Origin of the sequence: Calothrix sp. NIES-3974 (assembly GCF_002368395.1) — a bacterium.
Classification (GTDB): Bacteria; Cyanobacteriota; Cyanobacteriia; order Cyanobacteriales; family Nostocaceae; genus NIES-3974.
Genome location: NZ_AP018254.1, coordinates 5,940,159 through 5,985,875, shown reverse-complemented (window position 1 = coordinate 5,985,875; position 45,717 = coordinate 5,940,159). Strand labels below are relative to the sequence as shown.

General features: G+C 43.3%; 28 protein-coding genes, 2 tRNA genes and 3 rRNA genes (1 of these 33 cut by a window edge). 21 read left to right on the top strand and 12 right to left on the bottom strand.

From position 1 onward, the window contains the following. The first annotated feature begins 163 nt into the window (after positions 1–163). The 6 genes from CDC37_RS23805 (at position 164) to ilvD (ending at position 7,447) form a co-directional block, all read left to right on the top strand. A 16S ribosomal RNA gene (locus tag CDC37_RS23805) occupies positions 164–1,650 on the top strand. Between the two features lie 146 nt (positions 1,651–1,796). Continuing rightward, positions 1,797–1,870 (top strand) — tRNA-Ile (locus CDC37_RS23800). Positions 1,871–1,960: 90 nt separating this feature from the next. Next, positions 1,961–2,033: transfer RNA gene (locus tag CDC37_RS23795), tRNA-Ala, on the top strand. A gap of 230 nt (positions 2,034–2,263) precedes the next feature. Next, positions 2,264–5,152 (top strand): 23S ribosomal RNA (locus CDC37_RS23790). 63 nt (positions 5,153–5,215) lie between these two features. Next, positions 5,216–5,333 (top strand): 5S ribosomal RNA (rrf, locus tag CDC37_RS23785). Together the 16S, 23S and 5S rRNA genes with 2 tRNA genes alongside form the textbook arrangement of a ribosomal RNA operon. Positions 5,334–5,761: 428 nt before the next feature. Further along, positions 5,762–7,447 (top strand): dihydroxy-acid dehydratase, encoded by a 1,686-nt coding sequence (ilvD, locus tag CDC37_RS23780; RefSeq protein ID WP_096625743.1) that lies wholly within the window; start codon positions 5,762–5,764, stop codon positions 7,445–7,447. Here ilvD and CDC37_RS23775 read toward each other — a convergent pair. From CDC37_RS23775 to CDC37_RS23765, 3 genes are all read right to left on the bottom strand, one after another. Beyond that, a complete protein-coding gene (locus CDC37_RS23775; RefSeq protein ID WP_096625741.1) occupies positions 7,444–8,994 on the bottom strand; it encodes a hypothetical protein in 1,551 nt (516 codons plus the stop codon). The genes ilvD and CDC37_RS23775 overlap by 4 nt on opposite strands. 340 nt (positions 8,995–9,334) lie before the next feature. Further along, the gene (locus tag CDC37_RS23770) at positions 9,335–10,135 is read right to left on the bottom strand and encodes a TIGR03943 family putative permease subunit (RefSeq protein WP_096625739.1); all 801 of its coding nucleotides are present in this window, start codon (positions 10,133–10,135) and stop codon (positions 9,335–9,337) included. 58 nt (positions 10,136–10,193) lie between these two features. Further along, positions 10,194–11,252 (bottom strand): permease, encoded by a 1,059-nt coding sequence (locus CDC37_RS23765; RefSeq protein ID WP_096625737.1) that lies wholly within the window; start codon positions 11,250–11,252, stop codon positions 10,194–10,196. Between the two features lie 919 nt (positions 11,253–12,171). Here CDC37_RS23765 and glmS point away from each other — a divergent pair. Further along, positions 12,172–14,061 carry a glutamine--fructose-6-phosphate transaminase (isomerizing) gene (glmS, locus tag CDC37_RS23760; protein ID WP_096626613.1) on the top strand — a complete coding sequence of 630 codons (1,890 nt, stop codon included), beginning with the start codon at positions 12,172–12,174 and terminating at the stop codon, positions 14,059–14,061. A 715-nt stretch (positions 14,062–14,776) separates the two neighbouring features. Here the strand turns inward: glmS and CDC37_RS23755 are convergent. The 3 genes from CDC37_RS23755 to CDC37_RS23745 all read right to left on the bottom strand — a co-directional run bounded on the left by CDC37_RS23755 (position 14,777) and on the right by CDC37_RS23745 (position 19,662). Continuing rightward, positions 14,777–16,576, bottom strand: a complete 1,800-nt coding sequence (locus tag CDC37_RS23755; protein ID WP_096626611.1) for a ribonuclease J — start codon at positions 16,574–16,576, stop codon at positions 14,777–14,779. 399 nt (positions 16,577–16,975) lie between these two features. Continuing rightward, entirely contained in the window at positions 16,976–17,878 is a 903-nt protein-coding gene (gene dapA / locus CDC37_RS23750) for a 4-hydroxy-tetrahydrodipicolinate synthase (RefSeq protein WP_096625735.1), read from the bottom strand. 740 nt (positions 17,879–18,618) lie between these two features. Then, positions 18,619–19,662, bottom strand: a complete 1,044-nt coding sequence (locus tag CDC37_RS23745; RefSeq protein WP_096625733.1) for an aspartate-semialdehyde dehydrogenase — start codon at positions 19,660–19,662, stop codon at positions 18,619–18,621. 1,257 nt (positions 19,663–20,919) lie between these two features. On the opposite strand from CDC37_RS23745, the gene tig reads away from it, so the two are divergent. The 4 genes from tig (at position 20,920) to CDC37_RS23725 (ending at position 25,752) form a co-directional block, all read left to right on the top strand. Next, the gene (gene tig, locus CDC37_RS23740; RefSeq protein ID WP_096625731.1) at positions 20,920–22,317 is read left to right on the top strand and encodes a trigger factor; all 1,398 of its coding nucleotides are present in this window, start codon (positions 20,920–20,922) and stop codon (positions 22,315–22,317) included. 284 nt (positions 22,318–22,601) lie between these two features. Next, positions 22,602–23,297, top strand: coding sequence for an ATP-dependent Clp endopeptidase proteolytic subunit ClpP (gene clpP, locus CDC37_RS23735; RefSeq protein ID WP_096625729.1), 696 nt, complete (start codon positions 22,602–22,604; stop codon positions 23,295–23,297). 9 nt (positions 23,298–23,306) lie between these two features. Then, positions 23,307–24,647, top strand: coding sequence for an ATP-dependent protease ATP-binding subunit ClpX (clpX, locus tag CDC37_RS23730; protein WP_096625727.1), 1,341 nt, complete (start codon positions 23,307–23,309; stop codon positions 24,645–24,647). 256 nt (positions 24,648–24,903) lie between these two features. Then, positions 24,904–25,752: an alpha/beta fold hydrolase gene (locus tag CDC37_RS23725; protein WP_096625725.1), complete on the top strand. Its 849-nt coding sequence runs from the start codon at positions 24,904–24,906 to the stop codon at positions 25,750–25,752. A 362-nt stretch (positions 25,753–26,114) separates the two neighbouring features. On the opposite strand, the gene CDC37_RS23720 is transcribed toward CDC37_RS23725, so the two are convergent. Next, positions 26,115–27,101, bottom strand: coding sequence for a GntR family transcriptional regulator (locus CDC37_RS23720; RefSeq protein ID WP_096625723.1), 987 nt, complete (start codon positions 27,099–27,101; stop codon positions 26,115–26,117). Positions 27,102–27,308: 207 nt separating this feature from the next. Here CDC37_RS23720 and CDC37_RS23715 point away from each other — a divergent pair, with 207 nt between their 5' ends. Both CDC37_RS23715 and CDC37_RS23710 read left to right on the top strand, forming a co-directional pair. Then, entirely contained in the window at positions 27,309–28,055 is a 747-nt protein-coding gene (locus CDC37_RS23715; RefSeq protein ID WP_096625721.1) for a dienelactone hydrolase family protein, read from the top strand. 51 nt (positions 28,056–28,106) lie between these two features. After that, positions 28,107–29,003, top strand: coding sequence for a S1 RNA-binding domain-containing protein (locus CDC37_RS23710; protein ID WP_096625719.1), 897 nt, complete (start codon positions 28,107–28,109; stop codon positions 29,001–29,003). Between the two features lie 683 nt (positions 29,004–29,686). Here the strand turns inward: CDC37_RS23710 and CDC37_RS23705 are convergent. Then, positions 29,687–30,478, bottom strand: coding sequence for an alpha/beta fold hydrolase (locus CDC37_RS23705; protein WP_172892821.1), 792 nt, complete (start codon positions 30,476–30,478; stop codon positions 29,687–29,689). A 384-nt stretch (positions 30,479–30,862) separates the two neighbouring features. On the opposite strand from CDC37_RS23705, the gene metG reads away from it, so the two are divergent. The 3 genes from metG to lptC all read left to right on the top strand — a co-directional run bounded on the left by metG (position 30,863) and on the right by lptC (position 34,726). Then, complete coding sequence (metG, locus tag CDC37_RS23700; RefSeq protein WP_096625717.1) at positions 30,863–32,464, top strand: methionine--tRNA ligase; 1,602 nt, start codon at positions 30,863–30,865, stop codon at positions 32,462–32,464. Between the two features lie 158 nt (positions 32,465–32,622). Beyond that, complete coding sequence (locus CDC37_RS23695; RefSeq protein ID WP_096626607.1) at positions 32,623–33,252, top strand: LabA-like NYN domain-containing protein; 630 nt, start codon at positions 32,623–32,625, stop codon at positions 33,250–33,252. Between the two features lie 142 nt (positions 33,253–33,394). Beyond that, positions 33,395–34,726 (top strand): LPS export ABC transporter periplasmic protein LptC, encoded by a 1,332-nt coding sequence (lptC, locus tag CDC37_RS23690; RefSeq protein WP_231943161.1) that lies wholly within the window; start codon positions 33,395–33,397, stop codon positions 34,724–34,726. 340 nt (positions 34,727–35,066) lie between these two features. Here the strand turns inward: lptC and CDC37_RS23685 are convergent, their stop codons facing one another. Further along, positions 35,067–36,389: a D-alanyl-D-alanine carboxypeptidase gene (locus CDC37_RS23685; RefSeq protein ID WP_096625715.1), complete on the bottom strand. Its 1,323-nt coding sequence runs from the start codon at positions 36,387–36,389 to the stop codon at positions 35,067–35,069. A gap of 453 nt (positions 36,390–36,842) precedes the next feature. On the opposite strand from CDC37_RS23685, the gene plsX reads away from it, so the two are divergent. Then, positions 36,843–37,868 carry a phosphate acyltransferase PlsX gene (gene plsX / locus CDC37_RS23675; protein WP_096625711.1) on the top strand — a complete coding sequence of 342 codons (1,026 nt, stop codon included), beginning with the start codon at positions 36,843–36,845 and terminating at the stop codon, positions 37,866–37,868. On the opposite strand, the gene CDC37_RS23670 is transcribed toward plsX, so the two are convergent. Next, positions 37,808–38,206: a hypothetical protein gene (locus CDC37_RS23670; protein ID WP_096625709.1), complete on the bottom strand. Its 399-nt coding sequence runs from the start codon at positions 38,204–38,206 to the stop codon at positions 37,808–37,810. The genes plsX and CDC37_RS23670 overlap by 61 nt on opposite strands. A gap of 218 nt (positions 38,207–38,424) precedes the next feature. Between CDC37_RS23670 and CDC37_RS23665 the strand changes: the two genes are divergently transcribed. Together CDC37_RS23665 and fabD are read left to right on the top strand one after the other, a co-directional pair. Beyond that, positions 38,425–39,396, top strand: a complete 972-nt coding sequence (locus tag CDC37_RS23665; RefSeq protein WP_096625707.1) for a beta-ketoacyl-ACP synthase III — start codon at positions 38,425–38,427, stop codon at positions 39,394–39,396. A gap of 436 nt (positions 39,397–39,832) precedes the next feature. Then, complete coding sequence (fabD, locus tag CDC37_RS23660; RefSeq protein WP_096625705.1) at positions 39,833–40,729, top strand: ACP S-malonyltransferase; 897 nt, start codon at positions 39,833–39,835, stop codon at positions 40,727–40,729. Positions 40,730–41,826: 1,097 nt separating this feature from the next. Here the strand turns inward: fabD and CDC37_RS24805 are convergent. Further along, positions 41,827–42,003: a hypothetical protein gene (locus tag CDC37_RS24805; protein WP_172892820.1), complete on the bottom strand. Its 177-nt coding sequence runs from the start codon at positions 42,001–42,003 to the stop codon at positions 41,827–41,829. Between the two features lie 22 nt (positions 42,004–42,025). Then, positions 42,026–42,325, bottom strand: coding sequence for a hypothetical protein (locus CDC37_RS23655; RefSeq protein WP_096626603.1), 300 nt, complete (start codon positions 42,323–42,325; stop codon positions 42,026–42,028). A 263-nt stretch (positions 42,326–42,588) separates the two neighbouring features. Here CDC37_RS23655 and CDC37_RS23650 point away from each other — a divergent pair, with 263 nt between their 5' ends. Together CDC37_RS23650 and CDC37_RS23645 are read left to right on the top strand one after the other, a co-directional pair. Next, complete coding sequence (locus CDC37_RS23650; RefSeq protein ID WP_096625703.1) at positions 42,589–44,922, top strand: histidine kinase dimerization/phospho-acceptor domain-containing protein; 2,334 nt, start codon at positions 42,589–42,591, stop codon at positions 44,920–44,922. A gap of 235 nt (positions 44,923–45,157) precedes the next feature. Further along, positions 45,158–45,717: the beginning of a hybrid sensor histidine kinase/response regulator gene (locus tag CDC37_RS23645; protein ID WP_442861102.1), read on the top strand. It continues 805 nt past the right edge of the window; the window shows 560 of its 1,365 coding nt (coding positions 1–560); it begins with the start codon at positions 45,158–45,160; its stop codon lies off the right edge, out of view.

The window sequence follows — 45,717 nt, the reverse complement described above, 5'->3', positions numbered from 1 at the left end:
AAGCTTCAGGAAACATCGAACCTAGAAAAAAGAAATAGTTTGAAAGCGAATTAAACCGAAGCCCAACGTTGAGAGAAAATAAAGACGAGGCTGAGGTCTAAAAAAATCAGCCAAAATCAATATAGCAAAAAGAGCTAAAGAAAGCTTGAAATTTTGTGGAGACAAAACGGAGAGTTTGATCCTGGCTCAGGATGAACGCTGGCGGTATGCTTAACACATGCAAGTCGAACGGTCTCTTCGGAGATAGTGGCGGACGGGTGAGTAACGCGTGAGAATCTGGCTCTAGGTCTGGGACAACAGATGGAAACGTCTGCTAATACCGGATGTGCCGAGAGGTGAAAGGCTAGCTGCCTAGAGATGAGCTCGCGTCAGATTAGCTAGTAGGTGGGGTAAAGGCCTACCTAGGCGACGATCTGTAGCTGGTCTGAGAGGACGATCAGCCACACTGGGACTGAGACACGGCCCAGACTCCTACGGGAGGCAGCAGTGGGGAATTTTCCGCAATGGGCGAAAGCCTGACGGAGCAATACCGCGTGAGGGAGGAAGGCTCTTGGGTTGTAAACCTCTTTTCTCAAGGAATAAGAATGAAGGTACTTGAGGAATAAGCATCGGCTAACTCCGTGCCAGCAGCCGCGGTAATACGGAGGATGCAAGCGTTATCCGGAATGATTGGGCGTAAAGCGTCCGTAGGTGGTTTTGTGTGTCTGCTGTTAAAGCGTGCGGCTTAACCGCATAAGGGCGGTGGAAACTACAAGACTAGAGTACGTTCGGGGCAGGGGGAATTCCCAGTGTAGCGGTGAAATGCGTAGAGATTGGGAAGAACACCGGTGGCGAAAGCGCCCTGCTAGGCCGTAACTGACACTGAGGGACGAAAGCTAGGGGAGCGAATGGGATTAGATACCCCAGTAGTCCTAGCCGTAAACGATGGATACTAGGCGTTGGTAGTATCGACCCTACCAGTGCCGTAGCTAACGCGTTAAGTATCCCGCCTGGGGAGTACGCAGGCAACTGTGAAACTCAAAGGAATTGACGGGGGCCCGCACAAGCGGTGGAGTATGTGGTTTAATTCGATGCAACGCGAAGAACCTTACCAGGGTTTGACATGTCGCGAATCTGGTGGAAACACTGGAGTGCCTTCGGGAGCGCGAACACAGGTGGTGCATGGCTGTCGTCAGCTCGTGTCGTGAGATGTTGGGTTAAGTCCCGCAACGAGCGCAACCCTCGTCCTTAGTTGCCAGCCTTAAGTGGGGAACTCTAGGGAGACTGCCGGTGACAAACCGGAGGAAGGTGGGGATGACGTCAAGTCATCATGCCCCTTACATCCTGGGCTACACACGTACTACAATGCTGCGAACAATGGGCAGCAAGCAGGCGACTGCAAGCAAATCTCAGAAATCGTGGCTCAGTTCAGATTGTAGGCTGCAACTCGCCTACATGAAGGAGGAATCGCTAGTAATCACAGGTCAGCATACTGTGGTGAATTCGTTCCCGGGCCTTGTACACACCGCCCGTCACACCATGGAAGCTGGTCACGCCCGAAGTAGTTATCCTAACCATTCGTGGGGGGAAATTCCGAAGGCAGGGCTGGTGACTGGGGTGAAGTCGTAACAAGGTAGCCGTACCGGAAGGTGTGGCTGGATCACCTCCTTTTAGGGAGACCTACCTACTTGTAGATTGGATGGAAAAGCCAACAAACCAATCACAAGCTGGTCAATCCCAGGTCGAGCGTGGGGAATGAGGGAAAATTCAGCTTTCAAACTATAATTAGGTTCGTAACAGAGAGAATTCAGGCGTAGGGGCTATTAGCTCAGGTGGTTAGAGCGCACCCCTGATAAGGGTGAGGTCCCTGGTTCGAGTCCAGGATGGCCCACCTGATGATAATTGGTAATTCGTGATTCATAATTGGTAATTATCTTCTTGCTAATTGCCAATTGGGAATTAGAAATTACAAATTATTCAGGGGGGTTTAGCTCAGTTGGTAGAGCGCCTGCTTTGCAAGCAGGATGTCAGCGGTTCGAGTCCGCTAACCTCCACATTGATTTAATTGAGTATTTTGAGATTCTCAGTTAAATGGGTAAATAAGAGAGAGAAACTTAGCACTGATACAGTGGTGGGAAACCAAGATAAAGTATCAAATGCTGAGTGAAAGCTCAGTAAAAGAACCTTGAAAATTGGATAGAGAAGAAAGCAGTAGTAGTAGAACACAGAGAATCATTGCACAAACTTTGCGATTGTGAAGGGAGAGCAAAGAGTCGAGTGAGAAGGTCAAGCGAGAAAGGGCTGATGGTGGATACCTAGGCACGCAGCGGCGAAGAAGGACGTGGTTACCAACGAAAAGCTCCGGGGAGTTGGAAGCAAACAGAGAGCCGGAGATATCCGAATGGGGGAACCCAGAATACTACCTGTTGAATATATAGACAGGAAAGAGCGAACCTGGCGAATTGAAACATCTTAGTAGCCAGAGGAAAAGAAAACAAAAGTGATTCCCCAAGTAGTGGTGAGCGAACGGGGAGAAGCCCAAACCAAGTTACATGTAACTTGGGGTAGTGGGACTGCGACAAAATCGAATCTGAAGGTTAGACGAAGCATTTGAAAGATGCACCAGAGAAAGTGAAAGTCTTGTAGTCGAAAACTAAACAGATAGAAGCAGTATCCCGAGTAGCATGGAGCACGTGAAATTCCATGTGAATCAGCCGGGACCACCCGGTAAGGCTAAATACGTCTGCGTGACCGATAGCGAAACAGTACCGCGAGGGAAAGGTGAAAAGAACCCCGGGAGGGGAGTGAAATAGAACATGAAACCATCAGCCTACAAGCAGTTAGAGCACGATTAAACGTGTGATAGCGTGCCTGTTGAAGAATGAGCCGGCGAGTTATAGGTACTGGTAGGTTAAGACGGGAATGTCAGAGCCAAAGCGAAAGCGAGTTTGAAAAGAGCGAAAATCAGTATTTATAGACCCGAACCCTGGCGATCTAACCATGTCCAGGATGAAGCAAGGGTGACACCTTGTGGAGGTCCGAACCGACCAATGTTGAAAAATTGGCGGATGAGGTGTGGTTAGGGGTGAAATGCCAATCGAGCCAGGAGCTAGCTGGTTCTCCCCGAAATGTGTTGAGGCGCAGCGGTTAGGAATATCACTTGGGGGTAAAGCACTGTTTCGGTGCGGGCTGGGAGACCGGTACCAAATCGAGACAAACTCAGAATACCAAGTTAACACCTAGCCAGTGAGACGGTGGGGGATAAGCTTCATCGTCAAGAGGGAAACAGCCCAGACCGCCAGCTAATGGTCCCAAAATCTACGTTAAGTGGCAAAGGAGGTGGGAGTGCATAGACAACCAGGAGGTTTGCCTAGAAGCAGCCACCCTTGAAAGAGTGCGTAATAGCTCACTGGTCAAGCGCTCCTGCGCCGAAAATGAACGGGACTAAACGTAGTACCGAAGCTGCGGACTTAGAAATAAGTGGTAGGGGAGCGTTCTGTAGTAGGGAGAAGCTGTAGCGGCAAGCAGCAGTGGACGAAACAGAAGTGAGAATGTCGGCTTGAGTAGCGCAAATATTGGTGAGAATCCAATACCCCGAAACCCCAAGGGTTCCAGAGGCAGGTTCGTCCACTCTGGGTAAGTCGGGACCTAAGGCGAGGCCGAACGGCGTAGTCGATGGATAACGGGTTAAGAATCCCGTACTTGGATGTAATTGTAGCGAGGGACGGAGAAGGCGAGTGTCAGCCGGATGTTGGTTACCGGCTCAACCATTAAGTTGGAGAGAGACGGAGAAAACGTCTTGAGATGAGATGGGAGTACGAGATTCTACGGAATCGAAGTGGCATAGTCAGGCTTCCAAGAAAAGCTCGAACTACGGAAATTGCATTTGACCCGTACCCGAAACCGACACAGGTGGGGAGGTAGAGGATACCGAGGGGCGCGAGATAACTCTCTCTAAGGAACTCGGCAAAATGGCCCCGTAACTTCGGAAGAAGGGGTGCCCAAGGTAGAACTTGGGTCGCAGTGAAGAGGTCCAGGCGACTGTTTACCAAAAACACAGGTCTCCGCGAAGTGAAATCACGCAGTATGGGGGCTGACGCCTGCCCAGTGCCGGAAGGTTAAGGAAGTTGGTCAGGCTTTCGGGCTGAAGCTGACGACCGAAGCCCCGGTGAACGGCGGCCGTAACTATAACGGTCCTAAGGTAGCGAAATTCCTTGTCGGGTAAGTTCCGACCCGCACGAAAGGCGTAACGATCTGGACGGTGTCTCAGAGAGAGACTCGGCGAAATAGGATTGTCTGTGAAGATACGGACTACCTGCACCTGGACAGAAAGACCCTATGAAGCTTTACTGTAGCCTGGAATTGGGTTCGGGCTTGGCGTGCGCAGGATAGGTGGGAGGCGAAGAGATATTCCTTGTGGGGAGTATGGAGCCAACGGTGAGATACCACTCTCGCGAAGCTAGAATTCTAACCATCTCCCGTGAGCCGGGAGTGGGACGGTTTCAGGTGGGCAGTTTGACTGGGGCGGTCGCCTCCTAAATGGTAACGGAGGCGCGCAAAGGTTCCCTCAGCACGGTTGGAAATCGTGCGGCGAGTGTAAAGGCATGAAGGGAGCTTGACTGCAAGACCCACAAGTCGAGCAGGTACGAAAGTAGGTCTTAGTGATCCGACGGCTCAGAGTGGAATGGCCGTCGCTCAACGGATAAAAGTTACTCTAGGGATAACAGGCTGATCTCCCCCAAGAGTCCACATCGACGGGGAGGTTTGGCACCTCGATGTCGGCTCATCGCAACCTGGGGCGGAAGTACGTCCCAAGGGTTGGGCTGTTCGCCCATTAAAGCGGTACGTGAGCTGGGTTCAGAACGTCGTGAGACAGTTCGGTCCATATCCGGTGCAGGCGTTAGAACATTGAGAGGAGTCTTCCTTAGTACGAGAGGACCGGGAAGAACGAACCTCTGGTGTACCAGTTATCGTGCCAACGGTAAACGCTGGGTAGCCATGTTCGGAGCGGATAACCGCTGAAAGCATCTAAGTGGGAAGCCCACCTCAAGATGAGTGTTCTCATCCCAATTTGGGAGTAAGGTTACACATAGAACATGTGTTGATAGGCTTTCGGTGGAAGTGTGGCAACATATGAAGCCTAGAAGTACTAACAAACCGAGGGCTTGACCTTTTGACTACTACTAATACTAATCTCTATCCATTCTTCAGGGAACTTTGATTCCCCACAAGTTTTCCTGGTGTCGATGGCGCTGTGGAACCACTCTGAACCCATCCCGAACTCAGTTGTGAAACGCTGCTGCGGCGACGATAGCTGGAGGGTTGCCTCCCGTCAAAATAGCTCGATGCCAGGTCTTTTTTTTCATTTTAATGTCATATTTGCAGGATTCCGTGGATTATATCTACGGAATCCTGCTATTTATAAATCAATAAACTTGTTCCAATACTCCGGCTGTTGATACATATAGGGAAGCTCTGCTTCCTGATTTGAGGTAGTAGCCCCCGTGGAATGCGTCCCCACGCGGAGCATCGGGACGAGATCATCACAAAAACTGTGTGAACTTATGGGTAAATTTCCACAAAATCAACAGTCTACGCAAAGCCTCAACCAACCTACAGTTATCTTTAACACCAAGCGTATTGATTTATAAATAGGGTAATTCTTTTATACAAACATATTGCGATCGCCAAAAGCCAAAAAAAGCCAAAATCTGATATTTTGGAATAATCATCAGAGGAGAAGCGCCAAAGGTAGAGTTATGGTGGCGCTAGGGGAATCAAAATGTCAGAAAATTTTAGAAGTAAGGCGATTACTCAAGGGGTGCAACGTTCTCCAAATCGGGCGATGCTGCGAGCTACGGGCTTTCAAGATGAGGATTTTAGTAAGGCCATTGTGGGGATTGCCAACGCCTATAGTACAATTACCCCTTGCAATATGGGGTTGAATGATTTGGCTCTCAGAGCCGATAAGGGTATTCGCGCTGCAGGGGGAATGCCACAAGTATTTGGAACAATTACAGTTAGTGATGGAATTTCAATGGGTACGGAGGGGATGAAATATTCCCTAGTATCACGGGAGGTGATTGCCGATTCCATTGAAACTGCATGTAATGGCGAAAGTATGGACGGGGTATTGACCATTGGTGGTTGCGATAAGAATATGCCCGGTTCGATGATTGCGATCGCCCGGATGAATATTCCGGCTATTTTTGTGTATGGGGGGACGATTAAACCTGGTAGTTACCGGGAATGTGATTTAACGGTTGTCAGTGCCTTTGAGGCGGTGGGTGCCTTCAAGGCTGGTAAAATAGACGAGCAGGAATTACTGGAAATTGAGCGTCGTGCTTGTCCTGGGGCTGGTTCCTGCGGTGGAATGTATACAGCAAATACGATGTCTTCTGCTTTTGAAGCGATGGGAATGAGTTTACCCTATTCTTCAACAATGGCAGCTGAGGATGGGGAAAAAGCCGAGAGTGCAGAAAAATCCGGTCATGTGTTAGTGGAGGCCATTCGCCAACAGCGTTTACCCCGTGATATCATTACCCGCAAGTCGATTGAAAATGCGATTTCTGTGATTATGGCGGTGGGTGGTTCCACCAATGCTGTATTACATTTTTTAGCGATCGCCCATGCAGCAGGTGTTGATTTAAAGTTGGATGATTTTGAAACCATCCGTGCCCGTGTACCGGTATTGTGCGATTTAAAACCAAGTGGTCGCTACGTGGCAACGGATTTACATCGGGCTGGAGGGATTCCCCAAGTGATGAAGATGCTACTGGTGCATGATTTGTTACATGAAGATTGTTTGACAATTACCGGGCAAACTATTGGTGAAGTTTTAAAGGATGTACCGGCTGAACCACCTGCGGGACAGGATGTCATTCGTCCCTGGGATAATCCCATGTATCCCCAGGGACATTTAGCGATATTGAAGGGTAATTTGGCCACAGAAGGAGCAGTTGCCAAAATTACGGGGGTGAAAAAACCTCAAATCACGGGACCAGCACGGGTGTTTGAATCGGAAGAGGAATGTTTAGAGGCAATTCTTGAGGATAAAATCAAAGCTGGAGATGTGGTGGTAATTCGTTACGAAGGACCCAAGGGTGGACCGGGAATGCGGGAAATGTTGGCTCCGACTTCGGCTATTATTGGCAAAGGTCTGGGAGATTCGGTGGGATTGATTACCGATGGTCGTTTTTCTGGTGGAACCTACGGTATGGTGGTAGGTCACGTCGCACCGGAAGCAGCTGTGGGTGGAAATATTGCTTTAATTGAAGAAGGAGATAGTGTTACGATAGATGCCCATGCTCGTTTACTGCAATTAAATGTTTCCGAGGCAGAATTGCAGCAACGTCGAGCAAAGTGGCAACCGAAACCCCCCCGTTATACCAAAGGCATTTTGGGTAAATATGCTAAGTTAGTAGCATCCAGTAGTTTAGGCGCTGTCACAGATTTGGATTTGTTTTAGGGTAGCCACTGGGGATAAAAACCGGCAAAGGGAAGTTGTTGAGGTTTAATTTCCGTGGTGGAAATGGAACTTAAATCGGGAGCAACAGGCATTAGCCAGAGACTGCTGCTGTCAATAACTTCTCCTTCCTTGGTGCGTGGTGTGTTTTTACTGGGCGGAAGATTGGGATTTTGAGGGATGACTTGATCGAATAATAACCCGACTCCATCGGGTGCAAGACTCATTTTGATATTCCTCTGTCCCGGTGGAAATACCACCAGGGGTGTTTGTTTATTGGTTTTGAGGTTAATGGAAATTAGGTAGGGTTGTTCGATATATTGTTCTCCGGGGACTAGTTGGGAAATCAAAGTGTAAAGAACCGGTGCAGCTGGGTCAAACTGACTATCGATAATTGAACCGGGGATTTTGAGTAGTTCTTTTTGTTGTCCTTGGTTGTTGACTAAAAACAGGGATTGGGTTGGATTGGTGAAGTCACGATTAAAGCTCACCATTGCAGCTTTACTACCATCTTTGGCAAAGGATTGTACCACACCAAATTGGGGTAAGAAATCCAGGGGTTTTTTGGCATCTTCTTGTATCGGTATGATGGCAGCACCTTCACCTTGGGAAACCGCAACCGCACTACTATCGGGTGTAATCATAAAATCACCCGTGGGAGCAGTTTCAATCCGTTTGAGTTGGGGTTTTTCACCGGGATTGGGTGGTTGTGCAGACATAAACCATAAACCGACATCACCAGGATTATTGGCTTTTCCCCGTTGCACAACAATGGTTTTACCGTCTGGGGAAAGGTCAAATTTCAAGTTTTGGTATTCTTTGCTATCAACCATCAAATCAATCCTACCTGGTGGTTCTGGTTCGCTGTCGGGTTGGGGACTAATTCCGGTGGTGACAGAATAGATTTTTGCTGATAGGGGATTTATATCATGACTGGGACGTGCCGAAAAGAGAATACGTGAACCATCGGGATAGGGTTGAAAATCCATGACGACCAAATCCGGTGGAGTCAGAATCTGTTTCTTTTCTTGGGTCAAATTATAAACAACTAAGCGTCCTTTTTCTTGATTATCAACAACAAGCTTTTTCCCTTCTGGGTCAGGTTTTTGCGTCTGTACACCAATATAGGCGATCGCGCGATCGCGTGTTTTGAATTCACTGCGAAAAGGTTTGATGGTGCGTTTTTCGGATTTATGTTTGGCAAATTTATCTTGGGCATTATCTAGGGAAATTTGAAATTTGGAACCGTAGGGTGCAGGATATTCCAAGGTGTATACCATGCGTCGTCCTACCCAACTAAATTTACCTAGAAGAGGTGGTTCGATTTTGAGGTTTTTTTCCACACTCTGATTATCCATAGGACGATTAAAAATCAGGGAAAAGGAAATATCATCTGCTCCCACATATTTGTTTTCCCAACTAAAATCGCGAACGCTAGCGCGAACAACGTCACCTTGAGCAACTAGAATTCCTAGGCATAATACCAAAACAAGAATAGTCGCGATCGCTGCTCGGTCTAATGGTAATAACAGAGTTTTTTTACTCGACATTTTTTTGTTTGCTAAATCAGCGTTACAAATTAACGTTATGTCTCAAAAATTCCGGGGTCAAAATTATGCTTCACAGAACAAGGATACAAAAAGACGGCTTTGAAGGATGGAAAATCACAGAAGGTATGACAGGATACCTTTATGTCTTTTTGTGCTACATCCAAAAATTTTCTATCCAACTTTAACTAATTCCTAATACCCGCTACGCGGAAAGCAAGCTACGTAATTTTTGGGTTTAATTCCCCTTCGCCTATACCTAAATCCCCGTCTTCAACAGTCTTTGACTACAAATTATCTAGGTGCAAGCCTTAGCAACGGCTATTATCAATTACGAACTTTTTTAACTATCCCTTTCATCGCTGTAGGGATTTGTTGGACGAGGAATTTTTTTGATATTATTGGCGGCGATAGTTAAACGTCTGGTTCCCGCAATCGTCTCGGTAATCATTTTTCCTTCAATTTCCAACCAAGTATCGGGTGGATAATCTTGACGGCTTCCTTCTAGCTTCACAGGAAGGGCGATGGGATAGGCATCTGCGGCACAACAGGTAATGACAAACCGCGATAACAGGATCAAATTATCACCTGTTTCCGGGGGATGAATGACAAACCCTGTTACCTTAGCTTTTTGACCAGTGTAGGCATCGGGTTCCGGGTAAACACTGAGAGTACGCACCCAATCAATGAGAGTGCGCTCCTCTGGACGACGGGAAGAACGAAATGATTGGGGTCTGACCCGACTAGATGAAAGGATTTCGGAAAGGTTTTGATTCAAAGCATGGTCACTGGCGAATACTTGGGGGGAAATTAAAAAACCGGATATTGCCACAACTAGAAGTAGCACCGAACCCCAACCAGGAGCAAAAACGGAAATATGTTGTTGAGGGGATGCTTCTTTGACTCGCCTTGTCGATATCATTTGTTTGAATTTTAACAAGGCCACACATAACAGTCCGAAACCTGCGGTGATGATCAACCAAAAAAAGTCACGCTGGATTAGTAACTCTAACTTATTTGCTTGCCAGTAGTACAGTAGTAGTACTCCCCAAGCCGCGATCGCAATTACATCTAGCCAAGGTAAAATTCGGGGGGGAAACTGGGGAAAGCGAGGTTTCCGTTTTCGTTTGGGAATTGACACCATACTGAGTTTAACTGAACTGATTTGATGGAGGATTGTAATTGGATTGCGTCTTCAGGTACTAAAACACGTGCAAATTCAAAAATAAAGTCATGACAAAGGTCATTAATCCGGCTAACAAGAACAAATAAATTAAGGCACGGGCTTTAAATATTGACATCATTAAACCGACACTTTTGATATCGACCATCGGACCAAATACCAAAAATGCTAGTAGGGAACCAGTGGTAAAAGTAGAAGCAAATGACAAAGCAAAAAATGAATCCACCGTCGAACAAACTGACACCACAACGGCTAAAATCAACATGGCCACAACCGAACTAACTGGCCCTGCACCTAACCCTAAAATCAACTGTCTAGGAGCTAAAACTTGAACTGCGGCCGCGATCGCACTACCGATAATCATGACCGCTCCCAATTCCCGCAATTCTTGGATAATATTATCTAATACTAAAGCAAGGCGATCGCGTAATGGTTTATTCTGAGCAATTGGGTTCATCGCCGCTTCCATTGCATCTGTTTCTAAGCGGATTAATTGAGTCCCCCGACCACCTAAAATATAACTACCTGGTTGCAGCAACATGGATGAACCACCCACAGTTTGAATTTGTCTAGCTGCATCCCGTTGACGCTGACGTTTGGTTTCTGGTGGTGGATTAAACTTTAAATATCTCGCTACACTGGATTCGACAATCGGTGTTAAATCTTTTTGGAAACTGAAAATAAATCCGATTGCTGTCGCAATAATCAAGGAAAAAACAACCCGCAGGATAATAATTTCTGGTTGGTCACGAAACGCTAGCCAAGTAGACCAGATGACGATGGGATTGACTGTAGGAGCAGCAAGTAGAAATCCGATGGCAACGGGGGTCGGAATACCCTGCATAATCAAACGCCTCGCGACTGGAACATTTCCACATTCACAAACCGGAAACAAAAAGCCAATCAAACTACCAACCAGTGCGCCAATTAAAGGATTTTTCGGAATATGCTCAATGAGTTTGCGTTCATCTACTAAAAAGAGTAGCAGACTCGAAAACAAAACTCCCAATAACAAAAATGGCAGTGCTTCGACTAGCAAACTGAGAAAAATTGTAAAGCCGTTATTCAATTGATTCATGTGTGTGGTTGAATTGCATCTCTTGCTGAGAACACACTGTTACATGTGTCTAGTAAAGTTGAAATTTGCATGACTCGGCATAGTTATTCTATCGGAATGGGGATCAAAAACAAGTAGCATTAACGAAAAATCATGAAAATGTTCCCTATTTAAATCTTCTTACCCTCAAAATACAGCATATTTCCGGAAATATACAGGAACTGGGGGAATGATAAAGCTGGTATCAAGGCGACTTCCAGTTAGCCCCTCACAGGAACAACCCACCACTAAATTACCACTGCTCACTTCCTAATTTTTTTAGCAAGCAATATCAAAGCAAGGACTAAAAAATAATCAGGATAATACCTAATTGACATACTCCCCGTCCTGAAGGAGCGGGGATTCTGGGGTCAAACAGCAATTGCGGGCACTACCCGTCTGACATCGCCTAACCCAACAGGTAACAAGTCAACAACCGAAGTAGAAAAAACCTTCCCATGCACCCGCTAACTTAGAACACACCAATCCACAGCCATATTGATTGATGACACCAAGCAAATGTTTCTCTCCTCACTCTTCCTCCCACCCGACATACCAATAAATTGTCAAATTGTCTCAAAATTGTCTGGAATTTTCTTTTTCCCAGATGAATTTAAAACCAATTAGGAAAATGATGATGACCAATGGATGATTCAAAAGCTTACCAGCCAAAGCTTCAGCATTCAACATCCTATTCATTAAGAGTATAAACTTCCCATCCTCCCATCAAGTCTTAGTAAATTTTCTGCAAATGCGATCGCGACCCCTCCCTAACCTGGGAAAATATACTTAAAATTTTTATTTGTATTTTGTATTTGTAGCTGTTTTTTGCGAAAGTGCCTGATTTGCGATCGCAAAAAATACATAAATAAATCGTCCTTATAGCAGAGTGGTGTTAGCCATGTGCGGAATTGTTGGGTATATTGGCACACAAAGTGCGGCGGAAATTTTAGTATCCGGATTAGAAAAGCTGGAATATCGAGGCTACGACTCTGCTGGAGTCGCAACGATTTGGGAAGGCACAATTCAAAGTGTTCGCGCTAAGGGGAAATTATCCCACCTCAAGTCAAAATTAGAACAATATGAACACTTCGCTCCTATCGGTATCGGTCACACCCGTTGGGCTACCCACGGCAAACCAGAAGAACACAATGCCCATCCCCACATGGATGGTGCTGGTCGAGTTGCCGTTGTCCAAAATGGTATTATCGAGAACTATCGGGAATTACGTGATAAATTAAGAAGTTTTGGTGTAGAATTCCTCTCCGAAACAGACACCGAAGTTATCCCCCACCTCATCGCTCGCTACCTCCAGGAAGAAGAAGCTCTAGCAGAAGTCACTAATACATCTTATTTTTTTGAGGCTGTCCGTAAAGCTACCCACGAATTAACAGGTGCCTTTGCAGTTGCAGTGGTGTGTGCAGATTATCCTGACGAACTAATTGTGATTCGTCAACAAGCTCCCCTCGTCATCGGCTTTGGACAAGGGGAATTTTTCTGTGCATCCGACACCCCAGCCATTGTCAACTATACCCAGACCGTCCTCCCCCTGGAAAATGGCGAAATTGCCCGTTTAACCCCCCTTGGCGTAGAAATATACGACTTTGCTGGCCATCGCCTCAAAAAACAACCCCGTCGGCTGAATTTGAGTCCCACAATGGTGGAAAAACAGGGATTCAAACACTTCATGCTCAAGGAAATCTACGAGCAGCCAGGTGTGGTCAGAGCTAGTCTCGATGCCTACTTCCAAGCATCGACAACGGACGATTCTCCCGTCAATTTAGGGCTACCCCCAGAATTTTATACCAACCTGGAACAAATCCAAATCGTCGCCTGTGGTACAAGTTGGCACGCAGCCCTAGTGGGTAAATACTTACTCGAACAACTGGCCCAAATCCCCACCCAAGTTCAGTACGCTTCCGAATTTCGCTATGCACCCACCCCATTAACCGCCAACACCCTCACCATCGGTGTCACCCAATCAGGGGAAACCGCCGACACTTTGGCAGCTTTGGCAATGGAAAAGGAACGTCGTCAAGGACGGGAAGACAAATACCAAGCTAAATTATTGGGAATTACCAACCGTCCCGAAAGTAGTCTGGGATACCTGGTTCCCCATATTATCAATACTTTGGCTGGAATTGAAATTGGTGTAGCTGCCACCAAAACCTTCACTGCCCAATTAATGGCATTTTACGCCCTGGCGATTGATTTAGCCTACCGCCAGCGAACAGTTTCCCTAGACAAACTCCAGCAAATTATTGCCCAACTACGGCAAATTCCCGAAGCCATCGAAGCCAATCTAGACAAGCAAGAAAAATTTACCGAACACCTAGCTCACGACTTCGCCGAAACCACAGATTTTATCTTTTTAGGTCGGGGAATTAACTTCCCTATTGCCTTAGAAGGGGCACTCAAACTCAAAGAAATCAGCTATATTCATGCAGAAGGCTACCCAGCCGGAGAAATGAAACATGGACCAATTGCCCTTTTAGACGCGAAAGTACCCGTCGTTGCAGTGGCAGTACCGGGAAGTGTCTACGAAAAAGTCATCTCCAATGCTCAAGAAGCCAAAGCCCGTGATTCTCGCTTGATTGGGGTGACACCAGTTAACCACGGTGAGGCTGCTGACGTGTTTAATGATATGATTGCTGTTCCGGAAGTGGATGAGTTACTATCACCATTATTAACAGTAGTGCCTTTACAACTATTAGCCTATCAAATCGCAGCCCGTCGCGGTTTAGATGTGGATCAACCAAGAAATCTCGCGAAAAGCGTTACGGTAGAGTGATATTCCCCCTGGGAAAGGGAGAGAAGCAGAAGAATCTGTAGTTTTTAACTCTCTCCTCTCCCTATAAAGTTACTGATTACACGGATCTTTCATCACAAATGTTGAGGGTATGTTCACTATTTCCCATAACCCCTATTACCTGATTTTGCTTTCTGAAGAAAATTCCTATTTTAGCGACAATATCAAAGATGGTGTTTGTCAAGTGTGTTAATATCGTTTACGCTAATGGTCGCTACATATCAGGCTTTTTTCTTAGGGGAATTTCCATTTTACCAGAAACACTAACTGAACTTGAGTACTCCTAGGCCGAAGCTGGCTACGATTATTAATAAAGACTAAAACTCTTGTCCAGTATTATTCGTGGGAAATAAAAGTTTCTAAAAACCTTCTAGTATATTGAGAATAAAATCAGTAAATCTGGAATCAGCCAGTTATTGACTTTGTTCTCAACTAATGAATGAGGTGACTGTGAACTTTAACTGACAAAATCATTGATTCACAGGGATTGTAGCGTTTAAAATCCGTCAAATTCACGTTAAATGAATTGCGATCGCCAAAATCTGATTTAGGGGTTAAAACTACTCCCTACCCTCACGCTTCAGACTTTTTCCGCAGACCCGAAATAAAAGTCTAAATTACAGGATTACCAAATCAAACAAGACCAAAAAGGCGTTCTCAGGAACGCCTGATATTTTTGGTCAACTCCAAAATAAAGTTAGGATGCGACCTGTTGTGCAGCAGTCCGTGTCCGTCTGCGTCTACCGTCATTCACGGTAGTCGTCGCTGCTACCTTTACCGTTGTTGTTGGTGCTTCTTCTGGTACTTGCAATAAGAGGGTGACTGTTGCTTGACATTGCAACTCACGACGCAAAGAGCGGGCTAAATCCTTTTCGATCAAGGTTTGCAATCCAACCCAATCAACTTCCGGTTTATTATCAATTGTTTGGGCAAATTCACCCCAGCGATTATTCAGGATATCCTCGACTTTCTGTTTCACCCAGTTTTGTAAGATCGATTTTTCCATGCTGGTGACGACACCACGCATATGCAATTCGGGACGGGCTAATAGTTTACCTTGCCAACCAACAGCTGCGGCAATGGTAACTAACCCTTCTTCCGCCATTTTCTGCCGTTCTTCTAGAACTTTGGCGCTGACCATACCCGAACTGGAGGTATCAACTAGTTCCAACCCAGCTTGAACTCTTCCAGCTACCCGAATCGATTCTTTGGTTAGCTCAATAATATCCCCATTATCAATAATTACTATATTCTCTTTGGGAACACCCATACTTTGGGCTGTTTGTGAATGTTTAACTAACATCCGATGTTCCCCATGCACGGGTACGAAAAATTTTGGTTTTGTCAATGCCAACATCAATTTCTGATCTTCTTGACAACCATGTCCGGATACATGTATGCCTTTATCTCGTCCATAAACGACATTCGCACCTTGCATAATCAATTTATCGATCACGTTCACTACCGCAATCGTATTACCGGGAATTGGATTCGCCGAGAAAACAACCGTATCCCCTTCACGAATACGTAAATGGGGATGTTCCCGATTGGCAATTCTAGTCATGGCTGCCATCGGCTCGCCCTGGGAACCTGTGGTTAAAATCAACACTTTCTCATCTGGTAAGTTCCGTAGGGTGTGGAGGGGTTGGAGTAGCTCGTCTGGACACTGGACGTAACCTAAATTTCGAGCATGGGCTATCAAATTTAACATCGATCGCCCGACCACGCTCACAACACGATTATATTTCTGTGCCAGTTGCAATACGATGTTGATCCGATGAATACTCGACGCGAAGGTGGTTATAAACATTCGTCCCGTTGTCTGGGCAAATACGCGGTCGAGGTTGGGATAAACTGACCGTTCGGAAGGTGTAAATCCTGGTACTTCTGAATTAGTAGAATCACTTAATAAACACAGCACTCCTTTTTCGCCGTGTTCGGCTAGGCGTTGAATATCAAATCTTTCCCCGTCAACGGGTGTGTGGTCAAATTTAAAGTCTCCTGTATGCACAACTACACCCAATGGTGTGTGAATTGCCACCGTAAAACTGTCCGCCATTGAATGGGTGTTGCGAATATATTCTACTAGGAAATGTTTGCCAATCCGCACCATGTCACGGGGTTTGACACTGCGCAATTCTGTGCGATCGCGAACTCCGGCTTCTTCTAGTTTGCCTTCTAGCATTGCCATTGCTAGTCTTGGTCCATAAATCACCGGAATCTCAAATTGCTTGAGATGGAAGGCAATCCCACCTATATGGTCTTCATGTCCGTGGGTGACAATCATCCCTTTGATTTTGTGACGGTTCTCCCGCACATAGGTCATGTCTGGCAAAACAATATTTACACCGTGCATCCCGTCACCGGGAAAGCCTAATCCTGCGTCTAACAAGACCATCTCATCTTCGTATTCAAATACACAGGTATTTTTGCCAATCTCATGCAGACCGCCCAAAGGAATAATTTTGAGGGCGGCCAAATTATTGTTCTTAGCCATTTGCTCCTTAGTTGTAACTTTAATTATGTTTTCGATATTTGTTGCTTTTGATACTGAAAATTTACTAATTTTAAATTTTTGAGAATCAATTAGAACCAAAAATATTTACTGCTGATTCAGCTTTGATTGCTTTAGCTCTGAGGAAGAGATTGCAAAAATTACATCTAGTTTTTGCTAGATTTTGCCAATTAGCTAGTCACAAATAAGTTTTCAGCTTATCTGCAATTTGTCTGGTGATCAATAGTTCCAAGATTTCAATTCAAATATGTTTAATACTCTCGATACTTTATGTTTTCATAAAATCAGTAATAACACGGTTTTCAGAGACTTAAATTTAGTTATATTCACGCACATTATAATATGTATTTTTGACAACCTTTGGCTTGATTTTATTTTCCATTAAACTATTTGCAATTCTAATAAACCTAACTCATTCATAATGGTTTGTAAATTCTGCCTTAATTCTGGGCTGTTGTCCATCATTAAAGGTAGGCGCAGAGAACCAACTTGCCAACCTTGCAAATTCAAGGCTAATTTGAGCGGAATCGGATTTGTTGTCATAAACAACGCTTTAAACAGGGGAAATAAACGCAAATGAATCGATGTTGCTTGACTCACATCACCTGACCGATAAGCCTGTATCATCGCCTGCAACTGATTACCAACTAAGTGGGATGCCACACTGACTACACCCTTGGCTCCTAGGGACAACATTGGTAGGGTGAGGGAATCATCTCCAGAGTAAATTTGAAACTCCGGTGGTGTCAAGCGACTAATTTCACTTACTTGATCGATATTTCCGCTCGCCTCTTTGATTCCAATGATATTCGATATTTCTGCTAATCTGGCAACCGTTAGGGCACTTAAATTTTGTCCTGTTCGTCCCGGAACGTTATACAAAAGCACTGGTAGTTCTGGTTCCGCAGCCGCGATCGCTTGAAAGTGTCGATACAATCCTTCCTGGGGAGGCTTATTGTAATAGGGTACCACATGTAAAACACCATGCACTCCTATTTTAGCTGCTTTTTGGGTGGCGGCGATCGCTTCGTTGGTAGAATTAGAACCACATCCTGCCATCACTTTAGCATGTTTTCCCACTGCTTCCAGGACAACGGAGAACAATTGGTATTCTTCGTCCCAGGTTAAAGTCGGTGATTCCCCGGTTGTACCACAGACAACCACCGTATCTGTGCCGTGGTTCACCAAATACTGAGCGAGTTTGGCAGCACAGTCATAATTGACACTACCATCTTCACGAAATGGTGTAATCATCGCCGTTAATATACTTCCAAAGTCTACCACCCTTTGTCTACTCCCTTTTGCCAATTAATTATGATTTATTTGTAGGGCTTGCATACTCGTCACATGGTGACAAATAAATGCGTTTTTTGGGAAATTATTCTATCTTCCCCTAGTGTTTGCAATCGATACTATGTGCGTCAATCCTGATTGGATCAATGTATTTTTCGATGATATTATTCTCCCTTCAAAATCCAAGTTTAATGCTTTATTGGCCCATTTTTCCCAATCACTAAAAATCAGAAGTCATTACCCCATAAATTACGTCGCTTCCCCAGCTTAATTAAACATGAAAATATCTCAAACTCATAGTGGATAAATAACACTGGCTGATGTTGTCGCTCAAACTTAAGACTATAAAATACCCCTATGTACTAGTCAAGGATAAAAATATATAAACATAATGATGTATGTAAGCGTCATTACCCTATAACCATTCGGGATTACCCGAACTGACTGTTTTACCGATAGAAAAGTCGGATTGGATCCGTGCAGCTTGATTGCCGGAAACTTCTCACTACTTATATGGATTGGTAAACCCTTGTCATGTGTAGGTTTTATCTTTTCGTCTGTCGCCTTCTGTTTGCAAATTGGTATTAATTACTTTCAAAGTCCTTTCCAGAAACCCAGGAAGTCGTCTTGCGGAGCTATGGGTCTGTGAGTTAGGATGTATAATATCCTCAGCGCTGTTTCCTGATACCCTGACAAGGGAATTGCTTGCGGGATTGAGCTAGCGATGCTTTTCATGCATTAAGAGTCGCGATCGCTGGTTTGAGCCAATGATTTTCCACCAGTAACTCAGCAATCTGTACAGCATTCAAGGCTGCACCCTTGCGAATTTGGTCTCCACACAGCCACAAATCCAAGCCGCAGGGATGGGAAAGGTCTTGGCGAATTCTCCCTACCAGAACTGGATCACGACCAGTTGCATCTATCGGCATGGGAAAGTAATTGGCTTGCCAGTCTTCCACTAATTCTACTCCTGGAGCTTGCGCAAGCACTTCCCTGGCTAAATCAGGACTAAAGGGTGTATCAAATTCTAAGTTAATTGCTTCCGAATGGGCCCGCAATACGGGAACCCGTACACAGGTGGCTGTGATCCGAATCTCCGGACTATCGAAAATTTTACGAGTTTCGTTCACCATTTTCATTTCCTCCTCACAATACCCAAACTCATTCAGGGGTGAGTTGTGGGGAAATAGGTTAAATGCCAGGGGATAGGGGAAAATTTCCGTTTGGGGTGATTTTCCCGCCAGAATATCCTGGGTTTGTAATTTCACCTCCTCCATCGCTTGCGCTCCCGCTCCACTGGCTGATTGGTAAGTTGCTGCCACAATCCGACGGATGGGTTGAATGCGATGAAGCGGGTAAGTTGCCAAACTCATCAAAATGGTTGTGCAGTTGGGATTGGCGATGATACCTTGATGGATGGCTGCTGCGTGGGGATTGACTTCTGGAACAACTAGGGGTACTTCTGGGTGCATCCGAAATGCGCTGGAATTGTCAATGACGACTGCTCCTGCTGCTACTGCTGCTGGTGCTAGAGCTTTGGATGTGGAACCTCCGGCACTAGCTAGTACTAAATCAATTCCCTGGAAGGATTGGGTATCTGCTGGCTCGACGGGGATTGGTTCGCCTTTAAAAGGTAGCATGACTCCAGCACTGCGGGGTGATGCTAATAATTTTAGTTGCGCAAGGGGGAAATTACGAGTTTCTAGTAATGCTAACAGTTCTCTACCGACTGCACCCGTAGCACCCAAGATTGCTACGCTATAGGATTTTGGCAAAGTTTTTTCCTCCTGTTTATTTTTAGGTGCTGTGTTTAGTATTAAGGGTTATGTTTTAGGTTAGTTGAGTTCTCTTTGCTGAGAAGAATATCGATGTTCTTTGTTTGTAACTAAATAAATATAATAAATATAAAGTCAAATAAAAGTTAAGTTTAGATGTTAAACAAAAATTACAAATCATTTAAAAATATTTTGATAAAGCTAATTTCATATTTCATGGGATACTGCAACGAATTTGCTGCGGATTCAGGGAGACTTCAGTTAATCATGGGTATCGCAGACTGCTTTGATTGGCTTTTGTCTGGGTTATGGAAATTTGGCTTGTCAGTATCATCAATAATATACCAAATATCTTCTACGGTATCAGAATCAATTTTCGTTCCATCTAATTATGTTAGTGTATTTTTACGATATCAGAATCAATTTTCGTTCCATCTAATTAGGTTAGTGTATACTTATTCCCTAAGTCTAAGTCGAGATGGAAAATGATTGCTTTGAAGTCAACAAGCCCTGCACAACTATATAACCTATATAACCGACTTACAGTTAGGTCAGGTTTTTGGCCATCGCCAGCTAAAATTTAGATTAGCAGATTTTTCCTCTATAATCACGATTACCGATTTTATCCTAAAATCTGCTCCTGCGAACAATTATTTCGCTTTCTTAGCATAACCTTGTGTGATCTAACCATGACACAACTGGATTTGTGCCGATGCTCAAGCAGATGAAACTAAAAGCTATTTCCCGAAAACTTTTAGGGAGTGGGGAGTAGGGAATAGTGGGAAAAACAATTCGTTGTCATCCGTGATTCACCTTTGTTCCTCAGTTCTTTGCGTAGCCAGCTTTTTGTGCGCAGTTGACAAACTCCGGTGCAAGTAGCGCGTCTAGGTCAAAATGCAGGAATTGTGATGCGATCGCGATCGCGAAACCAAGGTGAAAATAATTTTATTCGGGAATATGGCATCATCAATGGAGATTCGCAGTAAACTTAACTGTTGCATGTGCAGCGCATGGCCGCAACTGCAAGAAATATGCTGATACTGGAGAAACCAGACAGAATGCAGTTGGCATGACAAAGCTCTGACAACCTGTATTTCTCACAAATTCCTCAAACCTACAGGGAGTAGGGAGTAGAAGGAAAATTCATCCGTCACTCAAGACTTATAACTTAACTTGTGAGAAATCCGGGATCACTCTTTCGCGATCGCGACTGTTGCACCTACATTGTTTGAATTATTTTATTTATCGAGACCTAGTATGAAAGTTACCCAGGAAAAACTTCCCGCAAGCCAAATCGGTCTAGAAATAGAGATTGCCTCAGAAACCACCAAAAAAACCTACGAACAAGTTGTACAAAATTTAGCGCGTACCGCTAATATTCCTGGGTTTCGTAAAGGCAAAGTCCCCCGTCCGATTTTACTTCAGCGTTTAGGAATGACGCGGATCAAGGCTGCTGCGCTGGAGGAAATAATTCAGGATGGAATTACAAAAGCACTGGAGCAAGAAAAAATTCCGGCTATTGGTCAACCCCGTTTACGCTCGTCTTTTGATGATTTAATCGCCAATTATGAGCCTGGTAAACCCTTAACTTTTGCCGCAGCAGTGGATGTGGAGCCAGAAATTCATCTCAAACAGTATACGGGTTTGACTGTACAAGCAGAGGAAGTCAAATACAATCCCGAAAAAGTGGATGAAGTTCTGGAAAAAGAACGGATGATGATGGCGAACCTGGTTCCTGTGGAGGGAAGACCATGTCAGCTAGGGGATGTTGCTGTGGTTGATTTTAAAGGGGTATTTGTGAAAGCTGAAGGGGAAGAGGAACCCATACCCGGAGGAGAAGCCAACGATTTTCAGATCGAATTACAAGAAGATAAATTTATCCCTGGATTTATTTCGGGAATGGTGGGAATGAATCTGGGAGAAACCAAGGAAATTACTGCCCAATTTCCCGACCCCTATCCCAATGAAGAATTAGCTGGTAAACCTGCCAAATTTACCGTCACCTTAAAAGACCTCAAAGCCAAAGAATTACCGCCCTATAACGATGATTTTGCTCAAGAAGTAAGCGATAAAAAAACAATGGCGGAATTACGCCAGTCCCTAGAAGAGAAATTTCAACAGGAGGCTAGCGATCGCACAAAATCGAACCAACAGGAAGCATTATTAACGGAATTAATCAAACACGTCGAAATCGATTTACCCGAAACCCTCATCGATAAAGAAATCGATGCAATGCTCACCCAAACTGCCATTCGTTTATCCCAACAGGGACTAGATATCAAAAAATTCTTTACACCCGACGTGATTCCCCAACTTCGAGAACGCTCTCGCGCTGAAGCGTGCGATCGCATTAAGCGTTCCCTCACACTCCGAGAAATCGGCAAACGGGAATCCCTCACAACTACCCCGGAGGAAATTCAACAACGCCTTCAGGAAATACTCGCAGAATACGGTGACGAAGATATCGATTTAGAACGTCTCCAAAGCGTCGTCGAAAACGACCTACTCACGGAAAAAATCCTCGACTGGCTCCTCAGTCAATCCCATGTTGAATTAGTTCCAGAAGGCACATTAAGTAAACCAGAAACAGATGTCACGGAAACCGATGTAGTGGAAGTAGTGGAAACTGAAACCAGTGAATCTACTGAGTCATAAGGCGGTCGATGATTTCCAACTACTGGATGGCAAATCATTTTCCCCGATAGCCTTTGAAGCTAGCAAATTATATTTTTAAAATCCATGCTAGCCTCATCATTCTTTAAATAATCTTAAATAAATCGTCGCCAATATTACCCCTATCGGTTGTTAATCTGGTTAGACGAGAAAAAATTAGATAAGGCATAATAGTCTATGAAGCCAGGGAGAAAAATCATCCTGGTATGGGCGGTATCACCGCAGCCAAATCGACACACTCTCGTAAATAACCCTCAGATATTGGTATGTTTGTATCGCAGTCGGGAAATTACCCACTCAACAGTATCGCCTATGCTCCCATCACCTCGCAGTTAGCACCTGCGAACATCGTTCCAATGGTTGTCGAACAATCAGGAACCGGGGAAAGAGCCTTTGATATTTATTCTCGTTTATTACGGGAACGAATTATTTTCCTAGGAAGCCAGGTAGATGACAATATCGCCAATTCGATTGTGGCTCAATTGCTATTCCTAGATGCCGATGACTCGGAAAAAGACATCCAGTTGTATATCAACTCTCCTGGAGGTTCCGTCACCGCAGGCATGGCTATTTATGATACGATCCAGCAAATTCGTCCCGATGTTGTTACCATATGTTTTGGATTAGCAGCTAGCATGGGAGCGTTTCTGTTAGCCGCAGGAACCCCCGGTAAACGCATGTCCCTACCCGATTCACGGATTATGATTCACCAACCCCTTGGTGGAGCTCAAGGTCAAGCCGTTGATATTGAAATTCAAGCAAAAGAAATTCTGTATCATAAATCCAAGCTGAATCAGTTGCTAGCAAAACACACAGGACAACCCCTAGAAAGAATCGAAGCCGATACTGAACGCGACTTTTTCATGTCGGCAGAAGAAGCAAAAGCCTATGGCTTGATTGATCAGGTCATCACACGTCAAGAAGTTCCCACTAAACGGGAAAATGTCACCATTGTCAAATAAGAGGCTGGTATGTCTAAGTACGACTCCCATTTAAAATGTTCGTTTTGTGGCAAGTCTCAGGAGCAGGTGCGCAAATTAATCGCGGGACCGGGAGTCTACATTTGCGATGAATGCGTCGATCTGTGTAATGAAATTCTCGATGAAGAATTATTAGATACAAACGGGGCTACAGCGCAATCCGCACCTCGTTCTGAACCTGCGCAAAAGCGTCGTACCCGGTCTACCAGTTTTTCGTTTAATCAAATCCCTAAACCCCGAGAAATTAAAAAGTATCTGGACGAACATGTCATCGGTCAGGACGAGGCGAAAAAAGTTCTCTCGGTGGCAGTTTACAACCACTACAAACGTCTGTCTCTAATTCATGCTAAAAATACTGGTAAAGCAGGGACAGAGGATGGGGTTGAACTACAAAAGTCAAATATTCTCTTGATTGGACCTACTGGTTGTGGGAAAACGCTTTTAGCCCAGACCCTAGCCAAAATCCTCGATGTACCCTTTGCAGTTGCCGATGCAACCACCCTCACGGAAGCTGGCTATGTTGGCGAGGATGTGGAGAATATTTTATTAAGGCTGTTACAGGTAGCTGATTTAGATGTAGAAGAAGCCCAACGGGGAATTATCTATATCGATGAAATCGACAAAATTGCTCGTAAGAGTGAAAATCCTTCGATTACTCGCGACGTTTCTGGGGAAGGTGTGCAACAAGCCTTACTGAAGATGTTGGAAGGAACAATCGCCAATGTACCTCCCCAAGGTGGACGGAAACACCCCTATCAAGACTGTATCCAAATTGACACCAGTAATATTTTATTTATTTGTGGTGGTGCTTTTGTGGGTTTGGAAAAGGTCGTTGAACAGCGGATTGGGAAAAAGACGATTGGTTTTGTTCAGCCCGGAGAAGGACAATCGAAGGAAAAACGCATTGCGGATACCTTGCATCATTTGGAACCCAATGACTTAGTAAAATTTGGGATGATTCCGGAGTTTATTGGTCGGGTACCAATGGTGGCAGTTGTTGACCCCCTCGATGAGGAAGCCCTAATTGAAATCTTGACCCAACCCCGTAGCGCTTTGATTAAGCAATATCAAAAGCTACTAAATATGGATAATGTCCAACTAGACTTCAAACCCGATGCATTACGGGCGATCGCCCAGGAAGCATATCGTCGCAAAACTGGAGCCAGGGCATTGCGGGGAATTGTGGAGGAGTTGATGTTGGATGTGATGTATGAGTTACCTTCCCGTAAGGATGTATCCCGTTGTGTGGTGACTAGAGAAATGGTTGAAAAGCGTTCCACGGCGGAGTTATTAGTACATCCTTCCTCTTTACCCAAGCCGGAATCAGCTTAAAGAATTAAGGAGACAGCATGTCAGGTAAATCGAAAAATTAGCTAGTACAGGGAGGCAGAAATCAATTTGTTGAAAATGGCTGAAAAGCTTTTATATTCGTGATGATTTCGTTTGCCTTTTGACTTTGTGCTAAGTTTTGGACTAGATGTTTGATCTGGGTATGTCGTGCAAAATTTATTCGAGAATTTTGCACATGACATTTCTCGAATGCTAAAATCTGCCAGAATGGGGATATAGATTCAGGAAAAATTCCCCGATGGCAGAAGTTGTTGTACGTGGAGTTACACACTATTACGAATGGATCAAAAACCCTGCTGGTGAAGATAGCAAACCAGTGATGGTGTTTATTCATGGTTGGGGTGGGTCATCACGGTATTGGCGGAAAATAGCCACTGCTTTGAGTGGAGATTTTGATTGTTTGCTGTACGATTTACGGGGATTTGGACGTTCTCCAGCAATAGCGATCGCACCTCACCAAATCTTACCGAGTTACGATTTAAGTGAATATGCCCACGATTTGGCGATTTTACTGGATAGTTTAAATATTACTTCCCAACCTGTATATATTCATGCCCATTCAATGGGAGCTGCCATTGGTACATTATTTTTATCCTACTATCCTGAACGTGTGGAGAAAGGAATTTTAGTGTGTAGTGGTGTGTTTGAGTACGACGAAAAAGCCTTTGCAGCCTTTTATCGCTTTGGTGGTTACGTCGTCAAATTTCGTCCCCAATGGTTAAAGAATCTCCCCTTTGTAGACCAAGTTTTTATGGCTCGATTTTTACACCGTCCCATCTCTCCACCGGAACGGAAGGAATTTTTGGAGGATTTTTTGCTCGCCGATGAAAATGCCGCTTTAGGAACAATTTTTACCTCTGTGAGTAAGTATCAAGCGGAGGTGATTCCCCAGAAATTTATCGAATTACGGACACCCACTTTGTTAATCTCTGGACAATATGACAAAATTATCCCCGCAACTTTAGCTCAACAAGCTGTTAAACTCAATCCCCAACTGCAATTAGCCATTATTCCCCAAACGGGTCATTTCCCCATGTTGGAAGCGCAACAGGATTACTTACAAGTGGTTCGGGATTTTATTTTCTAATCGGGAGTAGGGAGTATAACATGTCTTAATTAACGTGAGTTCGATGAGTTATAAAGCCTGAAACTCTTGTCCAGTACCATTCGTAGAAAATAGAAGTTTCTAAAAACCTCCGAGTATAATGTTGAGAATAAAATCATTAAACCTGGAATCAGTCAGTTATTGACTTTGTTCTCAACTAATGGATGAGGTTACTTTAAACCTTAACTTTCAAAATCCTTGATTCACAAGGATTATAGCGTTTATATATAATTCGTCGAATTCACCTTAATTAGGGTTGGAAGTATCAATACCATATTTAAAATCTCCTCATCCTAATCCCAACAATTAGGGTTGGAAGTATCAATACCATATTTAAAATCTCCTCATCCTAATCCCAACTCACGCTTGAGTAAATTAATGGATTTTTCACCGATATAATTATCACAACGCGCTAATTTCGGTGGACGGATTAGGTCATCGGCTAACATTTGTACAGCTGCTTGCACCGCATTGTGACTTGGTTGATCTGTACAAAAAATGATTTGCGCTCGTTTGACAATTGCATGGAGTTTGTAGGTGTCCTTGGGTTGAGCCGTCATCACTAGCAACTCATCACCTCTAATACCATGTAAAATCACCTCTGTCGCCCGTAAAATCCCGGAACTAAGACTGACAATACCGATACAACTATCTTTACTAAGACTTTTAACCATATTTAGTTCTTTGGCATAGTCATGGATATCGAGGGGAATCACACGTACTGACTTTGGAGCTGCAATTAATTCTACTTCGGCGATAAAATACCGACTTGTCACCACTGTTGCGGATGTGGTTTGTTCCAATACGATACCTAATTCTTCCGTTGCCACTAATTGTACGGGAATTCTCAGTGCTTGTTCCAGTTCATCCACCATTAATTCTCCCGCACCGATATCTTGGCTGGGAACAGCCACGAGAACTCTTGCACTACAACGTAATCGCCAATCAACTTCGGCTAAAAATATTTCCCTGGCTTGATTGAGGGAGCAACCTTGGGAAAGTAGGTCATCCAGGGCAGTACGGACGACCTTGTAGGCTTCCGGATGTTCTGCAAGAATAGGCGATCGCAGTCTGCTCCCACCTTCATGACCTTGCGCACGCACATAGATTCCTGAACCAGCTAAACTTTCGACAAAGCCGTCTTCTTCCAGCTGGCGGTAGACTTTACTGATAGTATTACGATGTAACCCCGTCTGCATTGCTAACGCTCGTGTACTAGGTAATTTATATCCCGGTGGATACTGACGCGAAGCGATCGCAAATCGAATTTGATTAAACAGCTGGGTGGACGCAGGTATTTCACTGTCCGGTTGAATGCGGAATTGGATCATCTCCAGACCTCCAATGTTGCTAATGATGGCATAAAACCAGCTGCCTAGTAATCTATTTGTCAAATATTTTATTTATACATGGAAATATGAAAAGGCAAAAATGCGAATGCAATTTCTGCCGTCAACCGATATCCTGGTCAATGGAATTCCATCGTTATTGACATTACAAAACATCACACCTGGCAGAGGATACTGGTAAAAACTATTATGACAGACAGTGTAATCGATACTCGAACAGTTGACATCACCAATGGCGAATTAAAAATTTCCGCCTATTTAGCCCAGCCTCATGCACCGGGAACCTATCCCGCCATCGTAGTATTACAGGAAATATTTGGTGTTAATCAGCACATTCAGCAAGTAACAGAACGCATTGCCCGTGCTGGCTATGTGGCGATCGCTCCCAGTTTATTCCAACGTCAAGCACCAGGTTTTGCCACGGGTTATACACCTGCGGATGTGGAAATTGGTCGGAAATACGCATGGGAGCAAACTACAGCAGAGGAATTACTCAGTGATATTCAAGCTACGATTGATTATTTAAACATGTTACCAACGGTTAAAGCTGGAAAAATTGGTTGTATCGGCTTTTGTTTTGGTGGCCATGTGGCTTTTTTGGCAGCTACTTTACCAGCAATTAAAGCCACAGCATCCTTCTATGGAGCGCGGATTACCACCGCAACTCCTGGGGGTGGGGAAGCAACCATTACCCGGACAGGACAAATTCAAGGGACAATCTACTTGTTTTTTGGCAACGAAGATGCCAGCATTCCCCCAGAGCAAGTCAATACAATTGAGGCAGAATTAACAAAAAATCACATATCCCATCGTGTCTTTCGCTACGATGGAGCAGACCACGGATTTTTCTGCGACCATCGGCCCAGTTATAATCCAGTAGCAGCTGCCGATGCTTGGGAACAAGTCCAGCAATTGTTTGCAACAACCCTTTCCTAGTTATCAGTATCAATTTACTGATAACTCCATTTTTACTTCAGTGCAGAAATTATGAATTCAAATGCAAAAACTCCTCAATCAGCACCGTTCACTATGGACGATTTTGTCAAAGCACTTGATGAACATGATTATCAGTTCCAACGCGGTCAGATAGTGCATGGCAAAGTATATCAAATTGACTCCGATGGTGCTTTTGTTGATATTGGTGGCAAATCCTCAGCGTTTGTTCCCCGTGACGAAATCTCCTTGAGGAGTGTAAATGATATTCATGAGGTAATTTCCCTCAATGATGAATTAGATTTTTTAATTATTCGTGACCAGGATTCCGATGGTCAAGTCACCCTGTCCCGCAAGCAGTTATTATTAAGGCAGGTTTGGGGTCGTTTAGCGACAATGCAAGAGAATTCCGAAAGCGTTGATGTGCGCGTCGTCAGCGTCAATAAGGGAGGTGTGACAGTGAATGTGGAAGGATTAAGGGGATTTGTACCGCGATCGCATTTGCTGGAACGAGAGAATTTGGAAGCTTTGGTGGGACAAAAACTAACGGTTGGTTTTTTGGAGGTTGACCGGGTTAATAAGCGAATTGTTCTGTCTCAGCGTTTAGCAACCCGTTCTGCAAGCTTTAGTAATTTGGAAATTGGTCAATTGGTAGAAGGGGAAATTACGGGGATTAAGCCATTCGGTCTATTTGTGGATATTGATGGGGTGAGTGCTTTACTCCATATTAAACAAGTCACCCAAAAGTTTATTGATAACCTGGAGACCGTCTTTCAAATCGGACAGAAAGTGAAGGCAATCATTATCGATTTAGAAGAGGGTCGGGGAAGAATTTCCCTTTCGACTAAGGTTTTGGAAAATTATCCTGGGGAAATCCTGGAAAACCGCGAAGAAGTGATGAATTCTGCTGCTGCTAGGGCTGAACGTATCCGGAAAACGGTGGAAAACTAGCTTTGGGAACAGAATACAGGAGGGATAAAGTTTGTGAGGGTAAGTTCCGATTTTACCTACTCCCTAATCCCTCCATATTTCCAGCTATCGTGAACCGACAACTATGGGACGAACACTTCACAACAGTGTTCGTCCCAATTGTCTGTGTAACCACGTATTTTAAAAAGTTGTCTTTAGCACTATTTCCGAAGAAATGCGGACGCATAGGTCGGAAATATTGTGGTACTTTACACTTTAGCGTTCCTCTGCTAATGCGGGTGGGGATGACCACCCCTTAGCACTTACTTAGTTTAACTCAGATTTTTCCAAGTGTCCCTATTTTTGTCATGGGGAAAACAATTTTTTGTGGATTTTCCTGGTTGGATGGGTAAATTTACGGGTTTTAGGGGACAGAATCCAGGAGATAAATAATTAAATTAATAGTAAAGATAAATTAATAGTAAAGATAAATTAATAGTAAAGACGCGGTATATCGCGTCTCTATATTTCACAAGGAATTGAGAAGATTATAGTCGCCAAAAGTGCTTTCCAAGCAGGTATGTCAGCCTGAAAAACCCGGTATTTGCGATTTTTTGGCTCTTGTGAACAAATAGTTGGCTGAAAACGATTCTACCCTCACGAAAAGACTTTTTCCACAGACCCTACTTACTCCCAAAAGCTCTCCCTATTCCCTGCGTTTCTGATTAATCATCCACAAAATCAGCCTGTTTGATAATCTCATACAGATTCACTTCATCTTCAATTAAACAAGCATGACCACTATTTGGTAATATACTGATAGAAGCATTTGGAAAAAGTTCGGTCAGTCTTTGAGCTTCAGCTATGGAAGGGAGAAGGCGATCGCCACCACTGGCTACTAATAGTATGGGTTTGTAGATACGTCGGAGTTGTTCTGGGGGAATGGAAAAATTACGCAGCATCTCAATCCGCCAAAAAACAGTTGGAGGTGGGATGTTATTGATCACTTGAAATAATAGGTCGCGATTTTCCGGTGGAATCCGTGGTAAGGACGCTAAAATCGAGATAAAACCCGTTGTGGTCAAACTATATACAAATGCTGGGATAAAGTTGGTGTACTGAGAAGCCCAATGTAACCAAGGACGCAGGTGGAAGGCGCTAGCAGGGTTGATGAGGATGATGCGGGTGAATAATTGGGGATTGCTGACCATAACTTGCATGGCTAAACAACCTCCAAAGGATTCTCCACACAAATAGATGGAACGGTGGGGGTTGGCTATGCGTTCCTGTTCTAGGAGTTCGATGACCTGTTTAGCTAGATATATCCATCCACTACGGTCTGTGACAGGAATCGATACACAACGAATTTCAAATTTAGATTCTAAAGCGGGAATTTGCGATCGCAGTAGTAATCCACTTCCATCCATCCCTGGTAAATAGATAAATAGGGGTCGGTTGGGGTCGTAGGGAGTGGACTGAAGAAATCTCAGTTGATTTGCGGGATTAAAGTTTACCATTCTCGCTGTAACTTTGACTGAAGGAATTTATTCATTTACCCACCTCAACTAAGTCATGGGGAAGTAATTGCGAAAAAAACTACATTCTTAGTCTAAAACTATGGAAAAATATTGGGGGGTTTGATTCAATCTCAATTTTGACAAATTATCGTCTCATTTTCGTTGGGAATCTTGATATTTCTTTAAAGGTTAAAATTGATTGACTACAAATAAATTCCATAAAGTTCATGGCGAGAACAAATAGTTCATAATTGATTCATTCAACAGGCGAGAACTTTGCTAGGATAAAAAAGCAACTTGAAAAACCCTTGTGAATGTTATATAATTACGTGGTTTTAATTAAAATGGACATAACAAACATAAAAAAAATCTATTAGAAATTGCATGGGTATTGTGAATCCGACTCGAACAACATTTGCACTGACTACACCTCTTTATTATGTCAATGGCTTACCCCATATCGGTAGTGCCTACACAACAATTGCTGCCGATGCGATCGCTCGCTTCAAACGTGCGTTAGGTCATCCGGTTTTATTCGTCACTGGAACCGATGAACATGGGCAAAAAATTGAGCGTACAGCCGCAGCCAAAGGACTAGAACCCCAGGCTTTTTGTGATCAAATTGTGCCCAATTTTCTCAAATTATGGGATGTACTCAATATTAAGTATGACCGATTTAGCCGCACCAGTGCCGAGCGCCATCAACAAATAGTGAATCAATTCTTTGAACGGGTATGGGCTAAGGGCGATATTTATCTCGGTCAACAGAAAGGTTGGTACTGTGTTTCCTGCGAAGAATTCAAAGAAGAGCGAGAATTGCTCCCAGGAAATCGCTGTCCGATTCACACTAATAAAGAGGTGGAATGGCGGGATGAGGAAAATTATTTTTTTCGCCTATCTAAATACCAAGACGATTTACTCAAATTGTATGCAGATAACCCCGATTTTATTCAACCCATTAGTCGTCGCAATGAGGTCTTGAATTTTGTCAAGCAAGGCTTACAGGATTTTTCCATTACCCGGGTCAACGTCAATTGCGGTTTTCCCATGCCAAAGGACCAAAAACATACTCTGTATGTTTGGTTTGACGCTTTACTAGCCTATATTACCGGGATGTTAGAACCCGATGATGAACCGACCCTGGAAAATGCGATAGCTAAATGGTATCCATTTAATTTACATCTGATTGGTAAAGATATTTTGCGTTTCCACGCCGTTTATTGGCCAGCCATGCTCATGTCCGCAGGGTTAGAACTCCCAGAAAAGGTCTTTGGTCACGGGTTTTTAACCAAAGATGGACAAAAAATGGGTAAAAGCAATGATAACACCATTGACCCCATTGATTTAGTCGAGCGTTATGGTGCCGATGCAGTTCGTTATTACTTCCTTAAGGAAATCGAATTTGGCAAAGATGGCGACTTTAATGAAATTAGGTTCATCAATGTTTTAAATGCAGATTTAGCCAACGATTTGGGCAATCTACTCAATCGTACCCTAAATATGGTGAAAAAATACTGTGGCGGCAAAATTCCCCCAGTCAAAAGTGCGGATATCGCGGATAGCCATCCCCTGAAAGCCATTGGAGCCAATTTAGCTCAAGAAGTAGAGAGCGCCTACAATGCACTTGCATTTAATCGTGCCTGTGAAGCCACCATGACCTTAGTCAGGGCTTGTAATAAATATATTGACGAACAAGCTCCGTGGACCTTATACAAGCAAGGAAACAGTGCTGCTGTTGGCGAAATATTATATGCAGTCCTAGAGTCGGTACGGTTAGCCGCCTACCTCCTAGCTCCAATTATCCCTAATATTAGCAATGATGTATATACCCAATTAGGATTTACGGTTAATTTTAACGACCAAAATACATTTACCCATATACCATTTGCTATTCATTCCCAGTGGGGACTTTTGAGCGACGCACAAATCTTGGGAGAACCAAAACCCATTTTTAAACGCATCGACACACCCTCACCAACCAACTAACAACTCAATAGTTACAATTTTACTTTTTCTATTTTGTTATTTTTTTCAGGGCTGAATTAATTTAGCTCTGAAAACAGATTACTAATTAGTAATTTTCCTAAATAAACCCTAGATAAGTATCTTTGATCACGATGATAACAAACGAGGCTATGACAGAAATGTTAAATAACCTGGAGAACGATTCGATCTTTACACCGGAGCAGGTGTTAGAGAATCGGGGTCGAGTCGCAATTTTTATAGATGGTTCCAATTTGTTTTATGCTGCCCTACAATTAGGAATTGAAATTGATTACACCAAATTACTATGTAGATTAACGGGTGGTTCGCGGCTGTTACGCGCATTTTTTTATACAGGTGTTGACCGTACTAACGAAAAACAGCAGGGTTTTTTGTTGTGGATGCGTCGCAATGGTTATCGAGTTATTGCTAAAGACTTGGTACAGCTACCAGATGGTTCCAAAAAAGCCAATTTAGATGTGGAAATTGCCGTGGATATGATGGCTTTGGTGGATTCCTACGATACGGCTGTATTGGTGAGTGGGGATGGGGATTTAGCCTATGCGGTGAATTCGGTCAGCTATCGGGGTGTGAGGGTTGAGGTGGTGAGTCTACGGTCGATGACGAGTGATAGTTTAATTAATGTTTCCGACCGTTATATTGACCTAGAAGCCGTTAAGGAAGACATTCAAAAAACTCCCCGTCAAAGTTATCCCTATCGACCCCTATCGGGGATGGATTTTTTGGAACAACCCAGTGATGCACCTAGTCATTTAGAAATCCCAGAGTAGGGAGTAAGCTGTTACACATTATAAGTTTGTATATTTAGGGTGTTGAGGTTGAATGCAACACTGTCAACGGTTAACAGTCAACAATCCCCTCGCTATTCATATTCAGTAAATAATGCATTGCCAATCCAACCAGGGGAAGAACATGCCAAAATTGATGCACGCACGGGGGAAAAACTCGTGCGTTTTCTGTGGGTATTTTTGCCAATATGGTCAACGAATCAACGTTGTATCACGATATGTGATTGCGATCGCCAAAAAATGGAGTGTAGCCATCACAAGGACTGTCGGATTATTGCACTTTGTAGGCAATGACAAGTTTGTAATTGGACATGATCGGAATCGGTATTGGCGATTATTGCCCATACTCTGTTTATGTTTATGGTTGATTGGCTGTAGCAGTCAAAATAGTACAGTTCAGCCAACACCAACACCGACCCGAACCAATACAGAAACTAGTTTGACCCTGTTTGATGGGGTTTTAGAAGGAGTGGACGAAGTTGGTAGAAGGATTTGGACAGTGAGTGCAAAACGGGGACGTTATAACCAAGAACGGGAAATTGGTATTTTAGATAACCCCTTCGGTGAACTTTATCAGGATGGAAAGGTTGTATATCAAGTGACAGCAGAGAAAGCTGATATTGAACAAAAAGGTAAGCAATTATTTTTAAGAGGTAAAATTGTAGCCACCGACCCCCGTAATGGTACGGTGTTGCGGGGGAATGAATTAGAATGGCGACCCCAGGAAGACTTGCTGTTGATGCGGAATCAACTGAATGGAACTCACCGACAAATGCGAGCGACTGCGCAGGAAGCTAGGGTGAGGACGAGGAAGGAGGAAGTGGATTTTTCCGGTGGAGTTGTGGCAACATCCGTTGACCCAAGCTTACAAATACGGACAGAACAATTAAAGTGGTTGATTAAGCAGGAAAAATTAATCGGCGATCGCCCGATGCAATTTGACCGTTACGAAAATAATCGGATTACCGACCGTGGTCGGGGGGATAGGGCTGATGTCAATTTAAATACTAAAATTGTCAATATCAGTAAAAATGCCCAAATCGAGTTGGCTAATCCAGCCATGCAAATTGTCAGTGACTCCATGAGTTGGAATTTACAAACGGAAACAGTAAATACAAATGCACCGGTAAATGCCTGGTATCGAACAGAAAACGTCAGAGCCAAAGCCGACCGGGGTTTATTTCGGATACCCCAGCGAACCGTGGTCATGACCGGGAATGCGAGTGCAGTGGGAGCAAAAGGACAAACATTGCGATCGCAAGAATTTACCTGGTTTCTCGACACTCAAATAGTCCAAGCAAGAGGAAATGTGGATTACCGACAACTAGAACCACCCATGACCTTTAAGGGTGATACCGCAAAAGGCAATCTCCAAACCCAAAATATTGTTGTCCAGGGGGGAGGAAGCAACGGTCGTGTCGTCACCGACATTATCCCCAATTTTCCAGGGAATTAGGAAATTATACTAATTTGCACAAAGAAGGCGACAGATGAATTTTGTCGAGACGTAGCATTGCTGCGTCTCATGTTAAATATGTGTTGCCAACATTTTTGGAATTGGTAATATCGATTCTCTTGTACTTTGCAATAAATGAAACTAGAATAATCAACGGTTACAGCCCCTGATATGTAGTCAGCATTATGCTATATCTAGGTTTCAAGCATTTTTGAGCATGTAGTGTATTTTCCTTCCCCTGTATGGGTTTGAAGCTGATTTCTGCCTCAAAAATGTTTAAGTGCCGATAGTCGATCAACCTCACATTCAAGTAATCCAAAATCCAAAATCCAAAATCCAATCATCCTCCGTAAACAATTTCATTCCGTTCATCACTACCGAGGATGGGAACTGGTTTTTTCCCGGAATGGGGAGCGATCGCATGGGGAGTTTGAGTGGGTTCCTGTAACTGTTTAACCAGTGCTTGTAAAAATTTATCCTGTTCTTGGCGGAAAGCCGGGATAAACGGACCACGGTTAATAATTGCAAACCAGACTAAACCGCGATCGCGGGTGGGTACAACCCCTGCGAGTGCGGAAACCTCCCGTAATGTCCCTGTTTTCATCACCGTCGCATTGGGTAATTTGCGTGCGTGCATTGTCCCCCTGTGGTCAAATCCAGCCGTTGGGAATAGATCGGCGACTGTGATACCATAGGGAGTAGCTTCCCGTTGTAGGGCCATTAACATGGCACAGGCTGCACGGGGAGAAATACGATTTTCCACCCCTAATCCGGAACCATTAATTAACAGAATCTCTCCTGGGGGAACATGGGCTAATTTAGCCGCTTCCGCTTGAACTGCCGTTGCTCCTCCTACTGCTTGCGCAAGCATTTCCGCCATCTCGTTATTACTAAATACGTTCATCTCGTTAATTAACTGTTTCAGGGGTAGGGAACGGTGACGAATTAGTAATTTTTGATTGGCGGGTTCTTGGGTTGCTAATTCCACTTTACCTGCGATCGCTACTTGGGGTTTAGGAGTACCTTTGGGCATAGTGGAGTAATGAATTTGCATTACCCTTGTCCATTTGCTGGAGTGGAAAACCTGTTTGAGAGCTTCCCCAGCAATGAGGGGATTGGTTTGAAAATTAATCGCAAAATTACCAGCAATTACCAAATTACCCTGGACTTGGCGGATACCCATACGGTTGAGTTTATTGGCGATTGTAATGGCATCTTGCCAAACAAACAAAGGATCACCACCAGCATTTACAACTAAATCACCCTTGAGGATACCATTTTCAATTGTTCCGGTGGTGCTGAAGGTGGTGGGGAACTCGTAATTCGCACCTAACTTATGTAAAGTTACCAAAGATGTGGCAATTTTAGTGAGGGATGCAGCAGGTAACGGCGTAGTTCCTTGATGATTTGCCATGAGCATTGGCCCTGACTGCATCCAAATCCCCTGACTTTGGAGAGTTTCCGGGGTGATTAGCTTTGATGTTGCCAATTCTTGGAAATATTTTTGTACAGTGGAAGCTCCAGTGGGATTGGGGTCGGGAGCAAGAACTAGACCAGGATTGTTTTGCCAAGCTAACGTTTCCCATAAATTCAATGGCTTAACTTGCACACCAGCCATTTCTAGCCAGATTGTCAACAAACCTGAGCCAAATAATTCCAGCATGTTTTCTCCTCAATCGGGTTGTAACTAGATTGTGTTTCTGCCACGGCGATGTGTTGTCAGCATCCGAACCCAAAGCATGTGTAATCATAGCGGTTGTTTACCAGATTTGGAAGTGGGTATTAGCACAAATTACTTATTTTCGCCTGGATATCACAGAAAATTTAATATTAGGAATTCGGGAGCAGGGATTGGTATTTATCAACAAAATCCAAAATTTCAAATCCAAAATCTAGAATCCCATTGGTTTCTCTCTTCGGCAATGGTAGATGTCAATCTGGAAAATAGGCTTGCGAAAATAAATCACAGAAATAAACCTCCCCAGTTAAACATTCCCCTTGTGCAGTGACGAATAACTTGTTAACGTAGTTACGGATAAAGAGGGATGTTGATGCCTGCGCAGTTCTTGCATACGCATCTGGTAAAATTTATAAGGTTTCTAAAAGCTCAACAGCAATGGGATCGACGTGCGTAAGGATCGCAATTGACGCAATGGGTGGGGATCATGCACCTGGTGAGATTATCGCGGGAGCTTTGCGAGCGCGAGACGAATTAGGTGTGGAGGTATTACTCGTCGGAGACCCCCAGCAAATTCAAAACTGCTTGCCTCCCAAAACAAACCTGGAGCAAGTGGAAATCGTACCATCGGAAGGTGCGATCGCAATGGAAGATGAACCACTCACCGCAATTCGACGGATGCCGAAATCATCGATTAATGTGTCGATGGATTTGGTAAAGCAAAAACGAGCAGATGCGGTGGTTTCGGCTGGACACTCTGGAGCGGCAATGGCATCAGCCCTATTACGCTTGGGTCGCTTACCAGGTGTAGAACGTCCGGCAATTGGTGCGGTTTTCCCAACAATTATGGCTAGCAAACAGGTTTTAATCCTGGATGTGGGGGCTAATGTGGATTGTCGTCCCAAATTTTTGGAACAGTTTGGTATTTTAGGTTCTGCCTACAGTCAATATGTGTTGGGTGTGGAGGAACCGAAGGTGGGACTGTTGAATATTGGCGAGGAAGATTGCAAAGGCAATGATGCAGCAGTCAGAGCGCATCAACTACTACGGGAAAATCCCCAAATCCAATTTGTTGGCAATGCGGAAGGACGGGATGTTCTCTCTGGACGATTTGATGTGATTGTCTGTGACGGTTTTGCTGGTAATGTTTTGCTCAAATTCGCCGAAGCTGTTGGTGAAGTTTTACTGCAAATTTTGCGGGAAGAACTCCCCCAAGGATTAAACGGTCAAATCGGAACGGCAATTTTAAAACCTAATTTACGTCGGATCAAACAACGTATTGACCACGCAGAGCATGGCGGTGCTTTACTGCTCGGTGTTAATGGTGTTTGTATTATTGGGCATGGTAGCTCCCAAGCTCCCTCTATTTTTAATGCTATTCGCATAGCCAAAGATGCTGTTGATCACGAAGTTCTACAACGCATCCAGTCCCAATATTCAACTTTACAAAGTGAATCGAGCTGATTTTGTCTTGACTTCCGGTGCAGAGTCAAACAATTTTCGATTTTGAATTTTCGATTTTGGATGGCTTTAGCGTCGGGTGATTTCTCCGGAAAGGAGCTTGGAGATTTTTCTTCAAAGACAAACTTTCCCAGACGGATTTGGGATTTGGGTACGCGGTTTGGTAAACTTTGTCCTAGACAAGCCACTTGACGAATAGCTGATGATTGGTTCCACAACGATAAATCAGCTTGCTCTGTACCGTGAAGGAAATATTGGTCAAACCAAGCAAGTAAATTCCGTGGAATTTTCCTGGTAGTTTTGACCATACTTTCCCCATCGGTGTTATCCGCATTTCTCACAAAACCCTAAAACTCACAGGGATAGTCCAGACGACTCGTCGGGTCGTCTGTACAGAGAGCAGGGAGTACAAGGAAAATACAATCCGTTACTCAAGGCTTATAACTTACTCGTGAGAAATCCAGGATTAGTCTAAATCTCAGTGTTTAGATCACTCAGATGTGAGAGTAGAAAATAGGGATTGGTGGGAAGGGTGAACGTACAAAATATAGGCGTAGCAATGACTGGATGTGGGTCGGCAACCCCATCGAAATGCTTGGATAATCAGGCGATGTCCGTATTGGTTGATACTAGTGATGAGTGGATTCGGACTCGGACAGGGATTCGGAATCGACATATTGCTGCTGCCGATGAATCATTGGCAACCTTAGCTGCTCAAGCGGGACGGGATGCGATCGCAATGGCTGGGATTACCCCAGATGACATTGATTTAATCTTATTGGCAACTTCCACAGCCGATGATATGTATGGCAGTGCCTGTAAAATCCAAGCGGAGTTAGGTGCAACCCGAGCGGTTGCCTTCGATTTAACTGCTGCCTGTTCCGGCTTTATTTTTGGCATGGTGACTGCATCCCAATATATTCGTACAGGTGTCTATCGCCATGTATTATTAATTGGGGCTGATATCCACTCCCGTTGGGTCAATTGGCAAGATAGAACTACCTGTGTCCTCTTTGGTGATGGTGCTGGTGCCGTGGTGATGCAGGCTTCGAGTCAGGATAAATTACTGGGGTTTGAAATGAGAAGCGATGGCAGTCAGAACCATTATCTGAATTTAGCCTACCAAGCTCAAGCCCAGGAATTGGTTTCCGGAGTTAGCGTTGGCAAAGGTTGCTACCAAACAGTAACCATGAACGGCAAGGAGGTTTATCGCTTCGCTGTTCAAAAAGTCCCCGAAGTCATTGATAAAGCCCTATATTACGCCAATCTGAATGTGGAGGACATTGATTGGTTGTTAATGCACCAAGCCAATCAACGGATTTTAGATGCGGTGGCTGAACGTTTGGGTATTCCTGCTGATAAGGTGATTAGCAATCTTGCTGAATATGGCAATACTTCTGCCGCTTCTATTCCCCTGGCTTTAAATGAGGCTGTACGCGATGGGAAAATTCAAGTTAATGATGTAATTGCTGCCTCCGGTTTTGGTGCTGGCTTAAGTTGGGGTGCGGTGATTTTTCAATGGGGAAGATAGCTTGCTGGAGGAGATAGAAAACAGAATAGAGGAGGTTGTGCGGAATACAGACTCAAAATGGTGAAAAGTCCCAATTTCCAAATCCCTCAAAAACCTCCGGTATAGGTTGTATCTCCATAGACGCAGCGATTAGCTGATTAACCACTTGCAGTATAATCCTAGTCCATGCCATACCCAATTACTCGTCAAAAACCTGCCTTGACAAGCCCTCTTTTCCTATCCCCAGTTCCCTACAGCCTCTTGTCTTGCCACTTGTGCGTCTACACTACTACTCACTCTGTTTGTAAACGAGTTCCCCATGTAGGCGCAGCTTTCTTCTGAAAGTACTTCTGTACGCAATCATTCAGATGTTTGGCGAACGCTCACAGCGAAGCCACACTAGGAAACACTTTTCCCTCACTCCCCACTCCCTACTCACTTTATTTACAAATCGGAAATGTCTAAGACTGCATGGGTGTTCCCCGGACAAGGTTCTCAAGTCCTTGGTATGGGTGTTGATTTGATTGACTTGCCTCTAGCTCAACAGCGTTTTGCACAGGCGGAGGAAATTTTAGGATGGTCGGTAATTGCGGTTTGTCAACATGACGAAGCAAAGCTGGGACAAACCCTCTACACTCAACCGTGTTTATACGTTGTTGAAAGTATTCTTGCCGACTTGCTGAAACAAAAAACCTTACCTGATTTTGTCGCTGGGCACAGTTTAGGTGAGTACATTGCTCTGTACGTCGCTGGTGTCTTTGAATGGTCTGCCGGATTGCGTTTGGTCAAACGACGGGCGGAACTGATGGAAAATGCTGCTGGGGGAATGATGGCAGCAATGATTAAATTTGATCGAGATGAGTTGGAACGGGTAATTGGGCAAACCCCTGACGTGGTATTGGCGAATGATAATAGTCCGGAACAGGTGGTGATATCGGGTACGCCGGAAGCTGTGAAGATGGTGATGGAGAAGGTCAAGGCGAAACGCGCTATTCCGCTGAATGTATCGGGTGCATTTCACTCTCCCTTGATGGCTGCGGCTGCCCAGGAGTTTCAAGATGTTCTAACCTCTGTGGAATTTTTACCTGCTTCAATACCAGTAATGTCAAATGTGGAACCCACTCCCACCCAAGATGGAAATGTTTTAAAACAGCGACTGATGCAACAAATGACGGGTTCAGTACGTTGGCGGGAGATTTCTTTAGGGTTGGCAGACCACGGTATTACCCATGTGGTGGAGATTGGTCCAGGTAATGTTCTCACGGGTCTTATTAAGCGTACCTGTGGAGATATGCAACTAGACAATGTTCGTAATGCTGCGGAGTTGGCTCAATGGGGTGATAATTGCATATAAAATGGCCATAATACCCTATTGTATCAGCAAATTTGTCAAGGTCAATATCTAAAGTCTCAAAGGCTGATTTCTACGTGAGCTATTTGAGAATGGTGTCATTAATATTGAGAATTCGCTGAAAATTATTGAGACTGGAGCCAGCTTCACTTTTTTTGGTAATTAGAGACTTGATCAGAATCAAAAAAAGGCAAACATTTGTTCGCCTTTTTTGTTTTTGATTGTGAACTTCCATCTAAAAAAATGTAAGTAGACGTGAGTTCGATGAGTTATGAAGCCTGAAAGTCTTGTCCAGTATCATTCGTAGGAAATAAAAGTTTTTAAAAACCTCCAAGTATGATGTTGAGAATAAAATCATTAAACCTGAAATCAGTCAGTTATTGACTTTGTTCTTAACTAATGGATGAGGTTACTTTAAACCTTAACTTGCAAAATCATTGATTCACAGGGATTATAGCCTTTACAATCCATCGAATTCACGTTAAGTAGGGTCTGCGGAAAAAGTCTTTTCGTAAGGGTAGGGAATAGGGAGTTGGTCTTATTTATTTGCGCTTTCTGGAACTAAAATACCCTCTAAAGCTTACAAGATATAGAAACGCGATATATCGCGTCTTTACTATTTTTCAGCAAGTCCTACAGAGAGGTTTGCGACGACAAGTTATTAACTTTGTTCTCAACGAAAGTTAGAGATTGCTTTGAACTTGGACTTCCAAAATTATTGATTCCTGAAGGAGAGACAAGCATCATCAACTCGTTATAGGGCAAGCTTTTCAGACGATAGATACTGAAAAGATAAAAAGCCAACACTAATATTTTCCTATCCACCAGTGCTTAAAACTCTCATCCTCCCGTTGAGCGATCGCTAAAATTAATTTTTATCTTTTCAGCAGCCGTTAAAACGAAAGCCTTGCCCTACCTAGGTTACATCCACCTTGTCACCCTCTCAGGGAATAGGGAGTTGGTCTTATTTATATTTTCTGGAACTATATACCCTCTCTTAAAAGATATAGAGACGCGATATATCCCGTCTTTACTATTTTTCAGCAAGTCCTACAGAGAGGTTGGCGACGACAAGTTATTAACTTTGTTCTCAACGAAAGTTAGAGGTTGCTTTGAACTTTAACTTCCGAAATCCTTGATTCACAAAGATTATTGCGTTTAAAACCCGTCGAATTCAGGTTAAATTGCCTCCTTTGACTGCGTTTCACTTGTTTCGGACATACCTTGATTTTTGAACGCCGACTTACTTGCACCATTTCACCCATATTTTGATACATTTTCTTCCCCTACTTCCCTGACCTACCTCGACCCAGTATTGTTGATTTGGTCAAGTACTACTGTCTCATGGGGTTGTAGTTCTTGGGTGAGGGTAATTGGTGTTGCTTTTGATGATTCTAGGTGGGGGATATCGGTGACAATTTCGGTAATATCATTCCCGGTGGGGTGATAGGTGTGAATTAATTTGTCGTAGTTGGATGCGATCGCGAGAAAAGCACCACCCAGAATATATATTGGTAGGGGTAAGGACAGGTCTTTAACCCAATCGAATAATTCTGCTAAAGCAAATAGAACAACAAAACAAGCTAGCCAGATTCTCATACTTTTGTCCCCAGTTTTACGGCATTTTACATCATCTTTCTCTAAGCGTGTTGTGGATTTTATCACTGGAGCAGCCAACATCTACTGCTGACACTAGAACCTATATTTACAAGGGAGATATAGCTTTTGTCTTGATTTTGGGCATTATACAAGTGGAAAGGTATGTCAACCTGCATACAGGTAAAGAGACTGGATGAATTTTTGTCCTAGTCTTTGACAGGAGACAACAGTGATAACACGTATAAAAAGCTGATGTATATCTGATGGTGCAATTTGACAAAGATAATTCTATCCCAGAATCTAACTTGAAGTGGTATCAACGCTTGAAGTTATGGAAATTCGGTTTGGTTGTCACTAGGATTGATAATTTCCGTTTAGAACAAAAAATCATTGCCGGAAATGCGATCGCGTTATTGATATTTGTATCACTGATGTTACTGGGAATAAAGGTGGGGGAATACTCCCGGTCATCGGTGAATCGTTCCTATGGATTATTACAAAGTCAAATTCGTCTTTTGAATGAATTAGGTCATCATAGTTTAGCTTTACAGAAATTGGTTGATTTTCCTCCTGCTGACTTACAAACCGATTTCCAAGTGCGTGATTCTTTTCTCCAGAGGGTAAAACGTACTCGTTATTTAATTCAAGTTGTATTAGATTTCCCGACCCATCTATCTGACTCCAGATTTAACTTATGGTTAAGGGAATCTCAAAATAGCCACCAGCAATTTTTATTGCAAATAGAAACAATTCTAAACACCAGTCAGAAGTTTAGGAACGAATTGGAATTGAGACAGCAGTTGAGGAGAATAACTCAAGAAAGCTTACCTATCCATCGTCAATTAGTTTATCAGTTATCTCAGCGAATAGAACAGCTAACAGCAGCATCAGAAATTGCCGAAAAAACGGTAAATCAGGGGAATTTTGTGTATCAGCTACTCCTGATTTGTTTTTTTTGTTTGAGTTTACTGCTGACATCCTATATCAGTTTACGATTTAGTCAAAAATTGCTAAAACCAATTAGTGATATCAATCATCAAACTCAAAATCTTCTCACAAAAATGCTTACAGACACAGGAGAAATTCATGATATTAGTCAAATTGATGATGATGTATCTAAACTCCGGATAATGCTCGATAGATTGAGGGAATATATTAATTATCTTCACCATCAAAATCAAACATTACAAGCAGAAATTGAGAATATTTCTGATACAAAAACTAGATTTTTAGCCAATATCAGTCACGAACTACGTACACCTTTAAATGGAATTTTAGGCTATGCACAAATTATGATGCGATCGCCGGATTTAAATCCGGAACAACAACGGGGAATTACTACCATTTATAATTGTGGTTCTCACCTGCTTGAGTTGGTAAATGATATCCTCGATTTTTCTAAATTAGAAACTGATAATCTTGAATTAAACCCGGTTGATTTTCAATTCCCATCATTTTGTCAAAGAATTGTGGAAACTTGTCGAGTGCAAGCGGAGCAAAAAGGCATAAAGTTAATTTATAATCCGTCTTTTAATTTACCGATTGGAATTAATGCGGATAAAAATCGTCTACGTCAGGTGATGACAAATTTAATTAGTTATGCAATTAAATCTACTAACCAGGGATATGTAAAACTGACAATTCAGGCTTTTCCCTATCCCCGTAATCAAAATAATCAAGTTATTAATATCAAAATTAGTAAAACCGATGGTGGTTTAACTAATGAGCAAATCCAAAGTCTATTTTCCCCGTTTGAAAATGTCTATAATCATCAGCCAAAAGGGGATGAACCTGGATTTGCGATCGCTCTGAGTCAGAAAATTCTGCAAAAAATGGGTAGCACACTCAAAATTAAAAGTAAAATCCCTACCGGAAGTGTTTTTTCGTTTGCGCTGATTTGTGAAATTACCCACGATTGGACAGAGAATAGTACCATTAACTCCTCTGGAAAAATAGTGGGCTATACAGGAGAGAAAAAGAAGATTCTCATCGTTGATGATAACTGGAAAAATCGTAGTATTTTAATTAGTTTACTTGAACCTTTAAAGTTTATGATTTTTGAAGCTGATAATGGGAATGACGCTCTGCAACAAGCTGAGGTTATCCAACCAGATTTGATAATTTCTGATATGGGGATGCCAATTATGGATGGATGGGAATTAGCGGCAAAAATTCGTTGCTGTCCCCATCTATCTGCAACTAAGTTTATCCTTTCTTCTCATATTGTGATGGAATATGAACAAAATATGACTACTCACAAAGGTGTAGATGCTTTTTTATCTAAACCCATTAATACAGATGAGTTATATCAGGTGTTAAATCAGCAGTTAGGTATCAATTGGATTTATGCCAATCATACTATTGAGGATACCAATGTAGAAGTTCAAGGTGAAATATCTATTCCTCCCTTTTCGGTGATTGCTTCCTTGGTAGAATTTGCCAAAAGGGGACAGATTCGCGGTATTCAAGATGAACTAATACGCATAGAAGCACTCGATCCAAGCTATGGTAAGTTTGTCAAAAAACTACGTGAGTATACTCAAACTTTCAATATTCAGAAAATTCGTGATTTTTTAGCTAAAAATGTACGGAACTAGGAGCAACTATTTGAATATTTAATATAATTGTTAATACATCATAATTACATAATCGTTTTTTTAACAAAAATATACCTTGAAAATCCCAGAATAGCTTTGTCTGATTCTATTATATATTCGCCAATCCTTTCCAGATAATTGATGGAGATAATTGTTATTTATTAGCAAGCAAGGGAATACTTCAAAATACTCTATATTCAAATACTTATCATTAACCGCGAGATAAATATATATGATATCAGAATCTAGTTTAAATCCAGTAAACCTTGGGGAAAAAATATCCCTGGTCCAGGTAGCAGTTGAAGCTAAACCTACAATTTTAGTTATTGATGATAGTCCGACTAATTTAGAGGTAATTTGTGGGACTTTAATGAATGCTGGTTATGAAGTATTAGTCGAAATGGATGGAGAGAGTGGTATTCAACAAGCTAAAGATAACCATCCTGATTTGATTTTACTTGATATCATGATGCCAAAAATCGATGGTTTTGAAACTTGTTCTCGCTTACAAAGTGATGCGGATACCAAAGATATTCCTATCATTTTTATGACCGCATTAACGGATACGTTGGAAAAAGTTAGAGGTTTAAAGTTAGGTGCGGTCGATTATATTACTAAACCTTTTCATCAAGATGAAGTTGTAGCCAGAATTGAATTACAATTAAAAATTCGACGTTTACATTTAGAATTAGAACAGGAAAAACAAAACTTAGAGCAACGGGTGAGGGAAAGAACGGCAGAACTAATGATGGCATTAGAAGAATTACAAAAAACCCAGTTGCAGCTTGTACAAAA

Excerpts from the sequence above, each read along its gene's own strand:
- clpP (WP_096625729.1), top strand. The coding sequence starts at position 22,602 with ATGTTTGTATCGCAGTCGGGAAATTACCCACTCAACAGTATCGCCTAT.
- CDC37_RS23655 (WP_096626603.1), bottom strand. The coding sequence starts at position 42,325 with ATGAGAATCTGGCTAGCTTGTTTTGTTGTTCTATTTGCTTTAGCAGAA.
- tig (WP_096625731.1), top strand. The coding sequence starts at position 20,920 with ATGAAAGTTACCCAGGAAAAACTTCCCGCAAGCCAAATCGGTCTAGAA.
- CDC37_RS23710 (WP_096625719.1), top strand. The coding sequence starts at position 28,107 with ATGAATTCAAATGCAAAAACTCCTCAATCAGCACCGTTCACTATGGAC.
- CDC37_RS23650 (WP_096625703.1), top strand. The coding sequence starts at position 42,589 with ATGGTGCAATTTGACAAAGATAATTCTATCCCAGAATCTAACTTGAAG.
- CDC37_RS23775 (WP_096625741.1), bottom strand. The coding sequence starts at position 8,994 with ATGTCGAGTAAAAAAACTCTGTTATTACCATTAGACCGAGCAGCGATC.
- CDC37_RS23695 (WP_096626607.1), top strand. The coding sequence starts at position 32,623 with ATGTTAAATAACCTGGAGAACGATTCGATCTTTACACCGGAGCAGGTG.
- CDC37_RS23725 (WP_096625725.1), top strand. The coding sequence starts at position 24,904 with ATGGCAGAAGTTGTTGTACGTGGAGTTACACACTATTACGAATGGATC.
- fabD (WP_096625705.1), top strand. The coding sequence starts at position 39,833 with ATGTCTAAGACTGCATGGGTGTTCCCCGGACAAGGTTCTCAAGTCCTT.
- metG (WP_096625717.1), top strand. The coding sequence starts at position 30,863 with ATGGGTATTGTGAATCCGACTCGAACAACATTTGCACTGACTACACCT.
- ilvD (WP_096625743.1), top strand. The coding sequence starts at position 5,762 with ATGTCAGAAAATTTTAGAAGTAAGGCGATTACTCAAGGGGTGCAACGT.
- CDC37_RS23715 (WP_096625721.1), top strand. The coding sequence starts at position 27,309 with ATGACAGACAGTGTAATCGATACTCGAACAGTTGACATCACCAATGGC.
- CDC37_RS23755 (WP_096626611.1), bottom strand. The coding sequence starts at position 16,576 with ATGGCTAAGAACAATAATTTGGCCGCCCTCAAAATTATTCCTTTGGGC.
- CDC37_RS23665 (WP_096625707.1), top strand. The coding sequence starts at position 38,425 with ATGACTGGATGTGGGTCGGCAACCCCATCGAAATGCTTGGATAATCAG.
- lptC (WP_231943161.1), top strand. The coding sequence starts at position 33,395 with ATGCCAAAATTGATGCACGCACGGGGGAAAAACTCGTGCGTTTTCTGT.
- CDC37_RS23720 (WP_096625723.1), bottom strand. The coding sequence starts at position 27,101 with ATGATCCAATTCCGCATTCAACCGGACAGTGAAATACCTGCGTCCACC.
- CDC37_RS23705 (WP_172892821.1), bottom strand. The coding sequence starts at position 30,478 with ATGGTAAACTTTAATCCCGCAAATCAACTGAGATTTCTTCAGTCCACT.
- CDC37_RS23765 (WP_096625737.1), bottom strand. The coding sequence starts at position 11,252 with ATGAATCAATTGAATAACGGCTTTACAATTTTTCTCAGTTTGCTAGTC.
- glmS (WP_096626613.1), top strand. The coding sequence starts at position 12,172 with ATGTGCGGAATTGTTGGGTATATTGGCACACAAAGTGCGGCGGAAATT.
- plsX (WP_096625711.1), top strand. The coding sequence starts at position 36,843 with ATGGGATCGACGTGCGTAAGGATCGCAATTGACGCAATGGGTGGGGAT.
- CDC37_RS23770 (WP_096625739.1), bottom strand. The coding sequence starts at position 10,135 with ATGGTGTCAATTCCCAAACGAAAACGGAAACCTCGCTTTCCCCAGTTT.
- CDC37_RS23685 (WP_096625715.1), bottom strand. The coding sequence starts at position 36,389 with ATGCTGGAATTATTTGGCTCAGGTTTGTTGACAATCTGGCTAGAAATG.
- clpX (WP_096625727.1), top strand. The coding sequence starts at position 23,307 with ATGTCTAAGTACGACTCCCATTTAAAATGTTCGTTTTGTGGCAAGTCT.
- CDC37_RS24805 (WP_172892820.1), bottom strand. The coding sequence starts at position 42,003 with ATGTATCAAAATATGGGTGAAATGGTGCAAGTAAGTCGGCGTTCAAAA.